Origin of the sequence: Nonomuraea sp. B12E4 (assembly GCF_039871825.1) — a bacterium.
Lineage (GTDB): Bacteria > Actinomycetota > Actinomycetes > Streptosporangiales > Streptosporangiaceae > Nonomuraea.
The window spans coordinates 1-41,760 of record NZ_JBDPME010000049.1 but is presented as its reverse complement, the minus strand read 5'-3'; the positions used below and the strand labels follow the sequence as shown (position 1 = coordinate 41,760).

General features: G+C 68.1%; 31 protein-coding genes and 1 pseudogene. 12 read left to right on the top strand and 20 right to left on the bottom strand.

Features of this window, described 5'->3' with window-relative positions; translation table 11 throughout:
- The 5 genes from ABGB18_RS47150 to ABGB18_RS47130 form a co-directional block, all read right to left on the bottom strand.
- On the bottom strand, nucleotides 1-3,780 hold a 3,780-nt coding region (locus tag ABGB18_RS47150), incomplete at its 3' end, for a hypothetical protein (RefSeq protein WP_347702253.1).
- A complete protein-coding gene (locus ABGB18_RS47145) occupies nucleotides 3,777-6,128 on the bottom strand; it encodes a hypothetical protein (RefSeq protein ID WP_347702252.1) in 2,352 nt (783 codons plus the stop codon). The genes ABGB18_RS47150 and ABGB18_RS47145, both read right to left, overlap by 4 nt.
- Nucleotides 6,125-10,105, bottom strand: a complete 3,981-nt coding sequence (locus ABGB18_RS47140) for a DUF6603 domain-containing protein (RefSeq protein ID WP_347702251.1) — start codon at nucleotides 10,103-10,105, stop codon at nucleotides 6,125-6,127. Before ABGB18_RS47140 ends, ABGB18_RS47145 begins: the two co-directional genes overlap by 4 nt.
- Nucleotides 10,106-10,168: 63 nt before the next feature.
- Nucleotides 10,169-10,975 (bottom strand): ribosome-inactivating family protein, encoded by an 807-nt coding sequence (locus ABGB18_RS47135; protein WP_347702250.1) that lies wholly within the window; start codon nucleotides 10,973-10,975, stop codon nucleotides 10,169-10,171.
- 1,282 nt (nucleotides 10,976-12,257) lie between these two features.
- Nucleotides 12,258-13,376, bottom strand: coding sequence for an L-dopachrome tautomerase-related protein (locus tag ABGB18_RS47130; protein ID WP_347702249.1), 1,119 nt, complete (start codon nucleotides 13,374-13,376; stop codon nucleotides 12,258-12,260).
- A gap of 549 nt (nucleotides 13,377-13,925) precedes the next feature.
- Between ABGB18_RS47130 and ABGB18_RS47125 the strand changes: the two genes are divergently transcribed.
- Together ABGB18_RS47125 and ABGB18_RS47120 are read left to right on the top strand one after the other, a co-directional pair.
- Nucleotides 13,926-15,608 carry a DUF4158 domain-containing protein gene (locus tag ABGB18_RS47125; RefSeq protein WP_347702248.1) on the top strand — a complete coding sequence of 561 codons (1,683 nt, stop codon included), beginning with the start codon at nucleotides 13,926-13,928 and terminating at the stop codon, nucleotides 15,606-15,608.
- Nucleotides 15,609-15,610: 2 nt separating this feature from the next.
- Complete coding sequence (locus ABGB18_RS47120) at nucleotides 15,611-16,981, top strand: transposase (protein ID WP_347702247.1); 1,371 nt, start codon at nucleotides 15,611-15,613, stop codon at nucleotides 16,979-16,981.
- A gap of 70 nt (nucleotides 16,982-17,051) precedes the next feature.
- Here the strand turns inward: ABGB18_RS47120 and ABGB18_RS47115 are convergent, their stop codons facing one another.
- The gene (locus ABGB18_RS47115) at nucleotides 17,052-18,845 is read right to left on the bottom strand and encodes a prolyl oligopeptidase family serine peptidase (protein WP_347702246.1); all 1,794 of its coding nucleotides are present in this window, start codon (nucleotides 18,843-18,845) and stop codon (nucleotides 17,052-17,054) included.
- 217 nt (nucleotides 18,846-19,062) lie between these two features.
- Here ABGB18_RS47115 and ABGB18_RS47110 point away from each other — a divergent pair, with 217 nt between their 5' ends.
- Nucleotides 19,063-19,197, top strand: coding sequence for a hypothetical protein (locus tag ABGB18_RS47110; protein ID WP_347702245.1), 135 nt, complete (start codon nucleotides 19,063-19,065; stop codon nucleotides 19,195-19,197).
- Nucleotides 19,181-20,116: a recombinase family protein gene (locus tag ABGB18_RS47105; protein WP_347702244.1), complete on the top strand. Its 936-nt coding sequence runs from the start codon at nucleotides 19,181-19,183 to the stop codon at nucleotides 20,114-20,116. Before ABGB18_RS47110 ends, ABGB18_RS47105 begins: the two co-directional genes overlap by 17 nt.
- Nucleotides 20,117-20,310: 194 nt before the next feature.
- On the opposite strand, the gene ABGB18_RS47100 is transcribed toward ABGB18_RS47105, so the two are convergent.
- From ABGB18_RS47100 to ABGB18_RS47090, 3 genes are all read right to left on the bottom strand, one after another.
- Complete coding sequence (locus ABGB18_RS47100) at nucleotides 20,311-21,702, bottom strand: MFS transporter (RefSeq protein ID WP_347702243.1); 1,392 nt, start codon at nucleotides 21,700-21,702, stop codon at nucleotides 20,311-20,313.
- 83 nt (nucleotides 21,703-21,785) lie between these two features.
- Complete coding sequence (locus ABGB18_RS47095) at nucleotides 21,786-22,262, bottom strand: nuclear transport factor 2 family protein (protein ID WP_347702242.1); 477 nt, start codon at nucleotides 22,260-22,262, stop codon at nucleotides 21,786-21,788.
- Between the two features lie 56 nt (nucleotides 22,263-22,318).
- Nucleotides 22,319-23,206, bottom strand: coding sequence for an alpha/beta fold hydrolase (locus tag ABGB18_RS47090; protein WP_347702241.1), 888 nt, complete (start codon nucleotides 23,204-23,206; stop codon nucleotides 22,319-22,321).
- 147 nt (nucleotides 23,207-23,353) lie between these two features.
- On the opposite strand from ABGB18_RS47090, the gene ABGB18_RS47085 reads away from it, so the two are divergent.
- Nucleotides 23,354-23,911: a TetR/AcrR family transcriptional regulator gene (locus ABGB18_RS47085; RefSeq protein WP_347702240.1), complete on the top strand. Its 558-nt coding sequence runs from the start codon at nucleotides 23,354-23,356 to the stop codon at nucleotides 23,909-23,911.
- Nucleotides 23,912-24,565: 654 nt separating this feature from the next.
- Here the strand turns inward: ABGB18_RS47085 and ABGB18_RS47080 are convergent.
- The 3 genes and pseudogenes from ABGB18_RS47080 to ABGB18_RS47070 form a co-directional block, all read right to left on the bottom strand.
- On the bottom strand, nucleotides 24,566-24,952 hold the full coding sequence (locus ABGB18_RS47080) for a hypothetical protein (RefSeq protein ID WP_347702239.1): 387 nt from the start codon (nucleotides 24,950-24,952) through the stop codon (nucleotides 24,566-24,568).
- Between the two features lie 364 nt (nucleotides 24,953-25,316).
- A pseudogene (locus ABGB18_RS47075) lies at nucleotides 25,317-25,943 on the bottom strand (Tn3 family transposase); the annotation flags it as partial.
- Between the two features lie 134 nt (nucleotides 25,944-26,077).
- Entirely contained in the window at nucleotides 26,078-26,386 is a 309-nt protein-coding gene (locus ABGB18_RS47070; RefSeq protein WP_347702238.1) for a hypothetical protein, read from the bottom strand.
- Nucleotides 26,387-27,163: 777 nt separating this feature from the next.
- Here ABGB18_RS47070 and ABGB18_RS47065 point away from each other — a divergent pair.
- Together ABGB18_RS47065 and ABGB18_RS47060 are read left to right on the top strand one after the other, a co-directional pair.
- Entirely contained in the window at nucleotides 27,164-27,739 is a 576-nt protein-coding gene (locus ABGB18_RS47065) for a GNAT family N-acetyltransferase (RefSeq protein ID WP_347702237.1), read from the top strand.
- Nucleotides 27,740-28,056: 317 nt separating this feature from the next.
- On the top strand, nucleotides 28,057-28,239 hold the full coding sequence (locus ABGB18_RS47060) for a hypothetical protein (protein WP_347702236.1): 183 nt from the start codon (nucleotides 28,057-28,059) through the stop codon (nucleotides 28,237-28,239).
- A gap of 152 nt (nucleotides 28,240-28,391) precedes the next feature.
- On the opposite strand, the gene ABGB18_RS47055 is transcribed toward ABGB18_RS47060, so the two are convergent.
- Together ABGB18_RS47055 and ABGB18_RS47050 are read right to left on the bottom strand one after the other, a co-directional pair.
- Nucleotides 28,392-28,811 carry an SRPBCC family protein gene (locus ABGB18_RS47055; protein ID WP_347702235.1) on the bottom strand — a complete coding sequence of 140 codons (420 nt, stop codon included), beginning with the start codon at nucleotides 28,809-28,811 and terminating at the stop codon, nucleotides 28,392-28,394.
- Nucleotides 28,812-28,864: 53 nt separating this feature from the next.
- Nucleotides 28,865-29,200 carry a VOC family protein gene (locus ABGB18_RS47050; RefSeq protein WP_347702234.1) on the bottom strand — a complete coding sequence of 112 codons (336 nt, stop codon included), beginning with the start codon at nucleotides 29,198-29,200 and terminating at the stop codon, nucleotides 28,865-28,867.
- A gap of 88 nt (nucleotides 29,201-29,288) precedes the next feature.
- Here ABGB18_RS47050 and ABGB18_RS47045 point away from each other — a divergent pair, with 88 nt between their 5' ends.
- A complete protein-coding gene (locus tag ABGB18_RS47045; RefSeq protein WP_347702233.1) occupies nucleotides 29,289-29,921 on the top strand; it encodes a CGNR zinc finger domain-containing protein in 633 nt (210 codons plus the stop codon).
- Between the two features lie 73 nt (nucleotides 29,922-29,994).
- Here ABGB18_RS47045 and ABGB18_RS47040 read toward each other — a convergent pair whose 3' ends face one another.
- From ABGB18_RS47040 to ABGB18_RS47020, 5 genes are all read right to left on the bottom strand, one after another.
- Nucleotides 29,995-30,903, bottom strand: a complete 909-nt coding sequence (locus ABGB18_RS47040; RefSeq protein ID WP_347702232.1) for a Tn3 family transposase — start codon at nucleotides 30,901-30,903, stop codon at nucleotides 29,995-29,997.
- Nucleotides 30,904-31,106: 203 nt separating this feature from the next.
- A complete protein-coding gene (locus ABGB18_RS47035; RefSeq protein ID WP_347702231.1) occupies nucleotides 31,107-32,066 on the bottom strand; it encodes a tyrosine-type recombinase/integrase in 960 nt (319 codons plus the stop codon).
- Nucleotides 32,067-32,408: 342 nt separating this feature from the next.
- Nucleotides 32,409-33,479 carry a hypothetical protein gene (locus ABGB18_RS47030; protein WP_347702230.1) on the bottom strand — a complete coding sequence of 357 codons (1,071 nt, stop codon included), beginning with the start codon at nucleotides 33,477-33,479 and terminating at the stop codon, nucleotides 32,409-32,411.
- 301 nt (nucleotides 33,480-33,780) lie between these two features.
- Complete coding sequence (locus tag ABGB18_RS47025) at nucleotides 33,781-34,425, bottom strand: TetR/AcrR family transcriptional regulator (protein WP_347702229.1); 645 nt, start codon at nucleotides 34,423-34,425, stop codon at nucleotides 33,781-33,783.
- Nucleotides 34,425-35,024, bottom strand: coding sequence for an NADPH-dependent FMN reductase (locus ABGB18_RS47020; protein ID WP_347702228.1), 600 nt, complete (start codon nucleotides 35,022-35,024; stop codon nucleotides 34,425-34,427). The genes ABGB18_RS47025 and ABGB18_RS47020 overlap by 1 nt, the downstream gene beginning before the upstream one ends.
- 633 nt (nucleotides 35,025-35,657) lie before the next feature.
- Here ABGB18_RS47020 and ABGB18_RS47015 point away from each other — a divergent pair.
- A complete protein-coding gene (locus ABGB18_RS47015) occupies nucleotides 35,658-37,046 on the top strand; it encodes a transposase (RefSeq protein ID WP_347702227.1) in 1,389 nt (462 codons plus the stop codon).
- Nucleotides 37,047-37,649: 603 nt separating this feature from the next.
- On the opposite strand, the gene ABGB18_RS47010 is transcribed toward ABGB18_RS47015, so the two are convergent.
- Nucleotides 37,650-38,882: a serine hydrolase domain-containing protein gene (locus ABGB18_RS47010; RefSeq protein ID WP_347702226.1), complete on the bottom strand. Its 1,233-nt coding sequence runs from the start codon at nucleotides 38,880-38,882 to the stop codon at nucleotides 37,650-37,652.
- 282 nt (nucleotides 38,883-39,164) lie between these two features.
- Here ABGB18_RS47010 and ABGB18_RS47005 point away from each other — a divergent pair, with 282 nt between their 5' ends.
- From ABGB18_RS47005 to ABGB18_RS46995, 3 genes are all read left to right on the top strand, one after another.
- On the top strand, nucleotides 39,165-39,890 hold the full coding sequence (locus tag ABGB18_RS47005) for a MarR family transcriptional regulator (RefSeq protein WP_347702225.1): 726 nt from the start codon (nucleotides 39,165-39,167) through the stop codon (nucleotides 39,888-39,890).
- A 277-nt stretch (nucleotides 39,891-40,167) separates the two neighbouring features.
- Nucleotides 40,168-40,512: a hypothetical protein gene (locus ABGB18_RS47000; protein ID WP_347702224.1), complete on the top strand. Its 345-nt coding sequence runs from the start codon at nucleotides 40,168-40,170 to the stop codon at nucleotides 40,510-40,512.
- Between the two features lie 104 nt (nucleotides 40,513-40,616).
- Entirely contained in the window at nucleotides 40,617-41,594 is a 978-nt protein-coding gene (locus ABGB18_RS46995; protein ID WP_347702223.1) for an integrase core domain-containing protein, read from the top strand.
- Nucleotides 41,595-41,760: the final 166 nt, after the last annotated feature.

Here is a 41,760-nt window from a genome sequence, read left to right as displayed (position 1 = left end):
GACTGGACGCCGCACACGAGGCCCGGGTTGCGACCCGGCGAGAACTACGCCAGGATCCCCTTTAACCACTCCTGCGGCTGATGGGTATTTCCGGCCCGATCTGGTGCATTTTCTCTGACACACCTCGATCCAGGGGGCCTGTCCAGGTGCGGGGCGCAGCCAGGACCAGGCACCGTGTCTCTCTGCGGGGTGAGGGAAGGCGATGCTCTGGGCGTGTTCGGTGGTCAGAACGGGGCCGAAGCGGAAGAGGACCTGCAGATGCCGTAGGGCGTCCTCGACGTGCTGGGGTGGGACGGTGATGGTGGCGGTGGGGGTGATGCCGGTGGTGGCGTGGACGGCGGCGCGTGGGTCCAGGAGAAGGAGTAGCCGGGTGGGGGCGGGGTCGGCGAAGGTCAACTGGAGGTAGTCGGTGTCCTGAGAGGTGGCGGCGGGGCCGGGAGGGCCGATCTGTTTGGCGTAGTCCTGTCGGTCGTCGGGCGCGGTGACGCTGTGGAAGGTGTCGTAGCGGTAGCCGGCTGCGTCGTCGGCGGTGAAGTAGCCGATGAGGCCGTCGTCGCGGGCGGCTTGGTCGCCGAGGCGGACCGCGAACTCGTGGGCGGTGAAGGCGGCCGGTGGCGGGTCGAGGGTGGCGGCCCAGCGGGTGTCGCCCAGGGGTAGTCCGTGGAGGGTCAGCCGTAGCTGTGCGGGGACGAGGGCCAGAGGGCGTCCGATGAGGAGGGACAGGTTCTGGTCGGCGCGCTGGCCGAGCGGTTCGGCGGTCCACAGGGTGGAGTCGATGGCGTCGAGGAAGGCGGTGAGGTTGGCCTGCGTGGCCAGGCCGGGGGCGCCGATCAGGCCTGCGACCAGGGGGGCGAGCGCCACGACCTGGTCCAAACTGGTGAGGGAGCCGTCCGGTGGTGGCTCCCATTGGCCGGTGCGCTCGCCGCGGGGGCCGGTGAGCAGGCGGTAGGTGCCGAGCAGGCGGCCTGCCGGGTCGTAGAGCAGCAGGCTGTGGTCGAGGTGGTTGGGCAGGATCCAGCCGCCGATGGGGTTGGGGTCGGCCGCGGTGCGCACGATGCGGGTGCCGGTCCGGGCGTCGAGGAGGTCGAAGTCGAGCCGTGCGGGCTGCAGGGGGCGGGGCGGCAGCTGGGCGACGGAGGCGATCGTGGGGGTGAGTGACGTCTCAGCGGCCAGAGCCGTGTCGACGACCATGGGGAAGTTGCGGTAGTCGTGCAGTCCGCCGCTTTCGGTGTCAGGGCTGACGACGTCGAGGACGCGGCCGAACTTGTCGTAGAGGAAGAGCTCTTCGATGTGGATCTGCCCTTGCCGCATCTCGTGGAAGGGGGCGTCGGCGCCTCCGGGCAGGTACGGGGCGCTGGTGACGTGGCCCCGGTAACGGGCGGGCAGACCGTCGTCGCTGGCGGCGTCGGCATAGCCGGCCAGGCCGGCGATGTGCGGGTGGTCGGCGTCATCAGTGGTGGGGCGGCGGAAGGCGCGCAGGTCGCGGGCGGCCAGCCGCTGGTTGAAGCCGGTGAGTTCCTGGGCCAGGAAGGCCCAGTCGCCGATCGCGCTCAGCCAGGCGTCGAGTTGGTCGCGCTGGTCGTCGGTGCCGTGGTGGGCGATGAACTCCTTCAGCCGCGCGGCGAACAGAGAGCGGGGGTGCGGGCCGAGGCCGGAGATGCCCGTGACGGTGACCCGGTCCGCCTCGATACCGGCCGCGCCGGTGAAGCGGTAGTCGGTGCCGTCGAAGGTCCAGCAGCGCTGGGTGCCCACCGTGTAGGGGATGTGGCGGTAGGCGACCTTCCACTCCATGATCAAGGGTTGCCAGGGCTGCGTCCAGGCATCCAGGCCCTGGGCGGGCAGGGCGCCGGTGTAGTCGGCGGGGCGGTGGGCGGCAATGACGGCGCTGATCTCGCCAGCCGGTAAGCCGGTGGCGGCGGCCAGCGCGGGCGCGTTGCCCGGATCCAACAGGAAGTACTCCGCGAGCAGAGCGGGGATCTCCTGCGGGAGCGCGGAAAGGCTCGCGATGGTGGGCATCGGCCCCTGCCCGGGCGTCGCGGTGATCGTCATGCCCGCGACCGTGACAGCGCTGACCAAGGACGCGGGGCTGTCGTCAGTGAGCAGCCGCACGGGCAGCGGCTCATCGGGGACGGCGGCGTCGGCCGGCGGCAGGACACCCGACAGGCTGACCACCGGGTCATTGGCCTGCCAGTACGGGTGGCGCGGGACGGCCTTGAGCGTGGCGCCTTCGGCGAGCCCTCGGGCTTGGGCGAAGGCCTTGATCCCGGCGAGGAGCGCGTCGTGAGCACCCTCGTGGGAAGTGGCGTCATCGGGCTGGGGGACCTTCGCGGCCAGGTCCCGCACCTGGGCGGTCATGGCACGCACCGTGTGGGCGAGCGAACCCTCCTGGTCGGGGTCCAGCTCCTGCTGCATCCGGTCCGAATCGGGCGCGTCGCCGGGACGCGGGGACAGCGCGTCGGCCAGGCCGTTCTTCAGCCGCAGGGCGTTCAGCCGCCACTGGTGAGTGTAGAGCTCGCGGAGCTGGGCGTCGAGGCGGTGCTGGTCGTCGTTGAGGGTGGCCAGCCATCGTGGAGGGGTGAACGGGGTGGGGGTCGATGCCGGATCGTCTGTGTCGGCGGGGGGCGGCGTCACGGTCCAGTGGTGGCCTCCGGCCGTGGCGCCGAACGAGGCGTCGTGGATGTGGCGGCGTACCCGGGCGTCGCCGCCCTTTTCGTCGGCGATGTCCAGGACGTTGTGCAGGAAGGTGCGCAGCAGTTGCAGGTCCGCGCTGGAGGGGGAGGCGCCGCTGGCGTGCAGGGTGCGGCCGGCGAGTGCGGTGAAGGCGTCTTCGGTGGTGTTGCCGATGGCGAGGTTGAGTGCGCCGCTGTCCTTGATGGTTTCCAGAGGGTCGGGGACGGGTGCCGACGATTTGGGGGCCGGGTCCCAGGGGACGGTCAGGGCCGTGCCGCAGTACAGGCTGCGGGTAGCGGGGACGACCGCGCTGTCCTGGTCGAGGCGGGGGTCCTGCCAGCCGAGGTGGGCGAGGTGGTCGGCGTAGGAGGTGCCGGGCGGGAGGCAGGCCAGGACGTCGGCGCCGGGATCGGAGTACCAGCCGATGACCTGGTAACCGAGCGTGTCGGCGGCTGTGACGTCGGACAGGTCGTCGAGGAAGGAGAAGACGTTGCTGTTGTGGGGGGTGTAGGAGGTGAAGTACGGGTCGCCGGTGGCCATCGCGGTGACGAACAGGGGGTCGCCCGCGGCGCGTTCGGTCCAGGGCGTGGCGTCGGTGAGCGGGAAGGCGAGCCCGACGAGGACCTGGGGCGAGTCGGGCGTCATGGTGTTGCGGTACGGGTCGGGGCTGGCCTGCCAGGCGCGCAGGGTGTCCGGGGAGACCAGGTACGGGCTGGACCTGTCGTAGGAGTGGCCGTCTTCGTAGGCGGTGGCGCTGTAGGGGCAGTCGCTTTCGATTACCCAGGCTTTGGCGCGGCGGGTGGTGGTGCCGCTGAAACGGGCCACCAGCCACCGGTTGGGCACCAGCGGATAGCGGACTTGTCCGGTCTGCGGGTCCTGGACGCCGTGGCGAAGCCCCCGGGGCAGCGTCCAGTGCAGGTGTACGCCGGTGTGGTTGTGGGCCTGGTCGTTGCTCTGCCGGTCGCCTTCGTCCGGCTCTGGGCTCATGTAGTCGTTCAGCGCCTGGTAGTTGTGCTGCCAGGTTCGAAAGCCGTCCCGACCTTGCAGGGCGGTGTTGACCACGAGTGCGTCCAGGCCGACGGGCACGACGAGTGTGGGGCGGGGGGTCAACCTCGGTCTCCGTTCGGGCCGGTGAAACGGATGGCTTCGGGGACCTTGACCATCTGCATGGCCAGGTCGGCGGGACCGACCTGGCCGACGGTGGTGCTGTGCGCGGCGTCCAGGGCGGCCTGGAGTGCGGGGACGAGCGAGCCGATGTTCAGGACACGTCCGTTGCCGGTGCCGGTTCTCAGGTGGTCCAGGACGCCGAAGGTGACGTTAGTGCCGATCTGCTCGCCGAGTCGCAGGTTCGCAGGCGGGCGCGGTGGCAGCATGTTCCGCAGCGGGATCAGCCCGTGGTCCTCAATGCCGAACCGGAAGCCCTCTTGGGGTTCGCGCAGTTCGACCGTCGCGGGCAGGCCGTCGAACAGGCACAGCAGCACGCTGGGCGCCAGGTGGTCCATGCGCAGCACCCGCAGCGGCGTACCGCCGGGGCTGCTGGCGCGGACGGCCAGGTTCGGCCAGCCGGAGACCAGCGCCGAGCGCAATAGCAGCCCGGAAATCGGCCGGGCGGCGCTGCCCAAATCGTCCCCGGCGGTGACGTCGTCGGGTGTCCCGCCGCGGACCGTGTCACGGTGTGCCGACGCTACCCGGGCCGCCGCCGTCCGGACGGTGGCGGCCACGATCTGGTCCTGGAGGGTGTCTCGGCTGGACTGGGCGCCGATGCTCAACGCGCCGGAGATCAGCGCGTCCAGCCAGCTGGGGTCGACGTGGAAGAAGCGTAATGATTCCTGCGGCAGCATCCGTTCGTCGGGCACCAGGTGCGTGAACGGCACGGTGTAGAGCAGCATGAGCCGCCCGAGCCACTGCGCGATGGGGGCAAAGTGTTCGGTGAGTCCGTCGCCATCGGCCAGCGCACTGGCCAGGGTGGCCCGGGTGGGGTCGGACCGCAGGAACTCCTCCAGCGCCTGGGTCGCATCAGCCGGCGGCGCGACCGGCGCGGGCGGTGACCACGGGGTGTCGGGTCTGCCCGCTGGGATGTCGAGGGCGGTGAGTAAGTGGCCGTCGAGGAGTGTGCCGAACGCGGCCCGCGCGGTTCTCGGCCCGTCGCCGTCTGCTGGCAGGTGGTTGCTGGTGGCCTGGTGGTAGAGGGTGTCGACCAACTGCCGGGCGGCGTGCTTGAACGCCAGCAGGTGCTGGCCGAAGGCGACGTCGGCCAGGGCGAGCGCCCGGCCGGTCTCGAACGCGGTGGCCAGCGACACATCGAAGCTGCCCCAGGCGGGGTCGTAGCCGAGGAGCGCGTCGGCGGTGGTGGCCTGGGCCGCCCGGGCGGTGGCCACGGGCATGACGGGGGTGAGCGGGCCCCGGTACCAGCCGTAGGTGGACTCGCCCGAGCGGGTCAGGTACGGCAGCGGCACGTAGCCGTCGTTGAGCCTCCGCGCCACGTGCCGCTGGGGGGCCGGGGTGGCGTCGCTGTCGGAGTAGGGGGAGGCCAGCCGCAGCCACATGTCCTCGCGGTCGGCCTGGGCTCCGTCCGGGGTGCAGGTGAGCCCTTCGGCCAGATCGGCGAAGTCGGCCTGTAGATCGGGGTAAGCCCAGAACGACCAGCTGGCCACTGACAGCAGCGCCACCGACGTGCGGCCCTTAAAGTCCGGGTCGTCCACGAGGATCTTCTCGTGGCCTTCCAGGGAGACCAGGTGCACGATGGACTTGGTCGCGGTGGTGGAGCCGGGCGGGGCATCGGCCGGGAAACGGCTCGCGACGACGACGGCGAACAGCCCGTCCTCCTTCAGGCCGAGGATGGGCCGGTCTCCGGTGTTGGCTGCCCGGCAGTGAGCCAGAAACCGCAGCTCGTCCAGACGGGGCGCCACCGCGTGGAACTCCTCGGACAGAACCTGGATGTAAGTGCAGGGATCGGCGTCGCCGAGGTCGGCTTCCACCCTCAGCTCGGGTTTGAGCACGGCCGCATCCAAGGCCCGGAACTGGCCGACCGTGCCGGAGATCGTACGGGTCGGGGCGTCCGTACCGCCGACAAGCTGGTCGTCGGTCAGCACCAGCAGCGCCAGCCAGGGGGAGCCGGCCGGGGCGCCTTTCATCGCGCGTTCCCACGGCAGCATGGGGTCGCCGAGCACCACGTGGGGCAGCACGTCGGCGAACCGGCCGCTGGAGGCGTCCGGTGGCTGCTTGGCCACTACCGCCCCCGTGCCGATCGCGACCTGCGGTCCGCGGACGGTGAAGCTCTGGGTGGCGGTGAAGGTGTCGCCGACGACGGGGGCGTTGTCGTCCTGGCCGGTGCGCAGGGCGTGGGCGACCTCGACGCGGTAGTCACCCGCGGGCAGGGCGGGCAGGTAGTTGTCGTGCAGTTCGATGTCGCCGAGGGGGATCGTGTCGCGGGCGGGGTGCTGCGGGCTCGGGCTCACGTCCGGCTCCCTGCATCCTGGATCATGGGGGCCTGGCTGAACAGGTGGCCGGCGCCCTGCGCCAGACCGGCCAAGGTGTCGTTGGGGCCGGTGAACAGTTTGGCGTCGGCCAGGGCCGCATACACCTGGTCGCGGCCGAGCTTGGCGTCCCCGCGGTCGGCATGGCCGATGAGGTCCACACACCACGCCTCGGCGGCGAAGACGAAGTCGATGTTGGCGGCGGGCTGCGGGGGCAGCGGTGAAAGGCCGGGTGGCAGCTCGTCCTGACTGTACTCGCTGAGCGGGAAGAACCCGCGCGAGGCGGCCAGCGACGGCCGCGGCGCCTGGACGTCGAAGCCCACCGGCCGGTCAGGGACCACGTCAGCGCTGGGCCTGGGGAAGGCTTCCTCGAGCTGGGTAAGCGGGGCGCCCCACAGCGACGCGGGCAGGTTCCGGATGCGGGGTGTCAGCGTCCAGCCGTCGGCTGGCACGGGCTCGTTCTCGAAGTACAGCTTCAGGCGGTGCTCGCCGACCAGGCCATCGCGTTTCATGGGGCGCACGTCGACCAGGGGGCCGTCTGCGGGCTCGGGCGAGCAGAGCAGCGCCTCACCGGCCCGCAGGTGGCTGGCCGGGATGGCGGACTGGGTGAACAAGCGCAGGTCGCGGGCGCGGACCAGCCACACCTTGCCCGCAGCGGGGTCGTCCATCGTCTTAACCAGGCCGCTGACCGCCGCGATGGTGACCATGCCCTCCGGTTTCGGCAGCATGCTGGAGAACTCGGACCAGCCCAGTGTTTTGTCACCGGCTCCGAGGCGCCCCTGCCCGAAACTGATCGTGACGGTGAAGCCTACGATGTGGGCGGATACCGTGCCGCCCACCGGCGGTCCCCACAACTCCAGGGAGGCGTTGACCGACGCCTGGATGGTTTTGTGGACGAACCAGACGTCAACCTGGACCGAAGCGCCGATGCTCACCGAGATGCCCGCGGTGAACCAGAACGGCCGCCACGACAGCAGCAGATCGGCCTTGGCGGTGAACCACGCCCGGACGGGGCCCCCGTGGTAGACGGCGCTGAGGCTTATGCCCGCCATCGCGCACGACGGCGTCACCGCCAGATACGCCTGCGCCTTGATCGAGACGCTGCTGCTGACCGCCCAGTCGATGCCCAGCCGTGGCACCCTCGGGTAGGAGGCGGGCGGTTGGAACGCCGGATGGTATCCGCCCAAGGTGACCACGAACTGCCCGGCGTTCGGGTTCGACCCGAACCACACCACGGCGGCGAACCCCCCGGTCAGGTGGCAGTCGGGCGTCAGCACATACGAGGCCGGCGACAGCTGCCTGGCCACCTCGACGCTGCCGTGGGCGGGCCGGACGACAGCTTCCACGCCCAGCTCCGCGTAGACGTAGGTGCGGGGGGACTCGGCAGGCAGCGGCAGCTGAAGAGTGGCGAGCCCCAGCACGGCCAGCACCAGCTCCTGGCCGAACTCCACGGCCAGCAGCACCTTGGCGTTCACCACCTCGGCCGCGCTGAACTCCACCCCCAAAGCCAGCCAGTACGCGCCCTGCCGCGGGGCGATCCACTGCCGTCGCTGGCCACCGGCGACGGCCGGCTCACGCCCCTCCAAGGCCTCCAGCACCTGCGAAGGCTTGCCCTGGTCCGAGTCCGGCCCCTGCTTGTTCAAGACCAGCAGCGGGAACCCCGACACCTCCGCGGCGGAGGGCAGAGCCAGCTCCCGGTTGAAGCCGAACCCGGCCATCAGCCCAGTGACGAGGATCGGCGGCAGCTCCAGCAGCGGCCCCTCAAGCTGGGCGAACACGAACAGCGAAGGCTCGCCGTCCGTCAACTGCGCATAGGAGCCGACAGCCCCCAGCGAGAAGTTCGGCAGGGCGATCGTCGCCGCGCCGTCGTACTGGAACGCCACGTCGGGGGCGCGCTCGTCCTCGGGCAGGTGCAGTAGGGCGCCGGCGATCACCACCGGAGCAGCGCTGTAGCCGATGCCGAGTCCGGAGAGGTTGAACGTCGGCTCGAACCTGTCCAGTGGCGATCCCACTGCCAGCCCGTCGAACGACAGGGACAGCGGCCCCACCGCGACCGCGGCGTCCAGCGCGAAGAGCAGCACGTTGTGCTGGTACATCACGCCCACCCGGTTGATCTGGACGATGCCGAGCTTCTTCTGCACCGAGATCCAGTGGACGTTGGAAGCCGGCGCGCTCGGCGTGCCCTGTGGGTCGGGGGTAGAGGTGTCCGGTACCGCAGCGACGTTGGACTGCCCGCCCCCCTTGGGGGCGGGGGCGTTGGTGGCGGGAACACCGAGGGCTACCGGTGTGGTCTCGCTGCCGATCCGCAGCTCCGCCAGGGCCGCCACGCCCGCCGTCAGCCCGGCTGCCGGCAGCGGCACCACCCCGCCCAGCAGCCCGTTGACCACACCGACCGCCTGCGGGGCGATGTCGCCGGAGCTGTAGAGGACCTGCATGTTCTGCACGCCCAAGGTCCCCACCTGCGATAGGAACCCGCCCACCAGGGGAAGCTGGGAAAGGTCGATGTCCGCTGACAGGTCGATACCCAAGCAGAACTGCGCCGGGCCATTGGCGGGCTTCACCCGGACGAACTTGGCATCTTTCAAACCGATCCGCAGATTGTCGGGGACATCCGCCGCCAGGTCGGCGGAGAAGTGCGCGACCAGGTCCCGCAGCACGATGTGGATGTCCCCGTCGCCGCCATGGAAGGTGGCGGCGGCCGCGTCGGTGCCGGACCTGTCCTTGTCGAATTCGACCTCGAAGTCGTAGCCCGCGATGTCCAACGTTCCGGCGTACCGTGTGTCGTTGCCGTACCGGGTGATGGTCGCGCCGATCGATGCTTTGACGCCGTCCGCGATCTCCAGGTCTCCATGGCAGGCGAAGTCGAACTGGTCGGTGCCGGTCGTGTGGGTAAGCCAGAGGCTGGTCAGTTCCAGGCTTTCCAGGGCCTCGGGTACGGCGGTCGCGCCCAGCCCGTCGGTCAGCGCCCTCACTGTGAGGGCCTCATCCGCCAGAATCCCGCCCGAGAAGGTCCAGCCGCCTCCCTTACCGGCGGCCATCGCCGCGCTGATCTCGATGGCGATCGACGAACTCACCTTCACCGTGCCGGCGAACCGGGCCACGAATTTCTCGACGGTGCTGTAGGAGACCTCCACCGACAGCTCGTCAAGCGACATGAAGGGGTCGAGGGACCAGGTACCCGTGAGCGTCAGGGCGATCTGGTAGATGCCGCCGAATCCGGCGGTGAAGTTGAGGTCACGGACGCTGAGCCCGGTCGGCACATGGGGGACGGGGATACCGCACGAACCCAGCAGCGCCAGGACGTCAATGGTGTCCTTCGGCGTGTCCTTGTGCAGGTCCCCTCTGATGTACTTTTCCCGTAACCACAGCTCGATGTCCAGGGCGAGGTCTTTGACTTTGAGCTCAGCGGTGACCGTCACGGACGTCACCGCGTAGGCGACAGGTTCGGCCTTCGGGTGTCTCTCCAGGTAGTAGTTGAAGCCTGTGATCAGCCCGAGCACGACGTCCAGCTCCGTCAGCCCCTGCTCCACCTCCTGACACAGGCCGCCTTCGGCCAGCTGCCCGGTAAGCGCTTCCAGCTCGAACGCACCGTGCTGTTGCGACCGCACCGCAGCGGTCAGCCCGTCGGCCTCGTCGGCGGTCATCGTGGCCAGCACCGCGACCCCGTTGAACATTCCGGTGAACGTGACGGTGATGCCGCCGTCCGCGGCCACGACCACCGTCATCGCGCTGACGGTGGTCGCCCCTGCTTTCACGTCGGCGGGCCACATCTGCGGGGCGCAGGTGAGGGCCAGCGTCAGGCTGGTCCTGGAGTCGTCGAACTGCGGGGGGCCGGAGGTCGCCGTACCCTCGAACTTCCGGCCCGTGAAGGTGGCGAGCATGTCCCGTAACTGGTCTGGCAGCGCGGCGTCTTCCGAATCGAGGACCAGGGGGTCGCCGAGCCCGGCCAGATGGTCCATGAGCGCATCCAGCCCTCCCCAGCCGGAACCTTCGGATTGTGGGTTAGTCACATCGGCTCCCCGTCAAGCATGCTTCTTCGCCCCGTTCCCCAGGATCTCCTTGGCCATGAGCGTGGTAACCGGCACTACAGTGTTTGCGACGGTGAAAGTCAGCTCAGGGCTCCAGCCCGCCGCCTTCCTGCTGCAATCGGCCCATCTGTGGACGATATCCTCGAATGGCGGCATTCGGTAACTGTCAGGGGCTCCGTCCTTCCCCCAGCAATACCTTGATTCGGGGCGAACCTTCTGGTCGAGCCCCCTCGTCCAATTGTCGTACATCTTCTTAAAGTACGGATCGAACCGCGCCATCTCCGATGTCATCCTGGCGACCAAATGAAATGCCTGCTCGGCGTCTTGGCGCTGCGGCCTGCCCTTCGCGTCGACCCCTGACTCGCGCGGCGCTTTTAATATATAGTAGTAAAGTGTCTGCAGTTTTTGAAAGAAGACTGTTTTGGACAGTTCTCCTTGGGTGGAACCTGTGCCGTATTCCAGTGCGACCCAACCAAGATCCTTGTCCCAGGTCGCCTCGTCGTGCGGCAAGCTGAGGGCATGTTCCTCGCTTCTGTCCCAGGCGGCAACCAGCCGCCTTTCTCTGTTGATCGCCCAGCCCCGAAGGTAAAGATTGTCCTTCTGGAAGTACAATCGAACGGTCGGATGGCGGGGAGGTTTCGAAGCTTCTAAGACAAAATCCACTCGAAAGAAGCGCTCGCCTGCCCCGTTCCAGGAGCGATAGCGCTCCCGCAAGAAGTTTATGATCCGCTGATAATTTTTCTGCTGAGAGTTAGCCTCGAAGATCTGCGGCTTGAGGATATCTTCGTCGCCCAGCGCCATGCTCAGCCTCTTCCATCGACAATGTGGAATGTTTGGTAAAGTGCACAGCCCCATTAGGTGTCACCGTTCTCGGTGACGCTTCATATTCTATTTCCGCCCAACTTTGCCACGCGGCGGACCAACGGCTAGGGGTCTTTCGATCACGGCAGGAGTTGCGAGGGTCCACAGCCGCTGGCCCCTTAGAGTTGGCCAGGCCAAGTCCAAACGCCGCATCAGCTTTACCGAAGGATGTTGTTCGCTCGAAGTCGTGCCGCGCTGCGCCGGGTGGTGCCGGAGTAACGGCTCCCGGTCGCGTTCGCGCTCATGCAGAAGGCAGAGCCTGGCGATCAGGCCGGCCGGGTAACTATGGCTGGGCATGTTGCCCACTATCGAAATTGAGTGAATTTATTCTTCTCGAGAATATCGACATCAGCAAGCGCCATCAGTCAACCCCTCCCGTCGACACCAAGATCGATCCGTTGACAATGGCATACTCTCCCGGCGTCACACACGCACGCAATACGGACAAGCCAGCTTTTTTGGGAGACACACGTCAAGGGAGGTGGGTCAGGGCACTCGCGAGCAGCCTCTAGCGGAACGGCTGCTGTTCGGCTCCCTTCGCCCTGTGGTGCCGGCGCAACCTTGCCTCGCGGCAGGGCGAAGGCCAGGATCGTCCAATCGCGGCAGGACGGAATGTCCACGGCCGGCGAACGGCAACATCTAACGAGCTGTTCCGTCGGCTGGCCGCCGCGCGGGGTCCCGGCCCGCGCGTGAAGCCGCTGATCGACGTGGCGCGGCCGGGTGAGGGGGCGCTCGCGGCCCTGGTGCACGCCCCAATGCCGTTTAGATAGCAATTGATCATGGTCTTCGCTGAGCGGCTGACGGCGTGGGTAGGAGTGTGACGGTCGGTGGACCCGCGTATTGGATGCCCTTGTCGGAGGGGCGTCGCTCGCGGTGCATCTGTGAGGCAAGTACACGCCAACGTTGCTTGACGAACATGCCTGACTACCAAGAGCCACTCAGGATAACTCCAGGTCTGACAACGACGGCGCCTCGATGAACGAGACGTAGGCAGCCCTCTGCTCGGCAGACAGAAATTCCGCAGGCATAGCCCGCACGGTTGGGCCATATCGGTCGCGATCAACTCATAGTGATTGACGCGTTACAAGTGAGGATCTTTCAGCCATAAGTGCGTCTTGATCCTTCTCAGCGCCAACGGCTGTCCGCCGGTTCCTCGACCGGAAACGCATACTTGACGCTGGACGCGCCTGTTCGCGCGACATCTCGGCCTGCTCGGCATCATTCAGAGCAGCCGTACGGGGCCGGCGTCGATCGGTGTGCGAAACAGCGCGTAGGGGTAGCGGCGCAGATCCTGCCCGTTGTGGTAGGCCGCCTGCCGGTGGAGTTGGTTGGAGGTGACATAGAGGTGTTCCTGGGTGACCGACATGGTGTCGGGCCACAGCAGTCTCGGGTCGTGCACGAGGGTTTCAAAGCTTCCGTCGGGGAGGCGGCGCATGATGGCGTTGTGCTCCCAGTTCGTGATGTAGACGCGTCCGGCGTCGTCGCTTTCCAGACCGTCGGCCGAGCCGCCCTTGTCTCCCTCGTCCACGACTGTGGCCGCCACCTCCTCCTCGCTGACCGAGCGGTCGGCCAGGGCATCGGCCGACACGCTGTACAGGTGTCGTGACATGAGCGGGCAGTAGAACAGCCGCTTGCCGTCGGCGGAGATGGCGATGCCGTCGGCGCCGATCAGGACCGGCTTGGGCGGGCCGTCCTTCGGGCGTTCCATGAAGACGCGGCCCTCGACGATCGGCAGGTAGGCAGGCGGGCTTTCGGCCTTGGTGCTGGGGTGGTCGTCCAGTCGCCGCCACGCTTGTCCGGTCGCCAGGTCCACCACGACGATGGCGTTGGGACCATCGCCGGAGGAGTCGGTGATGTAGGCGACGCCGTCGGGCGCCTTGCGCAGGTCGAAGCGGACGTCGTTGAGGTAGGAGGTGCTCGGCGTCACCTCGGGTTCGAAGGTGATGACCCGGACCACGGTGTCGGTGCGCAGGTCCACGCAGACCAGTTTGGGGCCGCCCGGCTCGGTGGGTTTGAACAGCGGGCTGCCGGTGTCCAGGATCCACAGACGGTCGGCCGGGTCGACCACCACGCTCTGCACCGACATCAGCCGCCTGGCCGGGCTACCGGAACGGGCGTTCCACGCCTGGTCCGGGAACGGCACGGCCTCGCCGTCGCGCAGTTCGGCCACGGTGGCGGCGACGTCGTCGCCCCAGAGCGGGTAGTTGACGAAGATCCGGCCAGTGTGCGACACCGTGACGCCGGTCGGCATCGGGCCTTCGCTGAAGGCGTGCACCAACTCCAGCGTGCCGAACGGCTGGTCGGTCTGCGCTGTGGCATCTTTGTGATCGTTTGCCGCCATGGCCGGTGTTCCCCTTCTGCTCAGGACAAGCTGACGCTCCGCTACGGAACGTCTTGAGGTGGTCCTGGAAGCGACATCGCGGTGCGGAAGGCCGTCCGCGCCCGTTCGGGTGAGATGTGGAGGACGGTCATGCCCTTGATGCAAACCAAGATCCGGAGCATACGCGAAACGCATTCCCCTTCCCAGCGGAGATGACTCAGGTTCGCAGCAGGTCATTGCACCCACCAGGCAAGGAAATGGCCATCCAGGCAACGGCTCGGGCATCCGCACCCGGCCGCGGTCCGAGCGCGGTCGGCGCACCAGAACGGCCAGACCGCCCGCTTGGTAGGCGGCACGCCAGCGGCGCAGCGTCCGCTCGGGGATCCCGCAGGAAGCGGCGACGTGGGCCGGCGGTTCATCGTCTTCGAGGTGGGACCGCAGCAGCCGCCAGCGTTCGATCGCGGGGTATGACGAGCATCCGAACGAAAAGTCCCGTTAGCGGGTGGCCCCAGCTAACTATTTGATCTTCCGCTCGTCCTGCTTGCCGGGCCTGCCCTACCTTCGGCGTCTATGCCGGTTGAGTTCTTGAGTGATGGTGAGGCGGCCGCGTACGGCCGCTTCTCGGGCGCTCCGTCGCAGGCGGAGCTGGAGCGGTTCTTCTACCTCGACGACGCGGATCGGGCGCTGATCGCCGAACGGCGTGGGACACACGCCCGCCTCGGCTTCGCCCTCCAATTAACGACAGCCCGCTACGTCGGGCGCTTTCTGGCCGACCCGCTGGACGTGCCCGACGAGGTGCTGGTGTACCTCGGTGAGCAACTCGGGATCGAGGATGTCTCGCAGATCAGCCAGTACACCGAGCGGCGCAGCACACCGTTCGAGCACCAGGACGCGATCCGCAAGGCATACGCGCTGAAGGAGTTCTCCCAGGCAGAGGCGGAATTCATCGTGTGGGCGAGCGCCAGGGCGTGGAACACCGGCGACGGCAAGAAGACGATCTTCTATGACGGGGTGACGTGGCTGCGCACCAACAAGGTGCTGCTCCCGGGTGTGACCACGCTGGCACGGCTGGTCGCCCGGGTGCGGGATGAGGCCACCGACCGGCTCTATGACACGCTGCGAGAGGTGCTGTCACCACGGCAGCGGGTGATCCTGGAGATGCTGCTGGAGGTGCCCGAGGGCCGGCGTTCCTCGGACCTGGAGCGCTGGCGCAAGGGCCCGGCGGCGCCCTCGGGGAGGAATCTGGAGAAGGCGCTGGAGCTCGCTGCGGAAATCCTCGGTGTGGGGCTGGGGGCCATGCCGCTGCCACCGGAGGTGCCGCACCGGCGGATGGTCGACTTGGCGCGGTACGGCATGCAGGCCACGGCGACCGCTTTGCGCCGCCATGGGCCCTCCCGTCAGCTCGCCACGTTGCTGGCCACGGTGATCTATCTGGAGGGCAAGGCGGTCGACGACTGTCTGGAAATGCTGGACCTGCTGGTCACCACCGAACTGGTCGGCAAGGCCGAGACCGCCACTGACAAGGAGCGGGTACGCCAGCATCCGAAATTGGCCAAGCACTCGGCCACGCTGGCCGCGGCGGTGGAGACCCTGCTGGAGGTCACCGAGTACGGCGAGGAACTCCGGTTGGATCAAGTGTGGGAGGCGATCGACGCGATCGTGCCCCGGCGGGAGTTGCGGGAGGCCGTCGCGGCGGTGACCGAGATGGTGCCGCCGCCCGACGCCGATGCCGACGGGGAGATGCGGGCGCTGCCGGCCACGCGGATCGCCACCGTGTCGGGGTTCCTCAAGACGCTGACCACGGTGATCGAATTCGGCGCCAACGCTGAGGGCGCGCCGGCGCTCGCGGCGATGAAGCAGCTGCCCCGGCTGCTGGACGGCCGCAAGAAGAAGGTGACCGAGGCCGACATCGACCCCGAGCTGGTGACTGGGTCCTGGAAGCGGCTGGTGTTCAAGAGCTTGCCGAATGGCAGCACCGTGGACAAGAACGCCTACACCATGTGCGTGCTTACCCAGTTTCATTGGCACCTCAAGCGCCGCGACGTCTACGCCGAGGCCTCGGCGCGCTGGCGGGATCCACGCGGGCAACTGTTGGACGGTGCGAAGTGGGAGGCGGCCAAAGGTCCGGCGCTGGTCGACCTCCAGCTTCCCGAGGATCCCGGGCGGTTACTTGCCGAGCACGCGCTGGTGCTGCATCTGGCGCTCAACGATGTCGCGGGCCGGGCCGGGCCGGGCAGGATGGCGTGGATGTGAGCGTGGATGGGGAAGGCCGGCTGCACGTGGCCAAGCTGGCCGCCCTTCCAGAGCCGCCGTCCCTGATTGACCTGCGCAAGCGGGTGCTCGCGATGCTACCGCGGGTGGACGTGCCGGAGCTCCTGCTGGAGGTGATGGGCCGGGTTCCGGAGTTCGAGGCCGCGTTCATCTCGGTGGCCGGCGGGGTGAGCAAGCTCGCCGACTTCCACGTCTCGGTCGCGGCCTGCCTGACGGCCCAAGCGCTGAACATCGGGTACGCGCCGGTGGTGAAGGCGGGCACGCCCGCGCTGGAACGCGGGCGGCTATCGCATGTGGTGCAGAACTACCTGTCGGAGGAGACCTACACCCTGGCCAACGGCCCGCTCATCGACGAGCAGGGCAAGATCGGTTTCGCCCAGGCACTCGGCGGCGGGCTGGTCGCCGCGATCGACGGGATGCGGTTCGTGGTCCCGGTGCCCTCCATCTACACCCGCCCGAACAAGAAGTTCTTCGGCCGCTCGCGCGGTGTCACGTGGCTCAACATGATCAACGACCGTGGGGTGGGGCTCGGGGCGAAGGTCGTCACGGGAACCGTGCGTGACTCGCTCCACATGATCGATGTGGCGTTCCGGAGGGATGGCGGACCGCGCCCTGAGGTTCTGGTGACCGACACCGGATCTTACAGCGACGTCGTGTTCGGCCTGGTCCACCTGCTGGGGATGCAGTACCGGCCCGCGCTGGCCGACATCCCCGATCAGAAGGGCTGGCGCATCCAGGACGCCGACTACGGCAGCCTGTCCCGGTTCGCGCGCGGGAAGATCGATCTGGAAAAGATCAAGCGGCATTGGAGTGACATCCTGCGCGTCGTGGTGTCGATCTACACCGGTGAGATCCGCGCCTACGACGTGATGCGCATGATTCAGCGGGACGGCAACCCGACCCCACTCGGGGAGGCGATCGCCCACTACGGGCGGATCTTCAAGACCCTCCATATCCTCACCTACGCCGTGGAGGAGCCCTACCGGCGCGACATCAAGGGCGTGCGTAACCTGCAAGAGTCCCGCCATGCGCTGGCGGGGAAGATCTTCCACGGCAGGAAAGGCGAGATCTACCAGCGCTACTACAAGGGCATGGAAGACCAGCTCGGCGCGCTCGGCCTGGTGCTCAACTGCGTAACGCTGTGGAACACCTTCTACATGGACCGCGCTCTCGATCAGCTCAAAGCCGAGGGCTACCCCATGGTCGAAGAAGACGTCGCACGCCTGTCACCCTTCGTCCGCCAGCACATCAACGTGATCGGCACCTACTCCTTCGCCCAGCCTGATCTCGGCCCCGCCGGCGTCCGGCAGCTCCGCAACCCCGACGAGCCGGACTGGGAGGATGAGATTCTCTAGCCCGGAGCCCCAAATAGGTACCTTCGTGGGCTGGAAAACGGTGGTTCTCTCTCGAGATCGACTGGACTGATTAAGACCCGTTCAGGCGGCTGAACCACGTTCTGGTACGGCGTAGCAGATCGATACGGTGGTTTCGCTCGACGATGTTGTGGCCCTCGCGCGGGTAGACGACGAACTCGTGTTCGACGTCGAAACTGCGCAGGGCCCGGTGAAGGAACTCCGCCTGGCTGAGCGGGACGTTGGTGTCTTGTGCGCCATGAACGATCAGGACCGGGGTTCGGATCTTGGTGGCGTAGGAGATGGGACTCCGCTCGTCATGTGGGTGCGGGCCCACCCCCTCCCAGCCGATGCTGCCGCCATGCGCCGCCTCGAACGCGCCGAGTTCGCCGGTCGCGGCGAGCATGCCCCAGTCACTGATCCCCGCACCCACCAGCGCTGCTTTGAAGCGGTCGGTCTGACCAACTGCCCAAGCGGCCATGTATCCGCCGTGACTGTAGCCGCCGATGCCCAACCTGTCCGGGTCAGCCACCCCCTGCTCGATCAGCAGGTCGATGCCGGTGAGCAGGTCATGCCACTCCTCCCTGCCGAGAGTGCCGTTCGTGGCGAAGGCGTGCCCGTGACCCTGGCCACCCCGGGGATTGGGCAGGAAGACGGCGTGACCCTCGGCGGCCAACCACTGCGCGGGCTCGTAGTGATGCAGGAGCAACTGGTCGGCCCAGCGTCCATAAGGGCCGCCGTGCACGATCGTGACCAAGGAGAACGGGCCGTCCTCGCGGGACTTGCCGGGTGGCAGGACGAGCAGGCCATCCAGGTCCAACCCGTCTTTCGCGCGATAGGAAAGGCGTTCTTGGGCGCCCCACTCGATGTCCCGCAGCTCGGGTGCGGTGTCGCTGCGCCGTACCAACGGACCTTGGACTGGACCCGCGAAGACCGATCGTGCCTCGTGCGCCTCACTCCTGGCCACCGCCACCGTCGCGCCGTCCGCGCTGGCCGTCAGCCACCACGCCAACCCCCGCAGGGGCAGGACCTCGACGAGCCTTCGCGTGGCCGGGTCAAGGCGATGGATCGCGGAGTCCAGCCCGTTCGCGACCAGAGCCAACCCGCCAGAGGTCAGGTTGAGCGGGCAGACCGGTAGACCTTCGGTGAGATTACGATGCTCTCCTTCCGCCAGCGCGACATCCAGCACAGCGTTCCCGCCGGCGATGCCGGGCGGTGTCGTCGCGACGTATGCAATATGCCACCCGTCCGCTGCCTCCCACCAGGTGAGCGAACCCGCCGACACGGCCGCCGCGCCCAGTTCCCGCACCTCGCCGGTGGCCGGGTTGAACAGGTGCAGGCGTGGTGTCAGCTCGCCGGGATCGGGGTCGGCCGACTCCTGCGTGAGTACGGCGAGCATCCCGCCCCCGGGCCGCTCGGCCACTTCGACCACATGCCGCCCCTGGAAGACCTCTGGGGTCTTGACCGCACCGCTCTGCAGATCGAGCAGCCGCAGCCGGCTATGGTTCCCGGCCTCGCTCCACACCCACGGATCTCTCTCGCTAGGGTCCGGAGAGAGCACGACCACGGTGTAGGAGTCGGCGAGCGGCAGGTAGGTGCCAACCTCGCCCTTCCACGACCTACGATCGCCCCCTTCAGCCCGCTCCCGATGCAGCTGCGCTTCCGTCCGGAAGTAGACATACTGCGAGTCAGCTGACCACTTGGGGTCGATCCCTTCCCCCAGCTTCCTCGATGGCGCGTTCCCGTCCACCCCCGCCACCCAGACCGTCCTGCCCGGCATCACGCCATATGCCACCCACCGCCCATCCGGCGAAATCACCGGAACAACGGGCATCTGCGCGTCAACCACCATCTCTTCGGTCAGCATCGCCCGATGTTCGCACATGTACTCGGCACCCGCTCGGTGATCATCGTTTTACGAACCACCCTCAGACGTCAGGTCCGCACTGGGGGCCGATATCGGCCGACTGCGCCCCCACATGCGGATCCAATCAAACCGCCGTCCGCCACCTGCGGAAACGGCCGGTCAATCCAATGGAATCCGGTCCAGACTTCCGCCTCCCCTTTCCGCCTCCTTAAAGTGGTTGCAGACACCCACCGGCTACCACAAGGCCGGCCTTCGGGAAGGGGACACGATGGCCCTGCTCAAGCAGACCGACTGGAACGGCACGGAGATCCCCTTCACCAGCAACCACTCCGCGGATGCCCGGCGTGGCTGACCGGGTCTACCTGCGGCACTCCACCGACAAGCAGACCGACGCCCGCCAAAGGCACGCCCTCACCGCCCTGCTGGCCGCAGGCGCCCCCGCCTACGAAGACCCCGCCACCTCCAGCCGCCAACTCTCCCTCGACCGCGCGGGCTTCACCACGCTGCTGCACGAGGCCGCCGTCGGCGACACCATCCGCATCGCCGACGCCGCCCGCCTGTTCCGCTCCGTCGCCGACATCCTCGCCCTGCGCCCCGTGCTCATCCGCCGCGGCCTCCACCTGCGCGTCGAATCCGGACTGTTGTCCGGCATCGACCTGGCCAGCGACGACCCCGGCACCAAAATGATGGTCTCCGTCCTGGCCGCCGTGCTGGAGTTCCAGCGCGACATGATCAGCGAGAACACTCGCGAGGGCGTCGCCGCCGCCAAGGCCGCCGGCAAGACCCTCGGCCGCCCCGCCGCCCTCGACCAGGACAAGGCCGCCACCATCGTCGAGGAGTACCGCCAGGGTGCTGCCGTCAAGGCCCTGGCCCGACGTCACCAGGTCGCTCCCAAGACCATCCGCCGCATCCTGGACGCCGCCAGCGCCCGCAACCTGCCCGACCAGCTCGACGCGCCGCCGACCGACACCGGCGAGCAGCATCGCGTGCCCGCGCTGGGCCCGGACGCGACCCTCGATCTGCCGGGACTGCTCGCCGATCACCTGCGTACCACTGGTGATGAAACCGTCCGCCAGGCCCTCGCCTCCGGGCAGACCATCCGCCGCGGCCACGGCTATTCGGTCCGCATCACGGCCCCGCTCGCACTCCACCGCGCCGCGCTGAAGCAGAGCGCTGCCCTCGCCGATGCCAGCCCGGCCGAGCGCAAGGCGCACCGCGTGTTCGCCGCCCGTGTCACAGCCGTTCAGGCCACCCGACTGCATCCGTCATGACCTGCGAAAACCCTTCGGCGAGACGCATTTGAACGGAAAGTCACGGCAAGCCGCTCAACGCTGCTCTGCTAACGGGACTTTTCGTTCGGATGCTCGTCATGCCCCCGAGTTCACCGGCAGGTGGACGTGAATTGTTCTCGCCGTTGAACTCGCGCAGCCTGGCCGCGTGAGGCCAGGGGATATCCCGGCAGGTCTCACGCCTCCGCGTCCCGGTGCGCCCGTGGCAGCGCCAGCGTCGTGCCCGTCGTCAGCACGAGCCCGGCCGCCGCGATCAGCATGCTCCACCGCATGCCGGTCACGAACGCCTCCTGCCCGGCCAGCAGCGCCCCGAAGACCGCCACCGCGATCGCTCCGCCGACCTGGCGGCCGGTGTTGAGCACGGCGGAGGCGGTGCCCGCCCGGTCTGCGGGTACGGCGTCGAGCAGCATCGCGGTCAGCGCCGGCACCGTCAGTGCCCCGCCGAGGCCGACCGGCACCATCAGCGCCGCCACCGTCCACACGTTGGTGTGTGCGCCGACCGTGACCAGCGCCACCAGCCCGGCCGTCCCTGCCAATTGTCCCGCCACCATCGGCACCCGCGGGCCGAACCGCCCGGCCAGCTTCGCCGAGGCCAGGTTCACCACCGCGACCAGGGCCGTCATAGGTATGAACATCAGGCCCGCGTGCAGCGCCGACTGCCCGCGCTCCTGCTGCAGGTACAGGCTGAAGACGAACACCCCGCCGTAGTAGGCGGCATTGAGCATGAAGCCGACCAGCAAGGACACCATCACAACCCGCGAGCGGAACAGCGGCAGCGGGAGCATCGGGTGCGCGCCCCTGGCCTGCGCGGCGAGGAACGCGGCCGCCGCGGCCGCGGCCACCAGCAGCGACACCACCACGAGCGGCCGGCCGAAGCCCTGGTCGCCGCCCTCGATCACGCCGTAGGTCAGCGCACCCATCGCGACCACCGCTGTCACCTGCCCGACCGCGTCCAGCCGCGCGGGCAGCCGCGGGGAGACCGGCACACGGGCGAGCAGGACGAGCGCCAGCAGGCCCGCCGGCAGGTTGACGAAGAAGATCCACCGCCACCCCACCGAAGCGGTGAGCGCCCCGCCGACCACCGGCCCGGCCGCCACCGCGACCGCGCCGCCCACAGTCCAGATGGCGATCGCTCGCGCCCGCTCCGCCTGGTCGGGAAAGCCCTGCCGGACCAGCGCCAGCGACGCCGGCATCATCACCGCCGCCGCGGCGCCCTGCACCAGCCGCGCGATCACCAGCGCGCCGAGCCCGGGCGCGAACCCGCACGCGGCCGAGGCCACCGCGAACAGCACCAGCCCGCCGCCGTAGGCGCGCTTGGCCCCGATGCGGTCGGACAGCGCGCCTGCCGACAGCATCAGGGCGGCGAACATCAGCGTGTACCCGTCCACCACCCACTGCTGGCCGGTCATGCCGCCGCCCAGGCCCCGGCCGATGTCGGGCAGCGCGACAGTGACGATCAACGCGTCCAGCGAGATGAGGAAGAAGCCCAGCAGGGCGGCCCCGAGCACCACGCGGGATCCGCCCCGGGCCCGCTGCGAGGCACGGACGGCGACAGGGGGCTTGGACAAGGATTTCAACAGGGCACTCCCAAGACGTTCAGACTGGTGCGCGGCCAAGACCGGGGGCGCGCGCGGCGTGGCGGCGGGTGGGGTCAGCTCGCCGCCTGCACGGGCAGGTCCTTGTTGCCGTCGCCCCAGGCCGCCGTCATCACCACCGAGGTGATCAGCCATCGGCCGCCGGTACGGGTCAGCTCCCACCGGTAGTCGCCGCCGAGCGTCCACAGCGGAGCCCCATGGGGAGTGGCCAGGCGGTGCGTGGCCTGGAAGGACGCGGTGCAGACCGCGCGGTCCCCGTCGAGCTGGACCAACTGGTTGGCGATCAGGTGCTGGGTGGCGTCGAAGCCGCCGAGCGTGGCCGCCCAGGCGTCGACGATCTCCTGTGGGGTGAGCCGGACCGGCTCGCCGCCGTTGAGGCTGGTGTAGTCGAGAAGGACCTCGTCGGCGAACAGGCCGCGCAGGAGCTCCCATTCACGGCGGTCGGCGTGCACGGCCATCCGGGTGCAGGTTTCGACGACCTCGATCTTGGTCTCGGACGGGAACGGCGCGGCGGTCTCACGGGACTCGGGCATGGCGAGGTGGTTCTCCTGTCGGGGTGAGGTGCGGGAAGGTTCGGGATACCGGGTGCTCACAGCGTGCGGGCGAAGTGCTCGGCCGCCGCGTCCGCGGCGAAGCCGACCTGTGGAGACTGGTCGTAGAAGTCGAACTGGACGCCCTCGGTCCACATGAATTCCTTGGGACCCGCAAGGCCGTCGTGGAAGCGGCGGGCACCGTCCGGAATGGCGGCGTCCTGGCTGTGCACCAGCAGCACGGGCGCGGTCACCTTCGGCGCGATCGCGACGGCATCGAAGTCCAGCCACCCGGGCCAGGCCATGACCGCGAACCGGTTGGGCCACTGCGCAATCCCGCCGCGCTCGGGGTTGAGGTAGAAGTCGATGTCAAACGGCATGGCCGCGTCCGGGTCGCTGCCGCTGACCACCGGGACGTAGACGACCTCGCCGGTCTCCTCGTACCGGTGGCGGGCCTCTGCCGCCGCGGCCTTCTTCGACTCGATGCCCTCCACGCCGCCGTAGTTCTCCTCGCAGATACGGCGGTCGTGCAGCCACGGCGCCACCAGGGCAAGCGACCGCACCCGCGCGTCCTCGGCGGCGAAGGCGCTCACATACATCGCGCCGGCGCACACCCCCAACGCGCCCAGCTGTCCGTCACCCACCGCCGGATGCCCAGTCAGGAAGTCGGCCGCCGCGCGGATGTCCCGGATCTTCAGCTTCGGCGACTCGTGGTCCCGTGGCCGGCCTTCGGACTCGCCGTACCCGGTGAAGTCGAATGACAACGCCGCAAAGCCACGCCGGGCCAGTTCCTCGGCGTACCTGTCGGCCATCTGCTCCTTGACACTAGTCCAGGTCCCCGCGACGACCACGCCGGGAGCGGGCGCGTCGGTGCCGGGCAGGAACAGGTTGCCGGTCAACGTGGCGCCGCTGGTGGCGGCGAAGGTCATTTTCTGGTGAGTGGTCATGTGGGGTCGTTCCTCTCAGCTGGCTGGTGGTCCGGCCCGGGGTGGCCATCTCTTACATAAAACGGAACGTAACGTAACGTAGTTAGTGTGGAGCGCCCTTCCGGATCTGTCAAACCGTTACGTAACGTTTCACTGTAGGCTCGGGCCATGCCACCGACACCGAGCCGCACCGAGCGTTCGCGGGCAGCCATCCTCCGGGCGGCCTTCGAGCTGTACGAGGAGCAGTCGTACGACAAGGTCACCATCGAGAAGATCGCCGCCCGGGCCGGGGTCGGAAAGCCGACGATCTACCGGCGATGGCCGTCGAAGGGCGCCGTCGTCCTCGACGCCCTGATCGAGCACGTGCCGCCCACCGGCTTTCCCGACACCGGCGACATCGTGCACGACCTGCGCGCCTGGCTCTACGGCCTCGTCGACCTGCTCGCCGACCCCCAGCGCGGGCCGCTGTTCGCCGGGCTCATCGGCGCCGCCCAGCACGATCCCGAGATGGCCAATGTCTGGCGCGAGCGCCTGTTCCGCCCCGTGCGCGAGGCCCAGGCCGAGCGGCTCACCCAGGCACAGAGCGACACCCGCTTGCCCCTCATCGACCCGGACCTCCTCCTCGACCTGCTGGCCGGACCCATCTGGTTCCGACTGCTCGTCGCAGGCGAACCGCCCAACAGGCAGCACGCCGACGCCATCCTCAACACCTTCCTTCACCCCTGAAATCACCCAGGGCACGCCACCCCTTCGACGCCGGCGATCTGCGCGAGGTCACCCTGGACCCGCCGGGGCCGATGGTCGTGTGGCTGGATGACCTCCAGCATGACCTGGAGGGCACGGACGCCCTGGATGTGTCCGTGGCACGTCGGCTGCTCGAGACCGGCTCGCTGATCGTGGCCACACTGTGGCCGGAGCGGTACGCCCGCTACCTTCCCCCATCTGGCCCCGGCGATGAGCCAGCAGCGGGCACTGTTCGAACTCGCCAGCGCCGTCCACATCGACGCCGTTTTCAGTGACGCCGAACACTCCCGCGCACGCGACGCCGAGCGAAACGACCCGCGGATCGCTCAGGCGCTGGCCATGACCAATCACGGCCTGACTCAGGTCCTCGCCAGCGCCCGGCAGATGAGAGCGCGGTGGGAAACCGCCGACCCGTACGCGGCGGCGGTGATGAAAGCCGCGATCGACGCCACCCGCGCCGGGGCAGATCTAGGCCCGTTGGTAAGGGTCGCGCCACACGGCCCAAACGGGCGGCATAGCCGCAGGTCCGGTGTGCAACCGCGGCTATGCCGAGCGGATTTCGGTCGGGGCGTTCGGGATGCTCCGGCTGGTCGGCCATCGAGGATCGGGGGTTGGCGCGCGGTGCTCGTCAGGATGTCATCGGGAGGGTGTTGGCGTCGTGCGTCGGTAGCGTTCGGGTTCGCCGTACTGGTGGCGTAGCTGCATTTCCGACAAGGGATTCTTCCCGGTGAAGACGGACCACATAAGGCAGTTCCGCACGGAACGGGTCTTCGCGTCGAAGACGATGCGTGTTCCAGGTCCCTCATCCGGGACCTCCGTCAGTTTCCAGATGCCGGTACCGGATGTCCGTTTGTGCTGGAACGCGTCGTCCTCCTTGCTGCACTCGGTGTTGAGCGCGATATTCGTCGCCGTGAACCGGCCGTTGTCGTGAAACTCCATACGTCCGCCGGACTGACTCTCCCAGACGCCGGTGACGTCTGCCCGCGTCGCCTGGGGTTCCGTGGTGCATCCGAACGTCAGCATCGCAACAGTCGACGTGACCAGGGCGGCCGTCCGAAAGTGCAGGTGCCGTCGGCTCGGCAACGACGGACTTCCGCTCTCTGGGAGCTTCTGCTGGGTTCGCTCAGCGAGGATCGAAATAGTCACCTTTGCCGCCTCAGGGGATTTTGCATAATGACGCCCCTGCTCAAGGATGCGCTCCGTTACTTCTTCCGGGCCACCGAGCCTCTGACCTGCGACGTTGCATGGGGCCAGCCGCTCGCTGTCCAGAAACGTACACGTTTCCGGACACCGCCGGGAGGGGGGCTGATGACCGTCTGGGCGTACGCGCGCGTCTCGATGCGTGACCAAAACCCGCAGCTTCAGCTCGATGCCCTGGCGGCTAGACTAGTTGATCTTCCTGGCCTTCGCGGTATGGCTTGCGGATCTGGCCGCTCGCGCCGTGGCAGATCTTGCGGGCGAGCCGGTGCCGGGACTTCTGGACGGTGAGCTGCTTGTTGAGCCTGCGGCGGTAGGTGTCGTCGATCGGGTCCAAGATGGACAGCAGGTGAAGGGTCTTGTCGATCCGCCCGTATTCCGCGAACGCCTGCCCGAACGGGGTGGGCCGCCCGTTCCGGGCGAACATGCGCAGCAGGTCGTAGGCGCGGACCCGGTTGGTCACCAGCGATCCGGCAACCTGGGTCATATCCGCCCACTGGGCGTGGATCTTCTGCCGGTTGATCCTGTTACGGGCGATCGCCTCCAGCGGCCCGTACGACGGCGCCGTTCCGTCGGTCAGGTCCGCGCACCAGAACCGCTGGTCGCCCAGGTCGGCGAAGCGCGGCGCGAACCGATAGCCCAGCATGGAGAAGATGCCGAACACCGTGTCGCTATCGGACGCCTGGTCGGTCGTGACGACCTCGGGCTGCGGCCCGGCATCGATGTTGATCAGGGTGTCGAGGATGTACAGCGAGTCGCGCGGCGTGCCCGGCACGACCATCTGCCCGATCCCCATCACTTGATCATTGACTGCGTTGAGCAGCGGCTTCTGCAGGTAGGCCGCATCGGCGCTAGTCGCAGGTGCCATGCTCTCGGCTGCTGTTCCCGCCGCGCACACCCCTGGCCGGAAAGTCCCGAAACACGGGTGCCGGAACACGGGGTGCGGTGGCGCTAGGACGTGACATAGATGCTGGTCGCGGCGAAGGGGAGCCACCTGACGTCGCCCGGGGGCATGTGGACAGGCGCTCCCTGGCAGTCGGCCAGGGGGAACAGCACCACAAGACTGTCGGTGTTGTTGTAAGCCCGTTCGGCGGGGTGGATGGGATGGCATCCCTCGGCAGGGTTTACGAGGGCAGCTACATCGTCGTTGTGGGACCACAGTTGCACCCATCCTTGTGCGGCGGATGCGGGGGCGGCGACGGCGAGTGAGCTCCCTACTGCCAGGGCGGCGACGGTGGCGGTGGTGGCGAGACGGCGCATAGGAACCTCCTTGTGGCTCGCGTGGAGACCATCTCCAAGCAGTCCCAACGAATAGTAATGACTACATTACCAAGTGTCACCATTGGCGGCGCTGCGGTCGATGCCGAACACGGCTGCCGCCTCGCGCAAGGTCATCCTTCCCCGCCCACCGCAGCGAGATTTGTATCGGACCAGGGGCTGCGTGAGGCCGTGTCCTTCATGAACGCGGGCGGCCTCCTGCACTTCGACGCGCGCTTGCCACACCGCGGCGGCCTCTACCGGCCACTTCACCGACCACCACGCCTATCTACTCGCCAAGATGGTCGCCCGGGTGGAGGCGATCGAGGCCGACATCGCCGATCTCGACCGCACGATCATCGCCGAGATCGGACTCGACATGAGCCGTTCCCCACCGCCGGGCACCTGTGCTCCTGGGCCAAGCTCACCCCGATCATCAAAGAGTCGGCCGGCAAGAAGAAGGGCCGCAACTCGGGGGTTGAGCAGCAACGGAACGGCCAGTGCGTTAGCGAGGCGCCGGGGCGTGGCTTACCGCCACTCGCCGTTCCGATCCGGGTGGTTGCCGGGCCGGAGCCGACGACCCCGCCCGCACTGTGACACGCGACCAATCCCGCCCCGGCCTCCTGGCCCACTTGATTTTCAGGACGCGGGTTTCCGGGAGCCTTGGTCGCTTCGGTGTCCTGTCGGTTCCTGGAGGGCGATCGCCGCGTCGTTGTCGGAGACGTCGTCCGCAGTAATCCGTTTGTGTATCACCACAGCCCGCTGTCAGTATGAGGGCCCATGCGTCACCCTCTTGACACACTGGACTGGCCGATTTCCACCGAGCGGCTGCTGTTGCGCCGGGCTGCCCCCGACGATCTGGACGCGACCTGGGTCTTCCGGCAGCTGCCGGAGACTCACGAATGGGTCGCGGCCGCCACAGAGACCTACGACGACTACCGTGAGCGTTTCCTCCGCGAGGAGCGGCTCGTAGACCTGCTCATCGTCGAACTGGACGGCCGGGTGATCGGCGACCTGACACTGAAGGTCCAGGACGGTTGGGCCCAGGAAGAGGTCGCTGACCAGGCGGAAAGCGTCCAAGGAGAACTCGGGTGGACGCTCGATCCCTCCTACGGCGGCAAGGGCTACGCCACCGAAGCGGTACGCGCCCTCATCGACATCTCCTTCAAGAGCCTTGGCCTGCGCCGCCTGCACGCGGACTGCTTCTACGACAACGAATCCTCGTGGCGGCTGATGGAGCGGGTCGGGATGCGCCGCGAACAGCACACGGTGAGAGACTCACTCCACCGCACCAAGGGATGGCTCGACGGTCTCTCATACGCGCTCCTGGCCGAGGAATGGCCCGCTCACGAGTGATTACGCCGGCAGCCTCATCATCCGTCAAGAACTCCACCGGCATGCCCGCAAAGTAGGGCCAACCGACAGGTTGATCACCCAAAGTGATCAAGCCGTTACAAGATTCCCGCCTATTCGACGCCCCACCCGGATCGGAACGGCGAGTGGCGGTAAGCCACGCCCCGGCGCCTCGCTAACGCCACTGGCCGTTCCATTGCTGCTCAACCCCCGCGAAATCCCAGAGTTCAGGCGAACTGAAGGGTCTTCAACGTGAACCCACGAGGCTTCAGCTTTCATAGGGCGTTTGGACCCTTGGGTTCGTCGCGACTGGCGGGGTCTTGTTCCTCGGCTGCGGTGACCAGCAGGGCGCGCGCGTTCTCGGCATAGCGGATGGCGGTCTTGGGGCCGAGGCCGAACACCGCAGCCAGGTGGAGTGGGTCCGGGCCGTGCGCGAGGGCTTCTTCAAGCTGCCGATCGACGCGAAGACGCTCGAGCGTCGCAGCCTGGCGGCTACGGCGTGATGATCTACTGGCATGTCGACAAGGGCCGACCGTGCGTCTACTCCCAGCTCAAGAGCCGCCTGCCGCCGAATGGTGGGGCAGCCCGTCCGGTCACGCAGTAGCTGGTCACAGTCCTCACGGGGAGGACCGCGACCAGCAATGACGCGGCTGACCTAGCCGAGGTGCTCGCTGGAGGACTCCACCGTCTGCTTGAAGACGCTCAGGCCGTGGTCCATTCCGGCACCCATCGGGATGGCGAGGTCGTCCGGTCGCACGTCGTGGATCCATACGAACCGGCTGCGGCCGTCCCCGTGCGGGACGACCTGCATCGAGGCGTTGTCGTGTTCCGGCCGCATGGTGCCGCCGATGACCGAGAAGGCGAGCCGGCGCAACTCATCGTCGAGCGCGATGAGCCGCTCCCGCAGCACCATTCCGTCGGCGAACGTGACGACCCTGACATCCGGTTCGTCGAGCCGGCTGTCGGTGACGAAGCCCGGCGCCATCCGGACGGGCCCGTCGGTGAAGTCACTGATGATCGCCCACACGGCCGCGGGGCCGGCATCGATGATGATCTCTTTTTGCACGGAGGCCATATCTGTGTCTCTTCTGTAGTGGTGGAACTGGTGTCGCGCGGTGGCGACTGCGTCTATCCGGCGACGACGCAGAACTGGTTACCCTCGGGGTCGGCGAGCACGACCCAGGCGTCGAAACGCCTCACTTCGGTCGCGCCAAGGGCCCGAATCCGGCCGACCTCGCCTGCCAGGTCGTCAGTGAACAGGTCCAGGTGCAACCGGTTCTTGCCGTCCCGGCCTTCGGGCACGGCCTGCAGGGACAGGCCGACGCCGGTCTTGTTCGCGTCCTGCAGGTAGGTGGCGCCTTCCTCCGAGGACGCGACCTGGTACCCGGTGACCGCCTGCCAGAAGGCGGTGCTGCCGGCCAGGTCGTTGGTGTCGATGCAGATGTTGCCGATGCTGATGCTCACCAGCGATCCTTTCTGATTTAACCGACGTAGTGGTTAAGCCAGTTAGGTAACCTACCATCGCAGATGGCCAGGTAGGCTACGAGACGTGATGGATGAGCGTGCTGCCGAGCCCGTGCCGGACAACCTCGCAACCGGGACGGCGCCGATGCCGCTGCGCGTGATCGAGGAGTTCATCAACACCCGCCGCCGCGACGGCGACGAGATCGCAACCCCGCAACAGCTGGCGACGTGGTTGCACGCCCGCGGTCTCATGCCGGCCGACACGGTGGTGAACGCCGAGCAGCGCGACCGTGCCGAACGGATCCGTGAGGGACTGCGCGCGCTGATCGCCGAGAACAACATCGAGCCGGTCTCCAGTCCACGCCCGGACGGCCTCAACCCCGCCGCTCGCGCCGAGCTCGCCGACCTTACCCGCGACTTCCCGCTGATGCTCGACGTGACCGTTTCCCCGCCCCGGTTGGTCGCCCGCGCCCGGCGGCCGGTGGAGGCGGCACTGGCCAGGCTGCTCGCCGTCGTGGCCGAGGCAGTGGCGGAAGGCACGTGGACGCGACTGAAAGCCTGCCGAGAGCCGAGCTGCCGATGGGCCTACTACGACCACTCCCGCAATCGGCGCCGGACCTGGTGCTCCATGGATATATGCGGCAACCGCGCCAAAGCTCGCGCCTCTCACCACCGCAAGTCCACCGCGCTCTGGACCGCTGGCCAGCCGACAAACCGATGACCTCGCGCCGTCGGCCCGCCGGCCTCACGCTTCGTCCGGGCAGGTGCGGGGCTTTGGCCCCTCTCCGAGGGACTCAGGTCACGGGGTCAGCCCCAGCTGGTGCAGTTGGACGGGCCGAAGCGGTCGCCATCCGCAGCAGATCCGGCCAGCAGCCGGCCACCAGGTCCTCATTCCAGCGCGCACCCAGCAGCGGCCCGGCGTGCGGGTAGCGCTTGGCGATCTCGGTCGGGGTGTCGTCCCGCACCAGGGTGACCCGGGTCAGTTCCCGCAACCGCGGCGTCAGCGCCTTGCCGACCAGGTCGAACAACGCAAAGTTGATCAACGTCGCGCCGTGACTGTCGGTCGCGTGCTCGGCGATCGGAAGGTCGGTGGCGTTGCTCAGGAAGTCGTCCAGGACGTAGTGCGCCTCCCGCGCCGTCGACACGATGATCTTCGTGCCGTACGTGGACCATTGGTCGGAGACGTGGGTATAGGTGGACAGCACCTGCCCGCCGTGAATGACCATGGTTCGCCCGGTCAAAGTCTTACCGCGGACGGGGAAGCGCTGCCCGTTGGAGGAGCTCATGGTGCCGCCGCCGAACACCTTGGCCAGCTCCAGGCCGTAGTGGTGGTCGACGATGACCGTGTTGGCCTCGCGCAGCGTCTCCTCCCGCACGTACCACTCCATCGTCCAGGCCAGCACGTCGTAGGACACCCCGCAGGCCTCCGACATCCGGGCCAGGCCCAGGTTCGTGGCCATCGCGATGAGCACGGCCAGGATGTTGCGCTTGGTCTCGGTCGAGGTGCTCAGCTTGCGGCCGCCGGCGTGGGTGAAGCAGTCCAGAAAATGCGTGCGCGCGTCCAGCTCGATCAGCAGCGAGGCGATCGGCGCGAACGGCAACATCGCGGCCAGCTCGTCTTTGAGCGCCTTGGCCTCGGCCGGTACGTCCTCGGCCGACAGCGGCGGCACCACCAGGTGCTCGTCGTCATCCAGCCGGACCATGCCGTAATCGGCCACAGGTTCGGCGAGCGTCGGAACCGGTCGATCAGTCGGCCGGCACGAAGCGATATGCGGGTGAGTCTCCGGCGAGTACAGCTCCGCGTAGGCAGTCACTCTCATGCTCGGCGCCCTGGGGTGAGGCTCATGCCGAGCGTGGTGACGGGCTCGTTGTCGTCCTTGGAGGTCCTCCGATGGTCGTTGAACTGTCAGTGGGTGCGGCGTGGTAGGGCGAGGATGCCGGTGATCTCGGCGACGGCCTCGCCGCCGGGCTGTGTGTAGCGCATGGCGGTGCGCGGGTTCTTGTGACGGGTCTTGGCCATGATGAGCTGGAGCGGGACCTTCTGCTCGCCGAGGTGTGTGGCGGCGGAGTGGCGGAGCTGGTGTGGGTCGAGGCCGAGGTGGCGTTCCATGAGGACGCGAACACGGTCGTAGCCCAGGCGTGGTCGGCCGGTGTGGGGGCAGATGTGCTCGGGTCCGGGGCGCCGGGCGGGGACGGGCTTGCGGTCGGCGAGGAACAGGGGACCTCGAGTACGGACGGGCCCGTCGGGGTGGTCGTCGGGGAGCCGCAGCAGGCGGGGTAGGAGGCGGGCGGTTCCGGCGTCCCAGTTCACCCATTCGGCGTCGCCGCCCTTGGAGGTCAGGGGCGCGCGCGGGTTCTCCAGGTCCAGGTTCTCAACGTTCAGCGACAGGATTTCGGCTGCGCGGGCGGCGGTCTCGTACAGCATCCGGTAGAGCGTCTTGTCGCGGAGCGGAATGTCGCGGCGCGACAGGAGCCGTTCCAGTTTGGTCTTGGTGACGGCCTTGGTGTGGTCGACGTTCTCGCGGCGGCGTTCGGCGTCGGGAGGTACGGACGGTGCGGTCCACCTCTTCTTGGTGGTGCACCAGGTGAGCCAGGAGGAGACCGCGGCGCGGTTACGGTTCCACGTCGCCGGCGCGCACCCACCCCATGGCGAGGTGAGCGCGTCGCCGATATCGCTGTCGGCGACGTCGGCCAGGAGCCGGTCGCGGCCGCCGACCGCGGTGATGGTGCGGTCGATCGCTGAGGCGTAGGCGCGGCGGGTGTTGTCGTTGGCGACCCGGTGCGTGCAGAGGAACTCGTCGGCCGCGTCGCCGAGGTTGATCGCGGCGCCGCGGATCGCTGTGACCTTCGCTCCGGCCGCGCTCACCGGCGGCCGCCCGGCATGGGGGCGATGTACCGGATAACGTGCCCGAGTCGCGCATTGGCTCGGGAGCGGGAGCCCCTGCTCGGCCGTGATCGCTGGACGCTCATGTACGTGATAATGGCCAATTATCGCGTACATACCGTTCTTGCCTCGCCGCGCGGCTCAGTCGGGGGAGCAACGTGTCAACAGCGGCCAGATGCTGTCTGAGCAGGGATTTATCGAGATCGACGACGACTACTACGGATGTCACCGACGCCGCAGTCGCGCGTGATCTGTGCAGGCGGGACCAGCAGCCGAGCCTGCGCCACCCGAGGACCGGGCCGGCGCGGATGACGGATTTCGCCTTCACTCCGGGGTGATGAGGTGCCGCGCCCGGACGGCGGCCCTGAGCGCGTCGGGGTCGCCGCCGGCCTGGTACACGTCCACGGCGGTGTCGGTGAACTTGATGACGTGCTCGTCGCCGCCTGCGACGGCGCGTTCGAGCAGTTCGGCGATGGGGTCGTCCGCTCGTGGGGCTTCGGGCAGCTCGGCCTGGGGGACGGCCTCTTCGGGTTCGTACGCGGCCACGATCGCGGCCACGGCCGACCACACCGCGGCCAGGCTCGGCGCCCACAGCTCCCGAGGCAGGGCGGTCAGGGTGTGCCGGACGGCGTTGGGCGCCGTGGCCGTGTGGACGAGCAGGATGGGGCTGCCGTGCGCGTGGTGGAGATAGCGCACCGTGGCGGCACGTACCAGCTCGGACAGGAGTTCGGGCACGTCGTCGGCGTGGGCCGGAGCGCGCAGGGCGGCCTGGGCGGCGGGCCAGCCGGGCACGTCGGCCAGCCGGGCGAGCCTGCGGGCGATGACGCCGGACTGGTCGGCCAGGCGGGGGATGCCGCCCAGCGCCTGCTCGGGGCTCAGGTGGCCCGACGGCGCGGTGGCGCCGGGGATGGGGCGGCTGCGGGCGGCCCAGAAGGCGAGCGCGTGCGCGAGCTCGACGGTCGCGAGTTCCCCCGCGCCGCTGGTGAGGCTGCGGACGGCGTGGCCCACCCGGATCGCTCCGTGCGTGGCGCCAGCGGTGATCCCGGGCAGGAGCACCGGCCACCAGGTCGCGAGAACGTCCTGCCAGGGCTGCTCGGCCACCTGCCGGGTGAAGTACTCGGCCCAGTCGCCGACCCTGGCCCGTCCTCCGCCCAGCGCCTCGCCCGGGTTCCGCTCGTCGATCGGTTGCCGGGAGGAGGGCAGTTCGATCAGCCGGGTGACGTAGCCGTCGAGCCAGGAGGTGACCTGCTCGCCGTGTCCGCGGCGGACGAGGACCTCCGCGGCCATCGGTCCGTGGTTGGCCAGCCCGTGGTTGCCGTCCTGGTCGCCGCCGAACTCGGGGCCGGTGCGGTGCAGGCGCAGGTAGGCCTCGTCGAGAGAGGCGCTCGCGTTCATCAGTGTTGTCCTTTCGTCACATCGCGGAACTCATGGCCGTGCCTGGCACCCGCGCTCAGGGGTGTCTGCGCAGGCGCAGGGATTCTGCGGTCACATCAAAGAAGTGTGGAGTCCGTGCTGGCCCGTTGTTAAGGTCCACATTGGTGGATTTTGAGGAGGCCAGATGGTGGTTTTGGCACCGTCTGTCGGGTAAGGTCACGCGCCTCAACCTGACCGGCGCGTCGCCCTGCTCGCGTGCGCCGACCGCGGTCGCCTGGTCCGCGATGGTGTGCCACTCGAACATTGAGTTGCGTAGCCTGAGCTAGGCGGCGGAGGCGGAATAGCTGCGGAGGAAGGTCCGCACGCCTGCGGTGACGAGCCGGGTGACTTCCTCCTGGGGAAGTGGGATGGCGCCGTAGAAGGTCTGCTGGTTCACGTCGGTTACGGTCAGCAGGGTGAGGTGGGCGGCGGCAACGTCGGCGTCGTCAATCCGCAGCAGGCCGCGCTCGGCGATCCGGCGCAGGTACGGCGCCAGCCGCAGATGCCCGGTCTGCGGGCCGGCCGCGATCCATGCCTTGAGAATCGGCGGCGGGATGTGGGCCGCCTCGGCCTCGATGGCCCGTACCAGGGCGAAGTGGTCGGGGAAGGTGGTGACCGCGGCGACCCGGTCGAGGGAGAAGTCGATCAGGTCCTGCTCCAGATCCACGATCTTGTGCAGGTGCCGGTCCATGATCTGCGCGATCGCTGCGGTAACCTCGTCGGCGCCTTCCAGCGCGACGGTCAGGAACAGTTGCTCCTTGTCGGTGAAGTGGCGGTAGATGGTGCGTTTGGAGACCCCCGCCTCGGCGGCGATCGCGTCTACGCCAGCCCGGGTGTAGCCGTCGCGGCCGAACACGCGGCGGGCGGCCCGGGTGATCGCCTGGCGCTTTTCCGGTCGGCCGTACGGCTCGGCCTGGCGCAGGGTCATCAACGTCCTTCCCGCTGGAAACTCCTCGGTGCAGTGTAGGGGCGTCCGGGGTGCTGGCGGGCCTTGCGGGCCAGGGCGTCGAGCAGTTCGCGCAGCAGGTCGGTGGTGTAGGGGTCGGTCAGCCGGCGATCGTGGGTGAAGCGGGTGTCGCAGTGGAAGACCGTCACCTCCGGTTTGACGACGACTTCCGCTCCCACCGCGGCCAAGATGTGGCGGAGGGCGAGCTGGGCGCGCACTGAGCCGAATGGTCCCGGTGAGGCCCCGGCGATGGCCACAGGCTTGCTGCGCAGCAACCCTTCGGGAGCCGTGCTGGCCCAGTCGATGGCGTTCTTCAGCGCGGCCGGAACGGAGGCGTTGTGCTCCGGCGTGGCGATCAGCAGAGCGTCGGCCTCGGCGATGCGGGCCCGCAGCGTGGTGACTGGCGCGGGTGGCGTGCCGGTGTCCAGGTCCTGGTTGTACAGGGGCAGCCGGCCCAGGTCGTGATCGATGTCGATGGCGAATCCGCCGGGATCGAGCGCGCGGGCCGCGTGCAGCAGGGCCGTGTTGTGGGAGTCCGCGCGCAGGCTGCCGGACAAGGCCAGGACGTTGAGCTCGGTCATGTCTCTCCTCATGAGTTCTAGCCAACGACGCCAAAGTACACTAACTAGTGTCAAAGTAAAACTGTTGGGTGTACTTTGAGGTGGTGATGATCGCTACAACCGTGCAAAAGAGACGAATCGCCGTCCTTTACCTCGCGCTCCTGGCCACGCCGACCTCGCTCAGCGCCAACAGCACCATCACCGTCATCCCCGATCTGGCCCGCGCCCTGGGCGTCTCAGCCGCCGAAGCCACCTGGGCCGCCACAGCCTTCGGCTGGGGCGGCGTTCTCGGCGCCCCGCTCACCGCCGCGCTGCTGGGCACCCGTGGCATCCGCGCCGCCACACTCGTCAACGCCGCCCTCGTACTCCTCGGCACACTCCTGGTAGCCGGCGCACCCACGCTGCCGACCTTGCTGGCCGGACGCGCTGCCCAAGCCGCCGGCGGAGGGGGCCTGGTCACCATCGCCATCACCCTGGCCGGGACCACCTCGCGAGCAGGCGCCATCACCGCCGGGGTCGGATTGGTCGGCGCATTCGGCCCGCTGGCCGGCTCCACCTTGTCGGCAATCTCCTGGCGGGTGCCGTTGTTGCTTCGCCTACCTGGCCCGCCAAGCCGAGGCGTTGGATGCGGCCTACCGGGAGGTTGCCGGGCGGTTGCCGGCCAACACCAGCGCGAGCATGGGCGCCGACGGGCGGCTGCATCTGGCGGCGCTGGAGCCGGTCCCCGAGCCCGGCAGCCTGGTGGCGTTGCGGGAGGCGGTGGAGGCGATGATGCCCCGGGTGGACCTGCCCGAGGTGCTGTTGGAGGTGTTCTCCTGGACCGGGGCCGATGCCGCGTTCACCTCCATCACCGGGGAGGCGGCCCGGCTGGCCGACCTTCCCATCTCGATCGCCGCGCTGCTGGTGGCGCACGGCTGCAACGTCGGGATGACCCCCGTCATCGGCGGCGCCAAGGCGCTGAGACGCGACCGGCTGTCCCATGTCGATCAGACCTACCTGCGGCTGGCCACCTACAAGGCTGCGAACACCACCCTCATCGACGCCCAGGCCGGCATCGGTCTGGCTCAGGCGTGGGGTGGCGGGCTGGTGGCCTCGGTCGACGGGATGCGCTTCGTCGTCCCCACGGCCACGATCCACGCCCGGCCCAACCCCAAGTACTTCGGCCGGGGCCGCGGCGCGACCTGGCTGAACATGCTGAACGACCAAGCCTCCGGCCTGGGCGGCATGGTCGTGGCTGGCACCCCGCGCGACTCGCTGTACGTCCTGGACGTGCTGTACGACCGCGACGGCGGCAAACGCCCCGAGACAATCGTCACCGACACTTCCAGCTACAGCGACATCGTCTACGGGCTGCTCACCTTGGCCGGGTTCTCCTACGCCCCGCAGCTGGCCGACCTGCCCGACCAGAAGCTGTGGCGCATCGACCCCCGCGCCGACTATGGGCCCTTGCAACACATCGCGCGCGGGCGCATCGCCCTGGACAAGGTCGAGCGCCACTGGGATGACATCTGCCGCATCATCGCCTCCATCCACACCGGCGCGGTGCGCGCCCACGACGTCATCCGGATGCTGTCACGCGATGGCCGGTCTACCCCGCTGGGTGACGCGATCGCCCACTACGGGCGCATCCCCAAGACCCTGCACATCTTGCGGATGGCTGATGAGCCGGACTATCGGCGCGAGATCAAGGCCCAGTCCAACCTGCAGGAAGGCCGCCACGCCCTGGCCCGGCGAATCTTCCACGGCAAGCGCGGCCACCTGTACCAGCGCTACCACGAAGGCATGGAAGACCAGCTCGGCGCGCTCGGCCTGGTCCTCAACGCCGTGGTGCTGTTCAACACCCGCTACATGGACGCCGCCGTAACCAGGCTGCGAGCGCAGGGCTTCGATGTGCGCGATGAAGACGTCGTCCGTCTTTCCCCCTTCATCCACGCGCACGTGAACATGCTGGGCCGCTACTCCTTCGCCATGCCCGAGTTGCCCGGCGGGTTGCGGCCGCTGGGAGATCCGGGTGACGTCCATGACGACGACCTCAGTGGCTGAGAGCCCCTTCACGCCTCCAAGAAGGGCCAGAAGGATTGGTGCAGGAATGAGCGGCAGGAAGTTGATCTCCTCCTCGGTCCGGTGACGGCGCCGGACTCCTGCCCGCAGGCCCCGCCGCAGCATGCGGCGAGGCCCTGTCCGGTTTGGAGGTCAGCAGCAGCCCGCGCTCGCGCTGGCGGTTACCAAGATCATCTCGCTCTGACCTGCGGGTAGAGGCCGTCAACCCAAGATGACCGTTGGGGCCCGCCTTGGAGCTTGGGGCGATCAGACCGAAATCGACCGACCCGCAGCCACCGGCTGGACAACAGACCGGGTGGCCGCGGGTACATCCATTGACAGATGGCCAGACCGGCTATGGGGCAGGAAAGCGAATGATCTGGTCCTGGCCCGGTGCCGCGTTGCGACCATCGCCCGAGGCGATGATGATCGCGCCCCACGGGCACACGTGAGCAGCCTGACGGGCCATCGCGTCAACTCGGGATAGCGGTGCGGGGTCCAGCAGCATCACCCCCTGCCGACCTCGGTGTCCTGGTCGAACACCTCGGGAGCGGTCAGCACGCCCCATACCGGCACCGGCGCAGCGCTCTCAGGCCACGCTGATCGTCACTTGCTTCGCGTCTGGGAACCGGATGGGCAGAACTCGGCCTCCAACACGGTCTTGGACATGTCGAGCGAGTTGTGCTGGCCATACTGGTCGATGTTCATGTTGGTGGCGATCATATGCTCGGCGTCCCGGGTGCCCATCGCGAAGGAGAACCCGCCGGTGATGGCGCCGCCGATGCCCCAGACCTTCACGCCGCACGACAGCTCCCACGAAAAGACGCCGGCACCGTACGTGGTGTCGGGGATCCATGTGTCCTTCCAGGTGCCGTCCGGCATCTTGATCCCGGTCTTGACCATGGTGAACATCTCCCGCTGCTGGGCGGGCGGGAGAAGCTTGCCGCGCAGCAGCGCGCTGGTGAATCGGTGGAGATCGCCGACCGTGGAGACCACGCCGCCGGCCGCCCAGCCGGTGGTGGCGCTCTGGTCGGTCACGTTGTAGACCTTGGCGTCGGTTTCGGTGGCGAACAAGGTCGAGTAGTGCTGGGGGTGGGGGCCGCGTATCTTCGCCTCCAGGCCGGGCAGGTACGTCCCGGTCAGGCCCAGGGGGCGGACGATTCGCCGCTCGATCTCGCCGGCGAGCGTCTTGCTGGTGACCTTCTCGACGATCATCCCGGCAAGGATGTAGCCGGTGTTGGAGTACACGAAGCCGTCACCCGGTTTCTCGAAGGAGCGCGGATTGCGCAGGCCGATCTTCACGAGTTGCTCGGGCGTGTAGGTGTCGTAGCGGTGCTCGAGCCACGCGGGGCCGGAGAACTTGGCGAACTCCTCCTTGTCGTTGCCGTAGTTGAAGATCCCGCTGGTGTGGTTGAGCAGGTGCCTGATGGTGATCGTGCCGCCGTCGTTGTTGTTGCCCTTGACCAGGCTGGGCAGCCACTTGTCCACGGTGTCGTCGAGGCTCAGCTTCCCCTCGGCCGCCAGTTGCAGGACCACGGTGGCCGTGAACGGCTTGGTGGCGCTACCGATTCGGAACTGCTCGTTCGGCTGACGCTTGCGGCCGGTTCGGGTGTCGGCGACCCCTGCCGAGCCGAACCACCGCCCACGACGGTCGCGAACCTCGGCGACCATGCCGGGCACACCGCCGTCGGCCACGGCCTGGTCGAGCGCTTTCTGGACCTGGGCGTGGGCGGGGGCGTCCGCCGCGGAGGCAGATGCCGCGGGGACCGACGTCGCGGCCTGTGTCAACGCGACGGCGGTGATGAGCAGCCCTGCCGTCGAGGGGAGAGATTTGGTCATGTCGATTCCTTCCAGGCGATGGACATCAGCGCGACACCGATCGCCTCACTCGCGATAGTACTCATTCGGCGCAGGCAAAAAGCTATCTTGCATTTACGAAATCAGCAACATAGATCTCGGAATTTAGCAGAAAAACAACCATCGACCTTGCAATGAGTATGTGAATGAATGCAAGTCGAATGACCGGACTTGCAATGAGATGCCAACGAACGCAATACTGTCCATCCGCCCGCAGACACATCAAGCGGGCTGGGCACGGCACAGCGACAGGAGGCACGCCCAATGCCGGGAGGCAGGCTGACTTACCAGGACCGCCAGTACATTGCCGCGGGGCTGACCGAAGGACTCACCTACACCGAGATCGCCAAGCACCTGCAACGGCCGATCTCCACCATCACCCGGGAGGTGACCCGCAACGGTGGAGCCGACAGCTACCAGGCCGACCGAGCACATCAGGCGACCGAAGGCCGGGCTCGCCGCCGCAAGCAGGCCCCGGCCCCGGCGCCACCGGTTGCCACCGGCGCACCCGGGCGAGACCCCCAAGCGGTCCACGCCCTGGAGGAACGATTCACCACAGTGATGACCACGACAGGGCTGCCGCGAATGACCGCCCGGGTACTCACCTGCCTGTACACCACCGACAGCGGCAGCCTCACCGCCGCCGAACTCGTCCAGCGTCTCCAGGTCAGCCCGGCGTCCATCTCCAAGGCCATCGGCGAACTCGAACAGCACGAACTGATCCGGCGTGAACGCGACCCCCGCCGACGGCGCGACCGGTACGTCATCGACCCCGACGTCTGGTACCGAGCCTGGCTGGTCAGCGCCCGGCAGAACGCCACAATGGCCGATCTCGCCCGTGACGGAGCCGAAATCCTCGACTCCACCACCCCTGCCGGTGCCCGACTACAGGACATGAGCCAGTTCTTCGAGCACGTCAGCCAAAACTTGATCCAGGCCGCCGAGCAGTGGCGGCAGGATTTCATGTCGAGGCGAACGACAGGTCGTTAGAGCGGAGTACGACCCCAGGCATATGGCACAGCGTAGGTGTAGGCCACGAGCGTCGAAAGCCCTAACCTCGGGCTTTCGTGCGCCCAGCAGGACGGGAGGTGAAGCCGTGACGTAGCGGTGGTGAGCTGCCCCGGGTTGGTTGGAGGCTCCCAAGACTGGAAGGCTGGGAGTCGTGCCTGGGTTGCGTCTGACTTCGTGATACAGATCTTGGAAAGAATCAGACAGGATCGGCGTGCTCCGAGAACTGCTCCAACAGCAGGTCAAGGAGGCTCTGATCATGACCGATCTCGACCGTGGCACGGACCGCAGGGGCCGGCGGGCCAAACGGATACTGACTCCGCTACAGAAGTACGAGGTGTGGCTGCAGCTGATCCGTCAGGAGGTCACCGTGGCCGGGGCGGCGATCGCCTGGCAGGTCGACCCGTCCACGATCACACGGATCAAGGCGGTGGCCAAGGACGGCGCGCTGGCCGCGTTGTCGGAGTCCAAGCCGGGGGCGCGGGCGCGCGAGCGGGACTGGGAGTTGGAGACGCTGCGAGCCGACAACGCCCGGCTGGCCGAGGCGGTCAAGCAGATGGCGGTGAAGCTGACGCTGATCGAGGGAAAAGAGGGCTGGGGCTGAGCGGCCCCGTCCCGGCCCGGGTCGAGGCGGCCGTCAAGGACGGTCTGCTGGACCTGGTCGAGCAGGCGCAGCGCGGGGGTTGGAGTCTGCTGGATGCCTGCCGGGTGCTGGAGATCACCCCGCTGCGCGTTTATCGATGGGCCGAGCGGCGCGAGCGCGGACAACTGGCCGACCGCCAGCCGGGCGGCGGGGCGGTTCACGGTCTGCTCCAGGCCGAGGTCGAGCAGATCATCGCGTTGTTCCACGAGTGGGGCGAGGTGGATCGCTCGCACCGCAAGCTCGCCCATCGCGGCTCCTATCTGGGGCGGGTGTGGGTGTCGCCGTCCTCGGTGCATCGGGTGCTGGAGGCCCACGGGCTGCGTATCCGCGCTCGGCCGCGCCCCGGCGTCTCCCGGCGCAAGCCGTTCCCGGACTGGGTGGAGTACCGGCCGCTGCAGATCTGGATCTACGACACGACGCACTTTTCCGCCTGCGGGATGGCCGCGCTGGCCATCATGGATCTGGTCTCGCGCAAGTGGATCTGTGAGGTGGTCTCGGTGGAGGAGACCCACACCCAGGTCATCCTCGGCTTCACCGACGCGCTGGAGCGCGAGGGGTTGCTGCCGTTGATCGCCGCCCGAGACGACGGCTTGGTCGATGCCGGCACCGATGCCGGCAATCCGGCCAGGCCGGTGCTGCTGGCCATGAGTGACAATGGGCCGCAGATGACCGCCGGTGCGACGCGCGAGTTCATGGCGCTCTCGGCGATCGCCACCCACTTCGGCCGGCCCGGCACGCCCACCGACCAGGCCTGGATCGAGACGCTGTTCGGGCACATCAAGGCCGAGTTCCCGCACCTGACAAAGATCACCGAACCAGCGGTGCTGCGGGCCGAACTCGCCCGCGTGCGGGCCTTCTACAACGGCACCCGCCTGCACGAAGGGCTCGGCTACGTCACTCCCGACGACGAGCACGAGGGCCGCGGGCTAAAGATCCGCAAAGCTCGGCAGGAAGGCCTTGAACAATCCCGACAACGGCGTCTGGAGTGGCACCGCGCGAACCGGGGCACATCACCCACACGGGGAGCCACTGATGCTGGCTGAAGAATCTGCGATCTGCATCATTAAGTCAGAAACGCCTCATGCCCGCACCGAGGAAGTATCCCCCAGAGCTGCGTGATCGCGCCGTCAAGATGGTATTCGACCTGCGTGAGGAGACCGGAGGCAAGGCCGGGGCGATCGCCCGGGTGGCCGACCGGCTTGGCGTGCA

Coding starts and splice junctions, on each gene's coding strand:
- ABGB18_RS47040 (WP_347702232.1), bottom strand. CDS start 30,903: ATGGTCCGGCTGGATGACGACGAGCACCTGGTGGTGCCGCCGCTGTCG.
- ABGB18_RS47080 (WP_347702239.1), bottom strand. CDS start 24,952: ATGCTGACGTTCGGATGCACCACGGAACCCCAGGCGACGCGGGCAGAC.
- ABGB18_RS47020 (WP_347702228.1), bottom strand. CDS start 35,024: ATGACCGAGCTCAACGTCCTGGCCTTGTCCGGCAGCCTGCGCGCGGAC.
- ABGB18_RS47000 (WP_347702224.1), top strand. CDS start 40,168: ATGACCGATCTCGACCGTGGCACGGACCGCAGGGGCCGGCGGGCCAAA.
- ABGB18_RS47125 (WP_347702248.1), top strand. CDS start 13,926: ATGCCGGTTGAGTTCTTGAGTGATGGTGAGGCGGCCGCGTACGGCCGC.
- ABGB18_RS47025 (WP_347702229.1), bottom strand. CDS start 34,425: ATGACCCTGCGCCAGGCCGAGCCGTACGGCCGACCGGAAAAGCGCCAG.
- ABGB18_RS47065 (WP_347702237.1), top strand. CDS start 27,164: ATGCGTCACCCTCTTGACACACTGGACTGGCCGATTTCCACCGAGCGG.
- ABGB18_RS47135 (WP_347702250.1), bottom strand. CDS start 10,975: ATGGCGCTGGGCGACGAAGATATCCTCAAGCCGCAGATCTTCGAGGCT.
- ABGB18_RS47055 (WP_347702235.1), bottom strand. CDS start 28,811: ATGGCCTCCGTGCAAAAAGAGATCATCATCGATGCCGGCCCCGCGGCC.
- ABGB18_RS47115 (WP_347702246.1), bottom strand. CDS start 18,845: ATGCTGACCGAAGAGATGGTGGTTGACGCGCAGATGCCCGTTGTTCCG.
- ABGB18_RS47095 (WP_347702242.1), bottom strand. CDS start 22,262: ATGCCCGAGTCCCGTGAGACCGCCGCGCCGTTCCCGTCCGAGACCAAG.
- ABGB18_RS47005 (WP_347702225.1), top strand. CDS start 39,165: ATGCCGGGAGGCAGGCTGACTTACCAGGACCGCCAGTACATTGCCGCG.
- ABGB18_RS47010 (WP_347702226.1), bottom strand. CDS start 38,882: ATGACCAAATCTCTCCCCTCGACGGCAGGGCTGCTCATCACCGCCGTC.
- ABGB18_RS47105 (WP_347702244.1), top strand. CDS start 19,181: ATGCCCGGCGTGGCTGACCGGGTCTACCTGCGGCACTCCACCGACAAG.
- ABGB18_RS47130 (WP_347702249.1), bottom strand. CDS start 13,376: ATGGCGGCAAACGATCACAAAGATGCCACAGCGCAGACCGACCAGCCG.
- ABGB18_RS47070 (WP_347702238.1), bottom strand. CDS start 26,386: ATGCGCCGTCTCGCCACCACCGCCACCGTCGCCGCCCTGGCAGTAGGG.
- ABGB18_RS47030 (WP_347702230.1), bottom strand. CDS start 33,479: ATGAACGCGAGCGCCTCTCTCGACGAGGCCTACCTGCGCCTGCACCGC.
- ABGB18_RS47085 (WP_347702240.1), top strand. CDS start 23,354: ATGCCACCGACACCGAGCCGCACCGAGCGTTCGCGGGCAGCCATCCTC.
- ABGB18_RS47045 (WP_347702233.1), top strand. CDS start 29,289: ATGGATGAGCGTGCTGCCGAGCCCGTGCCGGACAACCTCGCAACCGGG.
- ABGB18_RS47090 (WP_347702241.1), bottom strand. CDS start 23,206: ATGACCACTCACCAGAAAATGACCTTCGCCGCCACCAGCGGCGCCACG.
- ABGB18_RS47140 (WP_347702251.1), bottom strand. CDS start 10,105: ATGGACCATCTGGCCGGGCTCGGCGACCCCCTGGTCCTCGATTCGGAA.